Below are 57,671 nucleotides of genomic sequence, written 5' to 3' on the forward strand. Positions count from 1 at the left end.
TGCTTCAATCCCACAAGGGTTCGTCTGAAACAACTCTCGTAAACGTTGCCGTCGGTCCCGTGGACCTCGCTTCAATCCCACAAGGGTTCGTCTGAAACGACGAGCGATTCTGCTCGGTCGTTGACCAACGAGTGCTTCAATCCCACAAGGGTTCGTCTGAAACAAGCAACCCGGCAAGCACGCGAGACGCCGGAGGATGCTTCAATCCCACAAGGGTTCGTCTGAAACTCTCCGTCTCCTATACGGACGACTCAAAACCAGATGGCTTCAATCGAGCAGGTCTGCGAGCTCCATCCCAAACACACTCAACGACCTGCTCGTTCCTCAAACTGGCTTAACTAGACAGTGCCGCTCTGTTGAAATCCTTAGAAAGTGACAGATTCTGATCCGGTTGCGGTCAGTACAGGAGGTTTACTGACCAATGTGTGAAACCACTAGTTCCATATCAAGACAGTTGTGTGCGATCCTTCACCAGTTAGGGTCTAAACACCTCTTCAAACAGTATCGCGTTTGACTCAGTATGAACAATCGTGATTTCGAGTTTATCCGCGTTTGGGCCTGTCCTATCGGGTTGGCTTCGGAAGTCGGCTTCACCGACATTTATTTCGAATTGAATCGTTTCACCGACATCCCAGACGTTGTCATCAGTCGGATAATCTTCTATAATCACTTGGTTCGGGTCCGCGGGACCGGCATCTCCGTACCCCTTACTAATCAACCCATTATCGTTTTGTAAGTTTTCTTCGTCAATATCACTACCATCTGCCGGTAGATTGATGAGCCGTTCCTTAGTATCCACGTCAGGACCGGACGCTCTAACGATTATCTCGATGTTTTCAACCCTTACGCTGTCGCCAGCAACGTGGGTCACCCGCACTTCTTGATCGTCCGCTCCCGGAATAAAATCGCCACTCGTTTGCGCAACTGTCGGAGCTGGTTCATTGAGATCTTCTGTAATGCTAAGAACGGCAGCAGAAACGGTTGCACTGAGAATAACGACAACTGCAACCATCAAAACAACTGCAATGACTGAAGAAACAGCACGACGCTGCTGAGTCATGAATTCAACTATATTCTATCAACATAAGTAAGTTCGCAGATAGCTTTTGAACATACATATCGTATCTCGCTTAATGATCGGAAATCCCTTTGAGTTGGCAGATTCCTCGACGGTCGGTGAGCAGGTGTACTAATCAGATAGTCCACTATAGGCCAAGCTGAAAGAAAGGCACACATCAAATCCATCCTCCGAGGTTGTGAACTTCACTCTCCCGACTTTGGTATAGCACTATACAGTTTATTGAGGTGGATTTGTTAACTCACACGGGTTGAGAGGGGTGAAATCAGCCGATTCGGGGTGAGGACAACAACATATGATTAGTTGAATAATCACGACCACTTTGAAGTACCCCGCCGCCGTCGGTGAAGCACGAATGCTGCAACCGCCTCACGACGGCGCATCCCCCAGGGTAGAGGCACCGAGACCGGGCCCGCAGGACGGTGGAGGGCCGGTGGATGCCTGATCGAGCGCTTTCGACGCCGCTCGACGACAGCTTCGAGCGCTACCTCCAGGACAAAGGGAAAGGCCGTGGTGGCGACGGCGGGAACTATCGACGCAACGCAGCCCGCGAACTCGATCGGTTCGCTGAGTGGGCCGCCGGCGACCGCGGCGCCGACGACTGGACCGGGATCGTCCCCGACGACGTCGACCGCGAGCCGACCTTCGACGATCTCGACGAACGCGTGTTCAGGGAGTACGCCCGACATCTCGGTGGAGATCGGGGGCTTAAGCAGAACACGGTACAAACCTATTACCGCTATATCTCTGCCTGGTGTGGGTGGTGTGTCAACGAAGGGTATCTCGAGGCGCATTATGCGCAGCGGGCCAGTGCGATGGCACCGCTGCCGGAGGACGACGGCCGCAAACCCGGTGACCAGCAGGCTTGGACGTCGGAACAGCGCCACGCCCTCACCCGCCACGTCGACGAACGGGCCCGCGACGCCGTCGAGGCGTACACGACCCTTCCAGAGGATACTGACCCCCTCGACAAGCAGCGAGCGCGCTACGCGGCGCTGAAAGCCGCTCGTGACCGAGCGCTGGTGTTCGTCCTCGCGTACACCGCCGTTCGGGTCGGAGAACTCCTCCGCGATCCGAACGACCCGCGCCGGCGCGGCGTCCGCTGGGAGGACCTCTCCCTCGACGACGGCAGTATGGACGTCTACCGGAAGAAACAGCAGTGGGACGCCGCCAGTCTCCCCGACCCGGTGATCTCACCGCTGCGGAGCTACCGCCAGCTGATGGATCCGCCGACGGAGCGCTGGCCGGTGTTTCCGACGTTCGACCAACGGACGCTCGCAGAGCTCGTCCGGGAAGAGCTAGCCGACCGAGGGGAACGCCCAGAAGCAATTGGTGAACGCCGTGAGGAGTATGCCCGAGACCTCCTGCTGGCGCTCGACGAGGATATTCGACCGCCGTCGATTACGACGGACGGAGCACGGTCGATTCTCCAACGGCTATCGGAGACCGCAGAGATCGATATCGACCATCCGAAACACGATTATCTTGCTCCGTACGGTGGTCGACGCGGGATGGGGGAAGTACTTGTCCGCGCGTTTGGGTACACGGTGGCGGCCCGGTATCTCGATAACTCCGAAGAGATGGTTCGTGAACGATACTCTCACATTGAGGCCGGAGAACTTGGAGATGTGGCGACGGAGGCACTCAACGAAGTTGACTCGATTTCTGTACATCGGCGCGATACGTTCCGGTGAGGCGGCCGGCGTCGATCCTCGGCCGCACTCTACCCGTGAGTCGCGCGCGACGTCTCATGGGAGCAGGTGACCGCGAAGGACCCAGACGCCCACCGCGATCCAGAAGCCGGACACGTGGACCGCGGCACCGGCGAGGGCGACGATGATGTCGAGGCTCGGGGTCGCGTAGCCGTACAGTTCCGCGCCGGTGACACACGCAGCGAATCCGAGGAGCGTCGGTATCCGGTAGTCGTTTCTGAGCGGTCGGACGCGCCACCAGACCCCGAGCGACGTCACGCCGACCGCGATGATAGTGTACGTCAGCCCGATCGACACCGCCTGTCCCGTGACGGAGCGTACCCCAGAGCGATAGGCGAAGAGTCCGACACCGGAGAGAACGACGGAGAACAGCGCAGCGAGATGCAGCACGCGCGTCCGTACTTGGCCGCCACCCGGCAGCGAGCGCTGTTGGAACGCGTGGACGACTCTCCGGTAGAAGTGTGCGGCCGCCGCGCCCTCCGTGGCATGGAAGAGTAGGTAGAGGTACGCGGCGTAGAGGTCGTACGACCCCCTGAGTACGGCGATTGAGGTGAACCAGTAACCCGCACTGAGGAGCGTCCCGCCGACCAACAACGCTCGCCTGCTCGTTACCTGTCGGAGCGCCCTCGCGACGCCACCGGCGAGGAGGACGCCGAGTCCGATCACCATCAATCGGACCGGGAACGCGCCGGGCTCGGGTGCCAGAAACCAGTCGAGTACGAGCCCGATCACGGTGAGTCCCACACGATTTCGCGGAAGAGGTTGAAGCAGACGGCCAGTGGGAGCAACGTGGCGAGGGCCGTCCCGAACAGCCGGGTCCAGCGGAGGTACGTGCCCGACCAGCCGTACCAGACCATAGCGCCGAGAGCGAGGACGACGAGCGTGCTGGCTCGCGCGCTCAGCCCGACGGACCGAGAGAGGCGGTCGCTGAACACGATCCCGACACCGACGAACAGACAGAAGATGCCGTATCGGAGAAGGGTGGCGCTGCTCCCGTCGAACAGCGCCTCAATCATGGTCGCGCGGTTTGGAACCGGCAGTGAGCGCGTTCGCCGTAGCGTCGTCGGCTTGCGCCGCTGTCGCGTGTCGGGAAGCGGACATCTATTCCTCGCGCCGGATCGACGTCGATCCGCTGTCGGTCGGTTCAGAGGTCGCGCCGCTATCGGTCGTTCCAGAAGTCACTCCGCTGTCGGTCGATCCGGTGGTCGAACGGTCGTTCGACGCCGCTTCCGTCGCCTCAATATTTTCGATGTCGCCCTCGATGGGGTTCTCGGCGGAACACCACGGGCAGACGACGGGGTTCGTGTTCCCGTCCCAACATGCGATGTTGTCGCAGTCCGCACAGACGAACAGGCCGGTGTTCGAACAGTGTGGACAACCCTCGTACTCCGGCGGAAACTCGAACTGGCCGGACACCTGTGCGGTGCCGGACGACCCGCCTCTTCCGTCGCCGCCCGTCGGTTTCGACGTGCTCGTGGCCGCCCACGCGTTGCCCCGCCGCTCGAATCGGATCGTAAACGGGCCTTCCGAGTACATACACCGCGCCGAGGCGCGGACGACGCCCGAGGAGGCGTCGCCCGCGTCAGTCTGGCCGGTCCCCTCGTCGCTGATCTCTTCGACGATGTCCGCGGCCGCGTCGATGAGTCCCATCGTGTAGCTCATCCGTACAATCGCATTTAGAAGTTACTCCGGCTTGGACGTCGGATCGGCGAGCGAGAGGCAGGTCAGCGGAGAGAATCCGAGGAAGACGAGGGATTTTGCGGCGTCACTCCCCGGAGCCCCTTCTGTCGCGGTAGGTCTCGCGATAGGCGCGCGAGCCGCGGATCTCGTCCAGTCGTCGGACGGTCTCCACGGAGATCCGCTCCGTTCGCTGCCGGAGCCGCTCGCGGAGTTCGTCGCTGACGGGTCCGTCGAGTCGTTCACACGCCTCCTCGAAGGCCACCTCGCTCAGTCGGCGCGTCACCGCGTCGATCTCCTCGTCATCGACGTGATTCACGTCGACGTTCCGGGCAACCCCGGCATCGGTACCCCGTTCGTCTCCACCGGTCACGAGCCCGCTCACCCGATCAATAAATCGGCCGCCCTCTGCTTCGCCCTCGTCGACGAGGCCGACGCTCGGGTCGACGGCGTCCGCGAGCGTCTCGGCGGCGCGCCGCTGAACGACGGCTTCGAACGTGGCGAGGGTCGTCCAGTAGTCGTCGACGAACGCCGTCCACAGGTCCCAGTAGAACCCGACCTTGGACTCGTCGAGGCCGGTTGCCCGCTTCGCGTCGAAGTGGTCGCGGAACGCCTCTGGTGGCATCCCGAACTCGTCTCTGTCTGTCGCCTGCTTGAACGTCGGACGGAGGTACTCGCTGTGTCTCTCGATCAACTCGTTCAGCTCCTCCTCGTAGGTCGGGAGGTCCTCCCAGGTTAGCGTCCCATCCGCCGCGGCCGCCCGAATGGCCTCGACGAGCTCCGAGACGTCGTACGGCTCCCCTGATTCGCCGCCGACGACGTCGAAGTGATAGGGGTCGCCCTCGTCGTCCACTCGCGAGACGAACCGAACGTTCGAGAGCGTTCCGTCGACCAGTCGCGCCATCCTGTCGACGCCGTCGATAGACACCGTGACCGGATCGGTCCCGCGGCGATACCGTTCCCAGAACTGCGCGACAAATTCGACGTCGTCGTCGGAGATCGCGTCGGTCCGCTCCGTGGGCGGCGCGTTCGGGTCCTCGTCCGGACTCCCCACGTCGCTAGTCTCGTCGGACTCGACGGAGCCCGCGGCCGCGTCGGCGGAGGGAGCGTCCGGGGTGCCGTCGTTCCCGCGCCCGCGTTCCTCCGCCGCACGGTTCGGGACCGCGTCGTCGGGGCCTCCCTCGCCGGCGCGGTCGGTTGCGTTGGCGTCCGGATCCGACTCGCCGAGGCGGTCACGGTCCGACCTGGACGTCTCCGTTCGGCTCGTTTCGGACTCCGCGTGCGGATCCACTCCCGAACCGCCGGCGGTGGCTCCCGGGCCGTCGCCGTCGACCCGGACCGATACGGTGACGGTCGGTTCGACCGACTGCTGTTTCTCCGTGATCCGCTGGCTCCGTTCGAACAACTCGTTCGCCAGATCGTTGACCGAGACGTCGCGGAGGTTATCGAGCGGCGTCGCGTACAGGTCGAAGAAGCACTCCCCCGACCTGACCGAGTTCCACTCGACGAGCCGCCCGAAGACGAACGTGCGGTCGTCGATCGCGTCGAAGAAGTACCCCTCCTTGCGATACAGCGCCATGTCCGCGCCATCGACGAGGTCGACGATCGCCTGTTCCGCGGCGTCGCTTCGCCCAAGTTTCGTCCCCGCGTGATGCCCCTGAAAGTCGTACAGTCCGTGGCGGAACTCGATGTCCTGGTACATAATTCGTTACGTGGTGTTCTTGAGCCAGCGACCGACGTTCTCAAACCCCTTGAGGACGACTTTCCCCTGTGAGTGTTCGATCTCGTCTTTGTTCCCCTCGGGAACGGAGACGCCGAACAGGTCCATGCTCTTGTCTCGCGCCTCGCTGACGAGTTCGAGGACGTCGTCGCCTTTGTTCCCCGGGACCTGTTTGTCGATCTCCCGGACCAGGTCATCGTCGAAGTACCGCGTGTTGATGCTCCCGCGTCCGAGGAGACTGATCGTGTAGTCGTCGGGGTCGTAATCCAGCATATCCGTCGCGGTGAACAGCAGCAGCCCCGTCTTGTCGTCGTCGTCAGCCAGCCGCAACAGCCCGGCGTCGATGATGCCGTCGATGTCGTCGCGGAACATCTTCTTGTAGAGGTTATAGAGGAATATGACCCGGTCGCTCCGGAGGTAGTGGTAGAGGTACGCCCACTCCCACTCCTCGGTGTTTATCGCCTTCGTGTCGTCGTTTATCCGCTCTCTGATGGCCCCGCGCTGCGGAGTGATACCGGTCGATTGGTACTTCTCTTGGACCTCGTCCTCGTCGTAGTTCCCGTTTCGGAGCCGCTGTACCGCGGCCTCCTGTGCCTCTCCGGGGATGTCCATCGCCGCAACGGTGATCGTCTTCGCCATCGACTGGGCGGCGTTGAGGTTGAACTCGACGATGTAGGTGTCGCGGCGGTCGGTCTGTGCGGGGTACCGGTAGGAACCCCGCATGCGTTCGACGATCTCGTCTTCGAACTCCGCCTCGTCGCCGTAGGTCACGCTGTAGTTCCCGACGAGGTCGTCTGTCGAGACCACGTTGCTGATCACGTCGCGCCAGGAGTTCGATCCGACGGCGCTTGACCGCTGCGACTGTTTGATCTTGATCGCCATGGCACCGAGGAGGGTCGACTTCCCACCGCGCTGGCCCGCCATCAACATCACCTCGTCGGGGTTCTCGCTCACAGTCCCCACCCCTGCGAACCCGCGGTACCAGACGTCGCCTTCCGGTACTCCGTCCGGAGGGCGTTCAGGAGAAGTCCGACCATGGCCGTCGTAAACACGGGCGGTAATATGAATAGGAGGTCGCCGGTCTCCAGGTACGCTCGGCCCATTATCCAGACCGTGTAGGCGTACATCTCGACGATGAGGAAGGCGACGGCTCCGAGGAAGTGGGTGCTCTGTCCCGTGAAGAATCGGAAGTAGGCGACGCTCCCGAACAGGACGGTCGCGCCGATCATCCCGTTGAGGAGGACCCGAACCGGCGAGACCATCACGGTGATAGAGACGGCGAGAAAGAAGAATATCGCCGTCGCGCGTCCCTGTGGTGTGTCAGCCTGGAGAAAGAGGACGGGCATTGTCCCGATGAGCACGTGCGCGATGGAGTAGTGTAACTCGATGAGATCGGCGGAGAAGGTCGTGGGAAGCATACCGCGGTACAGCGTCGTACTCGCGCCGATGAGGACGCCGAAGACGACGATGAGCCCCACGTTGATCAACTCGTCTTTGTTCATACAGTTCCGTTGTAACCTCTGAACATAATTGCTTTGCCACGTCTCTCGGTCGGCGACTTCGAAAGACACACTCTCAACAATAAAAATACGAAACATCGCGGTCGACCACGTGCTCGCAACCCGGTAGTTAAAATAGACGTTCCCCGGAGACCGTCGGTGTCCCGACCTGTCGGACGGATCAGGTGTCAGCACCCCGCCACGACGGCGCCGTCAGCGGTCTTCGTCGCGCGCTCTCGAATCGGGAGTATCCTCTTCGGTCGGAGCCTCGTCCGCGGGGGTCCGTTCGGCCGACGACTCACCGCGTGGACGTCCCTCGGTCGATCTCGATTCGGCCGTGGTATCCGGCGGGTCGTCGGTAGCCGCTTCGGCGTCGCCGGTGGTCGATTCGGCATCGTCGGTAGCCTCCCTCTCCTGCTCGGCGGTACCCGTATCGGATTCGTCGGCGGTCGCTTCGGGGTCCTCCGCTGACTGCTCGTTAGTCGTCTCCGGCTCGCCCTTGCTGATGATGACGTCGGCCGTCTGTTCGACGAAGTCGCCGATGCGGTATCCGGGCTTACGGACCTCCAACACCGTATCGTCGGGCTGTTCTGAGGGACGCGTGTCCCAGACGGTGTGTTCCTCGAGGTCTTTCTCGTCGCCGGGCTCTGGCGTTATCGGCTCAACGCCGAGTCGTCGCATGCCGGAAGTGAACTCCTTGAGGAGGTTCTCGACGTCGGACGGGTCGAGGGTGGCGTCCGCCTGGGCCGTGTGCCAGAGGTTGTACCGGACGCTCATGATCCGCCCCAGAATCGATCGCGGCGAGAGGTCGTTGATCGGGTCGCCGTAGGTTTCGGCGCGGGTCGCGAGCGCCGCGTCGTCCGCGACGGACGTATCGAAGTCCGACAGGTCCGCCTTGAGGCGCGTGAGCCGCGGCGCCGTTTCCGTCGGCGGATCGAGCGAGAGTGTCGCGTCGCCGTCCGTCGGGAACGACGGAGTGACCTCAATGCCGCCCGCCTCCTCGGAGCGGACCGTTACGGCCAGCGTGACGCGCCCCTCGCCGGCCTGACGCGGGGGGATCCCGGCGATCTCGTAGGAACTCTCCGCCGCGACCTCGCCGGAGCCGCGGTGTCTGCTCGCCACGGTCACTCTGCCTCGCGTCTGATCGTCCCGCGTCGTCTTCAGGGTCACCTCCCGGGAACTGCCGACGGGGACGGAGCCCGGCACGACGGTTTCGAAGGTCGTCCCCTCCTCGGTCGGAACGAGCAAGCCGATATCCCTATCGAGGGTGTCCGACCGAACCGGCGACTCGCCGGCCTCCCGGAGTTGATTCGCTAGCAGCGCCGCTCCCCGCACCGAGACCGTCTCGCGCCCGCCGAGCCGAGGCTCGCTCAGCGGTCGGTCGAGGAAACCCGAGACCGCGTTCGATATCGGCACCGGATCGACGCCCAGTCCGGCGACTACCACCTTATCGACGTCCGACCGTCCGACATCGGTCGCGTCGAAGAGTTCCCTGAGGCGACCGATGACCGCCTTCTCGACCGGTTCGATCGCTTCGTACGCGTCGGACATGTCCACGTCGACGTCGACTCCGAGGGTTCGGCCGTCGTCGCTCGTGAGCCCGGGCACCTCGTCGGCCGCGATCGACCCGTCGGTGTCGTTCGTGACGGATTCGAGCGCGTCGCCGGCCGCCTCGCGGAGGTGTTCGATCGAGCGCTCGTCGTAGGTCACCCGTCGGTTCTCCGCGCTGGCGGTCCGCTCGATGGCCCACTCCGCGAGCGCCTCGTCCATGGCGTCGCGGCCGATTCCCGGCTCACTGACCCGCGAGACCACGCGGTAGGTCGCCTCATCGGGATCGATTCGGACCAGCGCCGCGTCGAACCAGTGGGAGCCGATGTCGACGACGACGAGGAGCTGCGGCTCCGAGACGGCCGGGAACTCCGCGGCGGCGACGGCGACCGGGGCCCTGACGACGGCCCCGACGTCGATCCCGGTCGCCTCGAGCGCTCGTGACACGGTCTCGCGGTCCTCGCGGTCGTAGACCCCCGGGACCGAGACCACGGCGTTGGGCGGCAGTCCCTCGTCGGTGGGTTCGGCGCCCAGCGCCTCCAGCGAAGTCGGCGCGCTCTCTCGCCACCCGTCGACCAGGTCAGCGAACAGCGATTCCACCTCGAGTTCGAGCCGGGCGGTGTCGCCCGAGAGGTACTCCGGTCGTCCGTCTCCGTACTGCGGGAGGACGGGGATTCGCCGGTTCGGCTCTGGCTCGAAGCCGGGCGGGCGGGCGCGGACGCCGTCCTCGGTCGTGTGTAGCTCCGGGGGCGAGCGCGGCTCGCCGGTCGGTCCCGCGAGCAGCTCCGCTTCCCGCCCGTCGCTGAGCGCGCCGGCGATACCCGTCGCTCGAAAGTCGATCCCGAGTCCGATGGGAGTGGAGTTCGTGTCTGTCATGGAAACCGGTTGCGTGCGGGAAACGGCCCCCGCGCGGTCGGTGGAGTCTGACCGTCAGTCTCTCGTGACCGTGTCGGCATGCTTCTCTTCGCTCCGCTCGATTTGGTCTTCGATCTCCGCCTCGGTGAGGCCGATCTCCAGCGTCGTCTCGGCCGTCCGCCCGGTGTCGAGGTTCGTCGCCTCGGCGTGGAGTTTCCCCTCCTCGTCGACGGTGAACGTCACTTCGAACTCGGGGTCAGAGCCCTCGTCGAGGTTCTTGAGTTCGAACTCGCCGAGCTTGTCGTTCTCCTCGGCGAGCGCCTTCCCGCCCTCCAGGATCTCGATGGTGATCTTCGGCGACTGCTTGTCGACCTTGCGGAACCCGCGTTTCGACTCGGAGGCCTCGACCGAGGTCTGCTCGGAGAGGATCATCTCGAACGTCTCCTTGTCGCTGTCGGGATCGACCGTTTTCAGTCCGATGTCCCGCGGGAGGACGATCTTGCCGCTGGTGTTGCCGTCGCCGCCTTCTTCTCCCCCGTCACCGCCGCCCTGGGGCTCGAGTTCCGTCTGGAGGGCGGCACCCTCAGCGACGACGTAGTCTTGGTCGACTCCCTTCGACGGTTCCATGTCGAAGTAGTCCTCAACGCGCTCCTGAACCTTGGGGATCCGGGTCGATCCCCCGACCAGCAGCAGTTCGTCCACGTCGTCTTTGGTGGCGTCGACCTTCTCGTGGTCGAACAGGGCGTCGACGTAGTCGAACGTCTCGTCGACGAGGTGTTCGGTCATCCCGTCGAACTCGTCCCGGGTGAGGTCGACGTTGAACGAGTCTCCTGGGCCGACCATGATTGAGACGGAACCGGAGTCCGTCTGTGAGAGGTCGTGTTTCAGCTTGGTCAATTTCTCGTAGATGTCCGCCTTCAGCGCGCTGTTGTCCTCCGGATCGGGGTGTCCGGCGTCGATCATCTCGCCCCGCACGTGGTCGTACAGTTCGTCGTCGAAGTCCTCGCCACCGAGCCGCTGACCGCCCTTGACGCCCTCGACCTCGAACCCGCCGTCGGGCGTCACGTTCATCAGCGTCGCGTCGAACGTCCCGCCGCCCATGTCGTAGACGAAGACGGTTCCGGCGTCCGTATCACCGATCCCGTAGCGGAGACACGCGCTGGTCGGCTCGTTGAGTAACTCGACGTTCTCCTCATCGAACCCGGCGATCTTGGCCGCGTTGACGGTCGCGTTCCGTTCCTTCGGTCCGAAGTACGCCGGGACGGTGACGACAATGTCCTCGACCGACTCGCCCGTCGCCTCCTCGGCGTCCTCGACGAGCTTCTTGAGAATCTCCGCCGATATCGCCTCGGGCCCCCACTCCTCGCCGTCGATGCCGACGGTCCAGTCCTCGTCGCCCATGTGTCGCTTGACGCGCTGGACCGTCCGGTCCGGCGCCGACATCCGGTTGTTTTTCGCGGTGGTGCCGACGATGACGCCGCCGTCGTCCGGGAACTGAACGACGGACGGCGTCTTGCGGTCACCGCGCTCGTTCTCGAGGATCTCGGGATCGCCGTTCTCGTCGAGTCTGGCGACAACGCTGTTCGTCGTGCCGAGGTCTACGCCGATTTGCATGAGTCGGTCTGATATATTTTCTAACCCACAATAATATTTAGGTGAAAATTTCGCTGTCTGATAGCGACTGAAACCCCGTTACGGCGTCACCCGGATTGTCTCGCTGTCGTAGCGGTCGAACTGGTCGTTGTCGGGTCGCGCGTACACCTCGATGAACTGGGGGCTGTCGACGTCGAACTCGAAGGTGACCTCGCCGTGTCGGTCCGTCTCCTTGCGCTGGTCGCGCTCGTCTTTGGCGTAGACGGTCGTGTCGGCGAGCCCATTCCCGAGCTCGTCGACGACGCGGAACGTGACGGGGTCGCCCGAGGAGACCGACCGCGGGGCGTTGACGCTCTCCAGGAACAGCTCCTTCGTCCGCTGTTTGACCTCCACGTGCTCCGTGTGGCTCTCGTAGCTCGCCCGTTCGTCCGGTGGCTTCGACGCCGTGAGTCGCTTCCGGCCCTGCGCGTTGAACGTCACCGTCGCTTCGCCGTCGCCGTCCGTCTCGTCCGAGGTTCCGTCCTCGGCCTCGACGATGGCGCCCTCGACGGGGCCACCGCCGACCGAGACCACCGTCGCGACGACGTCGTCGCCCGCCTCGATGTCGCGGCCGTCCGCGGTCGAGTCGTACTCCGAGATGCGGAGCTGCTCCGTCGTTCGCTCGACGTCGACGGAACACGATCCCTGTCCGTATATCGTCTGCTCGGTGTCCGGCTTCGAGGCGACGACGGTCGTCTTCCCGAAGGAGTCGAACGTCAGCCGCGCGACGCCGTCACCGTCTGTCTCCGCGACGGTGCCGTCGAACGACCGGACGGTCGCGTACTGGACGCCGCCCCCGTCCGCGGTGACCTCGAAGCGGACGGACTCGCCGACGACGGGCGAATCGAGCGGCCGTAGCTCCAGGTCGCTCGTCCGCTTCGTCACCTCGACCTCGGTGCGGGCGTCGGTGAAGGTGAGCCCGCCGGTGTCTCCCTTCGAGGCCGTGACGGTCCGCGTTCCGGGTGTGACGTCATCGAACGACAGCGTCGCCTCACCGGAGCCATCTGTCGTGCCGCCGGCCGAGCCGACCGAGACGTTCACTCCCCGGACCGGCGACCCGTCCTCGTCAACGACTTTGAACGTCCCGCGCGCGTCGACGGAGAGCCGCGTCGGCGACTGGTCGAACCGCAGGTCGACCTGCCGCTGTTTGACCGAGACGGTCGCCTCGGCGTTCGAGAACTCCGTCGACGACGACGGTGGCTTCGACGCCTCGACGGTGAGCTGCCCGACGCGGTCGGCCGTCAGCGTCGCCTCGCCGCTGCCGTCGGTCGACGTCGAGGAACCGGCGTCGGTCGTGACCGTCACGTCCCGCTGCGGATTGCCGTTCGAGTCGACGACCCGGACCGCGAACTCCTCGCCGACCTCGACCGCGTCGGGGCAGGCGTCGAACGAGAGCGAGTCGCGCTGCCGCTGGACCTCGACCTCGACCTCGCCGTCCTTGTACTCGTGGTCAGGCTCCGGGTGCTGGTTCTTGCTCGCGACGATCGTGAAGGTGTCCGCGTCGTTGAAGCGGACGGTCTCGGTGCCGTCGTCGTCGGTCTTCGCGACCCGGCGGTTGTCGCGCTTGCGCTGTAGTCCCACGCCGGAAACGCCGTCGTCCGTGTGATCGGTGACCCTGATCGTCACCTCCCCGCCGACAGATATCGTGTCCGGCGTCGCGGAGACGAGGAGTGGAACGACCGTCGTGTCGCCCACCTCGACGGGGCTGGGGCGCTGTTGGATCTCCTCGAACGCCTCGTTGATCGCCGTCCGGGCGTCGTGGTCGCCGTCGTACTTGTCCAGCAGGCTCCGGGCGCGCTGCTCGACCTCGTCCTCGGTCGCGCCGCGCGAGAGCCCCAGCACGTCGTACGGGTCGTTGGCGTTCAGGTCCTCCCCGGCCATCGATATGACTGTTCGGCGAGAGGTGGAATACCTTTTCGGTCGGATCAACTCGCTGCGGCGATCCGCTGGACTCCGCCTCGGATGCGTCGCCAGTTCTCTCGGAGGAAGGGGGTTGATCGCAGTTCACGTCGGGGAAACAACTATTGAAATCGACACAGATGGACCCGATATGGGTCACCGACTGTCCTACACCCTTTCTCGCGAGGAGCTCCCAAGAGACGGCGGTGAGACCGCCTGCCAGCTTCAGATCCACCCGGACGACACGGGGCGCGGCGAGCTGCCCCTCCACGTCGTCTTCTGCGTCGATTCGAGCTACTCCATGCGCGGGGGAGACATCGAGGCCGCCAAGCAGGGCGTCGAGTCGGCGGTGGAACACCTCTCGTCGGACGACCAGTTCGGCGTCGTCGAGTTCGACGACGACGCCTCCATCGTCGCGAATCCGGTGGCGGGCAACCGGTACGGCCGCGTGCGATCGTCCGTCGAGGGTATCGAGGCCGACGGCAACACGAACATCATGGACGGCCTCGAAAAGTCGCGGCAGCTCCTCGATAAGATGCGCGGGGGCGGCGGGTTCCTCTCCAGCGGCTCGACCGACGCGGTCGAGTGGATCCTGCTCATCAGCGACGGCCAGCCGAACCGGACCAACGAGTCGGCGTTCAAGCGCGCGCTCGACGGGCTCACGACGACGAAGGCCGAGAAACACGGTGCCGCGGCCGGAGACCTGAGCGATCAGGGCATCACGGTTCACACCGCCGGCGTCGGCAGCGGCTACGACCCGGCCGTCAACGAGGCGATCAGCGACGCCTCCGGCGGGACGATGGAGCACAAGAACTCTGGACGCGGGATCGGGGACTTCTTCGAGGGACAGATCCGCGACGCCCGGAGCGTCGTCGCGACGAACCCGACGCTCACGCTCCGACCGGCCAACGGCGCGTCCGTCGACAACGTGATGCAGGAGCTTCCGACGAAGATCAAGGACCCGAACGTCGAGCGGCGGGGCGGGGAGCTCGTCGTCGACGTCCCCGACCTGAACGTCGACGACCCGCCGCAGTTCAGCTTCGACATCGACGTGCCTTCGGAGGCGAACCCGGTCGCCCACGCCGAGCTCGACGTCGACGGCGACACCGCAACCGCCGCCATCGAGGTCGGATTCGCCTCTGCCGCGCTCGTCAAGGACGAGGTCAACGAGGACGTCCTGGAGAACCGGGACGCCATCACCCGCTACGAGGACCGCAAGGACTCCATGTCGGCCGAACAGCGCGCACAGGAGAAGTCGTCCGGGATCACGCGAGAGTAGTTTGGCGTCCGTCCGAGGACGCTCCGAGAGAAGTCCTCACAGGGCCGCGAGTTCCGTTCTGACGCCGCTGAGAGATGCGAAATACCCCACGGCCAGCACGACGAACGGGACCACGAGCACGGGGTTGCCCGACGCGTAGACGGAGACGCCGACGAAGATGACGCCGAAGACGAACAGCACCGTCGCGATCAGCGCCGCGAGGTGAAACAGCGCGCGCCGGGCGGAGACGTTGACACGGCCCGCAAACACGCCGCCGCCGCCCGCGACGACGGCGGCGACGGTGAACGGGAGCACCGATCCGAGAGCGAACCTCGTGGCGACGACGCCGACGACACTCGCGACGCTCCACGTGAGCAGGAATGCGACGACGAGTCGCCCCTGTGCCGTTTCGCTGTAGACGGCTAACGCGGCGAGCAGTCCGACGAAAGCGAAGAAGAGCAGCACTTGGAGCTGGATGTACGACCCGGAGAGCGGAACCGTCGGTAGCTCTTGGAACAGCAGGACTAGGAGTCCCCCGGCGAACACGCCCGTCGCTGCCGCGACCGCGAGGTTGCTGAGTTCGCTTACGTGCATTTACACGAACGTCGGTACATCGGTAGAAAAACGTTCACCACAGCTGATCGATCCACCGGCGCACCCGTCCCCGGTACGGAACGGCGCCGAGGTACAGCGCCGCGGCCAGCGCGACGTGGACGAGCCCAGTGGGAACCAATGCTGATTTCGGCATCGGATCAATACGGTCGCTAAAAAGGTCGTTATCTGTATCGTAATCATATGGATCGGTTCCGGCGTCGCGTTCATACGCAGTCGTGATTCCGTCGCCGTCCGGATCATGGAAAACGAGTAACTCCTGCGTCGTCTCTCGAGTTACACCTCCACTATCTTCTACACGGAGTGTGATCTCATGATGGCCGTCATTCGAATACGAGACGGTGATCTGGTTTCCCGATTGCTCGAAGTCACCATCGCCGTCGACATCCCAACTATACGAGACGATATCGCATTGCGATTCTACTGAATCGACAGTTAGCTGGGTTTCTTCACTCCGATTTGGACGGGGATTGGAGATTGTGAAGGATGCATCGAGCGATGAACTGTCTTCCCCTGCCGATTCAACCTCAAATGTTGTTGTTGATCCAGAAGAAATCAGTCGATCTTCGAAGAAGCCCGGTCTGACTGCCCTCACTGTGATTGCCACGGGTCCATCTGGATTATTGAGATCTGACGCCGACAATTCAAGCCTCTCGTTTAATTCCCAGCCGCTTACTGACTCGAATTGGTGAATCTGGTTTTGACTCTCGGCACCAGTCTCAGCGAAAACCAAGACGTTCGTATCCCCATCCGCAGGCTGTTCAATTCCAAGCACGACAGACATATCCACTACCACGGAACGGGATGCTCCGTCACAATCTCGATCAACCTGATCACTGATAGTTACTTCATTATCCGCTGGTAATGGGTTTCCCCCACAGCCAGCAAGTACAATCATAAAGGACACGATGGCAAGTACCTGCCAACGATTCGAGACTGCAGAACTCATTCAGGGTGATTCAGTACTAATTAGTCGGATATCAAGAAACTTGTCCCCTACATAAGTAGTATTCAGATACACTGATGATGGAACAGTATTGGACAAATACTACGAGTGAAAACTTGACAACCGAGATATAATGGACTACCTCATCTCCGATCTTCACCTTGACCACGACAACATCATCAATTACTGTGACCGACCGTTCAACTCAGTCGAGGAGATGAACGAGACGCTGGTCGAACACTGGAATTCCATTATCGACTCAAATGACGAAGTGCTGTACGGTGGCGATTTGACTATTCGTACGTCAGCTGCGGCTCTGCTGGACTGGCTCAACGAACTCAACGGCGAGATTGTCTTTCTGCTGGGCAACCACGATGGCACTGTACTAGAAGAACTGGACCGGGTCCAGTTCGTTGAAGAGTTTCGGTTTGAGCACCGCGGAGTTCCGTTCTATGCCATCCACGACCCAGCAGACGGCCCCTCGAACTGGAATGGGTGGCTGCTTCACGGCCACCACCACAACAACTGGCCGGACCAATTCCCTTTCGTCGACCACGATAGCCGACGTGTCAATTTCTCGGTCGAGCTACTCGACTACCGCCCGTTAGCGACCGACAGGTTGGTCGACTATCTGGCCTGCGGCGAACGATTCCCGGATCGAACCACCGCTGAGAACGCCCTGCAGGCAGATGACTGAATCTAAACCCATCTGTCGTGTCGAGGGCCCTACCGTTGACTTACTGGTCATCTCCGATCTACACCTCCGGGCGACAGGAGCGCAATATCCGGTTGTAGACCTCCCGGTCGAAACACACGACCTCGTGCTGTCTCTGGGTGACGTGGTCGACGAGAACCGCGAGCATGCCAAGTCCGTGTCGGCCGGCGAAGCCTACGAAAAACGGGGCCGGGCATTCCTCGAGCGTCTCGATGAGCAGGGAGTTCCAGTACTCGCGGTACCCGGGAACCACGACCCCGTCGACTGCACCCAGCGGCTGAGTGAGGGGCTCACGAATGTCCACTCACTTCACGGCATTACTCGAAACGTGGTCGTCGGGACAGAATGGTCGCTCACCATCGCCGGATGGGGCTGCGAGCAGTTCGACTTCACACCAGCCCTGCTGTCTCCTGACTACCCAGACATCCCAGTCGAAGACGAGGCACGGACGCCAGATGCCGTCGCAAGCACTCTTCTCCGTGCGGCGGGGGAATACTTCGCCGGCGACCTGTCCGAAAGGCTCTGGTGAATCACTAGACGGCGGTGGGTTCGTTCGTTAATTCAAAGGAGTTGAAGCGGAAGACTGTCGATGCCTATGTCGAAAATCTCCCGCTTCACGAGCAAAGCGGTCACGTTGGCTAAAAATGTTGTTGGTGACCGAGGCGAAGTCGCCGCCCCCGAAGGGGGTGGCGGCTTCGCCGACTACGCCCTTGTATCGCTGCACTGTCTGCGGATTTACCTCGGTGAGTCGTACCGCAACGCACTCGATCTGCTGAGCGAAATGCCGCATATTCTCGCCGAGATCGGCCTCGAAGAGGGCGATCTCCCAGATCACTCGACGCTCGTTAAGGCATTTGATAGGTTTCAGATGAAGGTCTGGCGAGTGCTGCTGCGCCTGTCGGCGCAACTGCACGACCTCTCGGGTCACGCCGCCATTGATGCCACGTTTTTCGACCGCGAAAACGCTAGCAAGCACTACTGCCGCCGCACGAATTACCGCGTTCAGACACTCAAAGCGACGGCTCTCGTCGATACTCAAACCCAAGCTGTTCTCGACGTTCATTGTACGACCGAGAAAACTCACGACACACAACTCGGCTGGCAGGTCGCCTCCCGCAACGCAGGCGACCTGCACAGCCTCGCCGCCGACAAAGGCTACGACTGGATGCAGTTACGCGAAAAACTACGCGAAGAAGGCGTGAGACCGCTGATTAAACATCGCATCTTCCGACCCATCGACCACGCGCATAACGCGCGGGTCGATGGGCCTCGATACCGTCAAATATCGATGTGTGAGACCGTCTTCTCGTCGATCAAGCGCACGCACGGCGACGCCGTGCGAGCGCGAACGTGGTTCCGTGAATTCCGTGAACTCGTCTTGAAATGTGTCGTTCATAACATCAAGCGTGCCGCAACATAGCCAAATCAACCGCAGTATGGCGATTCACCAGAGCCCAATGAACAGGAATAAATACAGGACACCAGTTAAGATGACCGCCCCTGCTGCAGTCGGACGCGCGTAAGGCTCCTTCTGTAGACGCGAGAACATAAGTCCACCTTGGACTACCCACGCAATGGCGATGAGGATGAACAAGCCAGAGACGAGTGCGGGCTGTTCGTAGAACAGTTGCGCCGCATAGAAAATGACCTGAATCGAGGCATACACATCGAAGAACCCCCCGAGACCCGGAACCCAACGCAATGATGTACTTCCTCCTAGTGACGATATCGCCTGTAGCATTGAGATGATGACGGGGACCCCTGCAAGAGCCCATCCCACTCGAGGCTTACTATGATGAATACGAGTCACATAGAATCGGATACACTAGTGTATTATTAAATTTGTGTGACAAACGACTATCTGAGAATCCTTCAACAGAGGCCTGGAGAAGCACTGCTGAAGTTACTGAATCCACTCGGTCACACACTATCAAACAGAGCGTGTACATGTCCATAGAGCAGATGATTGCTCAGAGTGACCGTCTCTTACCACAACCATCATCTGTCTCAAATAATGCAGACGAGTCGAGTGATTTCAACAGACATGGTTGTATTGTTTGAGATCTATAATAAATTCAACTAATACCGGATGATAGATTGTAGTCATCACCTGATTATCTTGAGGTGATATGCCCACCCCCCAAATGGAAGAAGAAATTGCAACAGTACTGGCTACGATGGCGAATGATAGTTTTTCCGGTGTTATGCCGACGAGCGATTGTTGCACAAGTAGGACTGAGATATTGTTGATTGCTCTGAGGATATCTTGGGCATTCACATACAACTTGACTAAATCCGTCAGGTACGATCCAGAGATTATGGCAAGGAGCGCGACAATGGAGTGGGAGGTTCCAGGACGTCTTGGCATCATGCTCAATTAGTATTAGGTTGACAAAAATCTGTCCTGGTAAACAGTTTGATCAAACTGCAGTGTCTTTGTTTGACCTGTGAAAAAATATGTCAACCCCCACGTGAACATGCATTCTCGACTGTAGTCGCCGGAACCGCCTCAAGTCTGTCTTGCTTCTGGAGTCAGTAAACAGCTTTCTCGAGCCACAAGTTCTGGTGTCGGAGGTGGTTGACAGTTTTGTTTGTAGAGAGTTACGGGACTAAAGAACACTAAATCAGGCTGATAGTACTAATTGCAGTCGGAACTACCTCTGTGACGGCTCATCTATTCACCAAGGCTAGCGTAAACGTTCGAGAGAGACTACGGTTGATGATAGCATCCGGATGAAGATATTGTCGGGGAATCGAGATTTGAATTGGTCGAATCGTATAAAATGATGTGAACATTGATCATCTCAATTTTTAGAACGTGCTTAGTGCGTGTAATATATACCAACGGTATTCAGTTACAACATGCATGTTAAAAATTCAATAGCATAGACACATAACAAAAATAGCGCTGTAAGTGACAACCAGGTAGAGCGATGCTACAGGGGGGTCTATCGACCACAACGGTAAGTCATCGTCAGAACCGAACAACAGCAGACGCCCCTCGAAGGTGACTCTGGTATCCTCCAAGAATACGATGTCGCCGTTGTATTCGGTCGAGGCCTGCTCACGAAGCGAGTGCCGAAAGGCAGCAACGACGTAGCGAAGCACACGGCCCGGATAGGAGGGGGCGTCACCGACCCCGCCGCGGTCGACAGGTTCGATGTCGGTTGAGCGTGTTCGACGGTGACGCCATCCCGCGATTATCGGGTCGACAGCAGGGTCTGAAGCCTCTCAAGGCTCGCGCTGTGAGACGGTCCGTGACTACTTCGTACTCTACGACGTCAAGGTAACGCTGTGGCAGAACGCCTGGTCGGGGAACACTCACGAGTCGTGGTTCCTGTACTCAAGCTTACCTTGTCACACACCCTATACGATCGGATGAACACTATTGCGCGACTCGTTCCCGAACTCGATCCATTCCAGCGTAACACGGCAGACATCCTTGAGTTCGTCGTTCACGAGCAGTTCGACCAAGCTATCGAACAGTGTGAGCAGCTCACGGCCGTCTGTCTCGTGATGAGCCAGTATTGCACCGGGGACCGCAGAGAACAGTGGCTGGTCCACGCTTCGGAGTTCCAGGCTGTCGGAGCGTTCCTCACGGAACTCGTCGCGTCCGGCGAATCGATCCATCCGGATCCTCTGATCAAAACGCTCCTTGATTCCGAACCGTTTCAGCGCACCCTATTTCCGGGTGAGTAACTACGAAGGCGAGTCAATCGCCCAGCGTGGCGAACTTCACACCCAGTTCATCTTCGACCACGCGCCGGATGCACGCCGTGACGTCCGTCTGTGAGGGGTCGGCGTTCAATCGAGCGCCTGCTGCTCCGTCGTGACCACCGCCACCGCCGCCGTACGCCTCGCCGAGGGTGGGGAGCAACTCGGAACCGAGACTGAGTCGAGCGGCGAACGCATCGGAGCAGCGTCCGACAACACGGACGTGGTCTCCCTGATCTGACCAGACCAGCGCGCAGTCGACGCCTGCGCCGCGGAGCGCGTGTGCAGCAGCGGTCTCGAAGCTACCGACGTGCGTGACCCCGACGGCTACGTCCCGGGCCTGATAGAACCGGGCACGTGCGGTGGCCTTGAGTTGGGCCGCCCGTTCGCCCGGTTGTGGCTTCGGGTCGAACAGTTCTGCAATATCTGCCTCTCTCCCCCCGATGTGGGGCAGGAGTTCACAGACGTCGCGGATTTGTGCAGGTCCAGCAGCCTGCAGGAAGCCCGTGTCGTCGAGGACACCCACGACGAGCGGGTAGGCGACAGCCGGTGTGAGTGTCCACTCGGACTGTTGAACGAGTTCGTAGACGAGTTCCGCTGTCGACTTCGCCGTCTCGTCGATGCTACTCCCCGGGATCGCCCACGGCTACGTGCAGCACCTCGAAACCGCTGGGTTAGTGAAGAAGACCCATGAGCAGTGACCGTGCGAATACGACGCCGAATCGATCACACTCGCCTTCTCGACGGGCGGCGAAACCCAAACAATCACACCGGCACTTATCCCTGCTGTTGCCTGCCGTGATCAGGATGGAGACACTGACGTCTACATCCAGCGACATGGTCTCGGCGGGCTTGCTATCGCTCTTGAGTACGCCTACGAGTACGTCGAAGCACGGTTAACCATCGGAGCGCCCCGGGAACTTGGCCTTTCACCGTTTGAAGCCGAGATTATTCTCAATGTGATGCAACCGGAGGCCACGAGTACGACGACACAGCTGTATGATAACGGTCTTTCCCGTCGACGGTCCACGCTGTGTTTCTACCGCCGTTTCTTTCCAGTACTGTTGATTCGTAGTCCTTCGACCGACGACGCACGCACCAAACTCAACCAACTCTATTCTGGTTTAGGATGTGGTTACTAACACTCCACGCCATCGTCAATGGTTTATAATAAGTACTATATTACAAAGACGATGCAGGTACTTGTCTGCGCGGAGGGATTTGGGTTCGGTCCTGTCTCAAAGGCAACCTCTGTGACGAAAGAGTTGCTGAACTTGATCCCTGACAGTGAGGCCTATTTTTTAGGGCGGAATATAGCTCATAAATTCGCATCGATCAACCAGGACCTCTATACCGAGGTGTACGATTACGACGAACACGCCGTTACGGAGCTCCTCACAGAGTTGGATATCGATGTCTTGCTCAGCGGGATGGAGCCACAGACGGTTCTAGAAGCCACCTCTCACTCCGACCCACCGCTCGTCGGGTTCATCGATAGTTTATTCTGGTTTTGGGATGTCTCTACCGACGATTCATTCGAGGAGACCCTTGCGACAGTCGACAGCGATTCAATCGACCCAGAATCGTTCGACCATCAGGAGTTGGAGCTGCTCGCACACGCTGTCGCGGATAGATCCTACGTGCAAGGGTTCCCCTCCGAGCGCTCCGACTCTCTCCGCAAGGAGTTATTCGAACCGCTCCAGGTCGTTGGACCGATCGTTGACGATCGGCACGAAGGCGACGGGCCACCCAGACTCATCGTTTCGCTGTGTGGGCAACTCAACCCGGCTGTGTCCGTAGACGACGCCGTGTTGTACGCTGAGATAGTGCTCGAACAGTTCCGGGACACACTCGAAACGTTTGCTGACCGTGGCATCCAACCGCTTGTCCTCGGGAACGAGGAGGTCCTTGACCGAGTCGAAACTCAGTACGAAACCACCTTTCTCGAACACGACCAGTATTTGAAAGTGCTTGATTCGGCGGCACTCTTACTGTGTCCGGCATCGCTTACGTCAACCTACGAAGCCGTGGTTTACGACATCCCCGTCGTGTTCCTCCCTGAACAGAACGACAGTCACTGGCATAACTACCGAGGACTGAACGACGGGATCAACGGTAGATCGTTCGACGGTGCGATACTCGGGGAACAACTGCCACAAGTGCGCAATCTTGACGAGCAGGACATCAGTACGATATATGACGTTCTCCAAACGTACAGAGCAGGAGATACGGACATCACCCCGGTCGTCGACGACGTATTCACCCGGACCGACCGATGTCTTCGAGACCTCCTCGACGGGTCGAAACGGCAGGAACTGGCTGCTCAACAGCAAAGTGCCATCGAAACACAACTCTCATCGAAGAACGGTGCCCGTGAAGTCGCAGAGGACCTGATCCATTGTCTCAATCGACCAGTTATTGATTGATCGCGTCAAACGATCGCTTGTCAAGCAGAACATCACATCTCTGCCCGTTGAGACGCTCGGCGAGTGACTCATTGGTTCTTTGTGGTCAGACCCTCTGAAGTGGCGAGATGCTCGCCAAGTTGCCGCACCTGTTGTTTGTAGAAATTCGCGATCGCGTGACAGTCGGCTGATCCGTCGCCGTGTTTGACTGTGTAGACGATGACGACCTCGCTTCTGTTTCTGGTTCCCACGACGATCCCGCCGTACCGGTCCGCTTTCAGAGTCAACAGAAGGGCCCGTATTCGCGCCTGGAGGGCTCCGAATATACCACGTAGTTCACTGTCGCCTTTCGACTGTGAAGCTACCTATGTTTGGATTGGCGTCAAGGAATGAATCGACGAGGGGGTTGATCTTGATGACGTCGAACTCTATGTTCTTGTCGACGCTTCCTGAACTCAGCAAGATACGTCCGTAGATTCTTTCAGCACCGAGCGCATCCACTACGAGAGTACAGAAGAATAGCTATTAAAATGGAACAGTTAATTGAGATAGCCTAGATCCTGTAACTCTCGTTCTGTTTCTTCGGAGAGCTCCGTTTCATCAGGTGTTTCTGAAAAGGGCTGCCCATACGTACTCATCCACTTTTCAAGATGGTCACAATAGTCTGAATATATTTCAGGAACGCTTTCAGAAATGTCCTCATTCTCATATGGAAGTTTGTAGAACCTATCTCGTTCGGGCCAGTCGACCAGTTTATACTCCGATCCTGTTACTGAAGTCATCTTTGCCTGCGGATCAAACCATACTTTTGATTTAGGATGGTTATCTCTTAGCTCTTCGTAGCTGTCTGGATTGTATAACTGACTGATTGCATATTCCCGATCCTGACGTCTCAGATCGTACCCCTGGAATTGTGAAACATCGGCATTGACTGTTGATAATATCGTCTGCATTATATCTATATGTTGCACAATGGATTCCGAACACTCTCCGATCTCCGGAAGCCCAGAAACGATAAGTGGAACATGAATCGCAGCATCATGTAATGCGTACCGGTGACCTATCAAGCCCTGCTCACCTAAATGAACACCATGGTCAGAAGTAATTACGACGATCGCATCTTCCGATTCCTGTTTTATAAAATCGAACAACTCAGAAATGTTCCTATCCATATGTTTTATAATCGAATCATACATCGATAAAATCAGATTTATCTCTGAATTTGGTTGATAGGAGTCCTCGTCCCACAGATCGTACATGATCTCATAATAGTTTTCGTACTGCTTTGTCGCGGCTTCATATGCCTCAGCAGGTGTATCTGTGAATTCGTTTTCTAGAGACTTCGGTGGATAAAACGGATCATGAGTGTCAAAATAATGTATATATGAAAAAACGGGCTTGTTATTTCCAAACGCTTCTTTCAGCTCTCTTTTTGCAATCTCAGTTCTAAAGTAGGCCATATGCTCACTGTGGTCCGATATATCGAGTGATACTCCTGGACCTTGCGTACGCAACTTTGTTAAATATTTGAGTAGGATCTGGGGATTCTTGTACAAATTCTCCTTATTCGGCTGTACGAATTTGTCGAACCTCTCGTCTATTCCGATTCCTGGTCCAGCCCACCCATTCGAAACGCCGAGTGTATAATACCCTTCATCTCCGAGTAGATCGGGTACGGTCAACATTTCTGAGGGTACCTGCCCAGGAGAACCACTCCCCATTCCGAGCCCGTGACAAGATGGATAGAGACCCGTTAGCATAGAAGGGACTGAGGCGAACGTTTTGATGTGGGTAGAGTAGCATCTGGGAAAGTTGACTACATCCGAATTAGAGACGATAGACTCTAAATTGGGTGTAGTTTCCCGACTGTAGTCATTGATAGATGTATGATCCTCTCGAACCATATCCATCGTAATCCAAATTATATCCGGATGATTTCCCATGGATGGGACGTGGTGTTCGGAGTATTTAAAATCGGGTAGCACCTGGTTGCTATAATCTCTGACTTTGATGTCTGTCGTCTCTAACCCGACAAAGAAACCGTCAATAAAAGTTACTTATCTGATAATACTGTTGGTTATGTGTTACTATCTCATCACTACACTGCAGGTCAGAAAGCGGATTCAGTTTCGGGTACTAACCGTTAACACCCTCCGAAGGCTAGTTCTTCAGGAGCTTTATTATCCGAGCATGGAACAGTTGTAGTCGAACACGCTAGTGCGGCTTCAGCCGTGAAAGGCTATATTCACAGTATGCAACGCTTCCCGACTGATTCTAGCAATTCAGAACTGAAGCGACACTAGATCGAGTATACGTTCAAGTGATAAGAATGAACGAGACCATGCTTTCTCACTGCTGAGTTTTCGCTTCTTTAGATACGCTTGGATACTGTCTCGGCAACTATCATGCGAGTTTGAAATTACTTGCTGACGTGAAAATAAAGCTTATATGTTTTCAGTTGTTCGCTCGCCTAAGAACGATTAGAATGGCTCAGTTAGTTTTTTCAGATGTTGATGGTGTTCTCACAGACTCAAAAATCAACGTTGGTCAAAATGGAGAAGTATTCAAATCATTTGATGTGAAGGACGGGTATGGAATTGTTCAGTGGAGGGAAAAAGACGGTCACGAGTTCGTAATTATCACTTCACGGGAATCGCAGGCCGTTGATCATCGCGCTGCAGAGCTCGGTGTAGAGGAGGTCCACCAAGGTGTCTCTGATAAAAAAGGGAAAGTTGAGGCAATTGCGTCTCGCCTTGGATTCGATCTTGAGGATACTGTCTATATTGGCGACGATATAACAGACTTAGAGGCGATGAATGCTGTCGGGACAGGTTGTTGCCCAGCCAACGCCGCACCAGTAGTCAAAAGCGAGTGTTCCTACATTAGCCAGTATAGCGGGGGGGAGGGAGCCGTTCGAGACATCTTGAAGCATGTAGAAACCACGACGCAGACGGTTCTTGGCGTTATTCCCGCTCGCTATGGATCCACTAGACTTCCTGGTAAACCACTGGTTGAGATCGCCGGGAAACCAATGATCCAACACGTTTACGAGCGTGCCAGTAACGCAACGTCACTTGATGATCTCATCGTGGCTACAGACGATGAACGCATCGTTGAGGCCGTTGAGGACGTCGGCGGGACCGTAATGATGACCGACCCGGATCACCCAACTGGAACAGATCGAGTTGCAGAAGTCGCAGAGAAAGTCGGTGCAGACTATACGATCAATATCCAGGGAGACGAGCCGCTAATCGACCCGCACGTCATCAACGGTATCGTGAACGCTCTACGTGATAATCCTCCCAAAGTCGCTACGCCAATCTCTCCCATCGAGAATGAGGAACTTCTAAATGACGAGAATACAGTGAAGGTCGTGGTTGATGCAAAGGATAGAGCACTCTACTTTTCACGGTCGAAAATCCCGTCTGGCGGAGACACAGGCGCAACATATAAACACATTGGCCTGTACGGATTCGAGACAGAACTGCTACTCAATTATATCGAGATGGAATCCACGCTCGAATCTTCCGAAGACTTAGAGCAACTTCGTCTGCTCGAAAATGGGCACGAGATACAAACCGTAGAAACCGACTACGACTCCAAAGAGGTCAACATGGAAAGTGATATTCCAATAGTTGAGAAGGAAATAACCCAAGGACGGAATGATGGAACTCAGTGATACTATATCGGCCTCAAACGAGGACTCATTCTTTTTGATCGCTGGACCGTGTGTGATTGAATCAGAGGAGCAAGTCCTGAAAACGGCACAAGAACTGAAAGCCGTTACCGAGCGCCATGAGATCGATCTGATCTTCAAGAGTTCATTTGACAAAGCAAACCGCTCGTCGATCAGTTCATACCGTGGTCCGGGAATGGAACGAGGACTCGAAATACTGCAGCGCGTCAAAGACGATTATGACCTTCCTGTCATAACCGACTTTCATGTTCCCGAACAGGCCAGTCCGGTTTCAGATGTCGTTGACCTTCTGCAAGTGCCTGCGTTCCTCTCGCGGCAGACCGATATGCTCACCGCTGCCGGGGAGACAGGACTTCCAATCCACGTTAAGAAAGGGCAGTTTCTCGCAGCGGATACTATGGACAATGTCATCAATAAAATTGAGTCAACGGGAAATGACCGAGTCATGATCTGCGAACGTGGCACGACGTTTGGGTACAACAACTTGGTCGTCGATATGCGAAATCTCGACATTATGAAAGAGTTCGGCAAGCCCGTCGTATTCGACACAACACACTCTGTTCAACGACCTGGGGCGCGAGGTGAGGCTAGCGGTGGTGACCGGCGATTTGCGCCGACGCTGGCTCGGTCCGCACTCGGGGCTGGGGTGGCCGGTATTTTTGCTGAGGTCCATCCTGACCCACCATCGGCTAAATGCGACGCAGCGACACAGCTCCCCCTAGATGAGTTCGAACCGCACCTTGAGTGTTGGAAGGCCATCGATGAAACGGTGAAGCATGACTAGTGAACAGACAGAGATGGATCAAACTGCTGTTAGCGATATCGTTCAGCGTACTTTGTCGATTCAAAAGAATTCACTTGCAGTACTACAAGATAGTCAGACCGTCGATGAGATCACGCGAGTGGCGAACGTGATTGACGAGGAAGATGGTCGAGTTATTTTCACTGGCATTGGTAAATCGGGGGATGTTGGAAAGAAGATTTCATCGACATTCAACAGCATCGGGATCTCGTCACATACTATCCACCCTGTCGAGGCTCTCCACGGCGACTTAGGTGCGCTATCCGATAACGATGTTGTCGTCCTCATTTCGAATAGCGGTAACACCGATGAGATGGTTGAGTTGCTTCAATTCCTCGACTCATTTGACGCGATAACAATCGCAATAACGTCCGATCCAAGCTCAAAATTAGGCCAGCAAACGGACTATCATATCAATACAAGAGTGGAAGAGGAAGGTGCTATCGTGGATTTGGTTCCGATGACTAGTGCGACTGTTACGATGGTCATTGGAGACTGCATCGCTAACGCGTTAATGGCAAGCCAAGAGTTCGGGAAACACGAGTACAGTCAATTTCATCCTGGGGGAACCATTGGAAAGCGTCTCTTGCTTACTATAGAGGATCTCATGTATGAACAGATACCTCAAACACATCCCTCAGATACATTAGCTCAAGCCGCTGTCAAGGTGAGTGAAGGGGGAAAAGGGATTGCTGTCGTCCAGAATGATGAAAATCATGTGCAGGGTATATTAACTGATGGAGATATACGCCGCTTGATCGAGGCTGGAGCTGATTTGCATGATGTTACGGCTAAAGACGTGATGACTATTGATCCGGTCACAGCGTCCGCTGACACTCCTGCCATACGTGCGCTTGAAATGATTGAAGAGTATAATATCACGCAACTTGTTGTAACAGATTCTAAAAACGAATTTTTGGGTATAGTGCACATCCATGATATTATGAAGGAAGGATTAGCCAAACAATGACTAATAACATCCTCTTCATATCGGACACTTCAGACGGACAAAACTGGGGTTGTTTTGCGACTAGTAAAATTTTAAGGAGATTAATAAATAATTCAGCAACTATTGAAGACACAATATTTTTAGAAAATCTGTACTATCAGGAAATGAATTTGAAGCTTCCTTCTGTTCCGGACATTCAATACGTTTTGAGAGAATGGGCAAAGGTCCCCGATAGCGAGGGGAATGTACTTGATCGACTTTATTATCATGGTGCAAAACCGTTGATGGATATTTTTGATTTCTTACCGATGACTGCCGCACAATTTGATGTGAAAGCCGATAAGTTTGCCAACTCTGACCTTGCTAATAGATTCTTTGGGAGTATAGAGAACGTTGATGATGTGGTTATTAACGGCGAAGGGAGTATTCACGGGCCCGGGAGGAAAGCCAAGATGCTATTATTCCTAGCGTACCTAGCAAAAAATAGGTACGATACTGACACTCACATAATCAACCATACACTTCAGATGAATGACCCTGCTCTTCAACAGATGGTTGAACTGGTTTATCCCACATTAGATACACTTATCTTCCGGGAACCACTTTCAATGGATCACTATCTGTCGAAGGTGAAAGAGGGCAACGTGGTTCAAGGCGCAGATGCAGCATGGTGTTTTGATAAGATACTACCAGCGGAGAAATTGAACGAGATTTATAACTGTGGTGGGATTAGCATCTGGTACCCTAGAAACGAGCCAAATCGAGTGCTTGATTTCACTCGTCCCTACATCACCGTTGGAGGAGGATCGGGATTCGGTCGACACGACACTAATGCTGTCGCTGCCAATTTCATCGACGTCATTCAGTCAATTGAATATGAGACTTCCGACGTTGGGATCATACTTACCGCGGCAGCCCATTCAGATGAAGAGTTTATGCTTAAGGTTTCAGAAGAAACTGGGCACCCCTTGGTCAAACTCAACAACACCTCAAAAATTGCCGCGTCAATTATCGGGAACTCTGAGGTTTATCTCGGTGGCCGATGGCATCCAAGCATCTTTGCGCTTTTGGGAGGAACCCCACTGGTAAACTTCAACGGTAATACTTTCAAGATCCAAGCTATTAAAGAACAATTTGACTTGGAACATCCAATATACCGCTGTGAAGAAATGAAATCACGCGTGGATGAGATAACAGCCTCTGTTTCTCGGAGACTTGGTTGCAATGGAGAAGATAATACACCCACCGAGAAGGAAATCAAAGAGATGCGCAGTCTGGTGAAAATGAATGTTGACGCTATTTTTGAATGATCTTCTCGGATATGCCACAAGGAGATAGTGAACTACTCAGCTCAGGTTGACGTGCTCACTGAAGGAAGGGGCCCATAGCGCTTATAAACAGTCAACTGTCATGAATAAAAAGCCCACTCCAGCAAACGGAGCGCCTCGTACACCGAGTGTACAACGTCCTTAGTGTAGCATCAACCGTTGTCTCGCTAGTTCGCCTCGATCGGGATCGGGTAAAGCTGGCGTAGCTTGATCCGAGCGTCATCAGTAGTGAACTGCCAGTCAATCGGACGATTGGTTGCATTGCCCGCTTTTGCCACGCAGCGATCTCCGCTCGGAGTGTCGCTGCGTGATAGCTTCGCCGATCGAGACACTATCGTTTGAGAACACCAATCTCGATTTCAGCCATGTTCAGCCAGCTCCCACGCTTCGGAGTGTAGTGGAACTCGAAGCGATCGAGGTAGGCTTGTGCCTGATCTGGCGGGAAGAACTGATAGAAGCCAGCCGGCTTGTGCGTATTGAGCTGATCCACCACAACCCGGATGCAGTCCGCATCCGGGTAGTGTACGTCTGCGAGTTCGACCATCCGATCGACCCACTCTGTCGTGCGTCTCTTCTCGGTGATTTCGACGGTTACCCATCCGGTCAACGGCTCAGTGGAGATGTGGAGTCGGTGTTTCCCGTTGCGTTCGTACCGGTGATCGACACGAGCGACCGCTCCCGGTCGCCCCGGGAGCGGGTCGCGTTTGTGTCCACGCAGTGCCTTGCTGGACTCGTCAAAACAGATGACCGGGCGATTTCGTCGTATGGTTCGTGATAGAGGTCGAGGACATCCTCCATGTGGTAACGAAGTCAGCGTCCTGTTCAGGCGGTATCTCCCAATACCCGGAGAGATGCGGTTTCAGGCGTCTTTTTAACCGCTGTCGGACGGTTTCGTGAGAGATCGACTCGAAGTCGATCTCGTCGAGAGTGACGAGTTCGTCGGCAAGGAGGTGGAGCGTCCAGCGTGAGTGGCCCTCTGGCGGTTCGCTGCACGCGAGTTTGATGAGGTGGGCTTCCGCGTTCCCATCGAGTTTGCGGTCATACTGGCGGTCGGGCTTGCGGCGATGAATCGCCGCGAGTCCTCGTTCGCAGTAGTTTTTGCGTGCGTTGTAGGGTGTGCCAATCGAGCAGCCGAGGTGCTCACAGATCTCCGCATCTGTGAGCCCCTCGTCGGCTTTCAGGAGGATGCGTGCGCGTGTGATATCCTCGGCTTTGCGTTCACCGGTCTAAATGAACCACTCCAGCGCCCTCCGCTCCTCATCAGAGAGATCAACGATGTGTGTCTTTCGTCCCATTCAGAGAGACACGCGCTCAGAGAGCTTAAGCTAGCGAGTCTAAGCCTGAAGCTACACTTAGCTAGTCTCACGAAATTGAATGAGTTATTCCATCGGACCCTCTATAGATATTAGTTGCCAGGTTTATATTTCCTGCATACTGATGAATTCTTCATTCACAACGGAGACAGCAATGTTGTCACCGGTAGAACCCCGCCTAAATATGCCAGCAGAACTCTGTTGCATTTCGATTTTCAATATACTTCAATTGGGCCTTGTTTAGACGGTTAGACTCGGTCTGTCTGAGGGTTGTTCCACTAGTATCGTCAAGCTAGAAATTTCGGAGAAGTACCAATTTACTAGAAGCTGAAGCGGGACGGATTGGGTGTGCAAACCAAGACAGCCCGCTTCGCAGAGACGATTGTATCGCTCGCCAAAAAAGCCGTCGCTGGTGAGCCAGCTCCGGCATACCGACCCGGAAAAAAGGGGTATGCCGATTGGGTAATTCTCGCCATTCAAGGGTTCAAAGAGTATCTCAACCACAACTACCGGAAGCTGATGGATGTGTTGCGAGAAATGCCGAGAGTTGCAGAACCACTCGATTTAACGGTTGAGACGCTTCCTCACTTCTCCACGATCTGTGCGCGGAAGCAAGAGATTCCGATGAAGCGGTGGCGAGCGATGCTCAACGCATCGGTTGAAATGTACGATCTCGGTGATGTTCAAGCGATCGACGCAACCGGAATGGATCGTGTCCAAGCTAGCCAGCACTACGCGAAACGAACAGACTACACGTTTGAAGCGGTGAAGACCACGCTGCTCATCGATTGTGAAACGAGTGCGATACTAGACATACACTGTTCGATGAAACAACCGCACGATACACAGGTCGGCTGGCAGGTGCTGGTGCGGAATCTTGAGAAGCTGACGGCTGTGGCAGCGGATATAGGATACGACTGGGAAGCACTTCGGACGAAATTACGTTCTGAAAGTATCACACCGCTGATTCCGGTTTTCGGGGTTGGGCGAGGAATTTGTTGATCTACGATCGGGCGTACAACCAGCGTTCAAACGCTGAATCAGTGTTTTTCGGATTGCGGCAGCGGTACGGTGAGACGCTGTGGGCGAGAACGTGGTTCGGTCAGTTCCGAGAACTTATCATGAAATCGGCGGTGCGAAACATCGAACGCGCAATCGAGGGGTCAACCCGCTGATTTCAGGCGTCTAAACAACGCCCTTCAATTGTGTATGGGGTGTGGACTAACCGACATAATATTGTGTCGATTTTACATGTAACCTAGATGTTTCAGTTGCTCTTCCAACTCCTTATTGGATACATCTAGGCTTTCTTTTGTAGAGTGCCGATCGGACGGGCTCTTTTTATTATTCAATATGCCAATTTCATCATCGTTAACGGAAAGCCAGGGAATTTTCCTCACAATTGTTGAATCCTCTTCATGTAAATAATATCCTTTCTCACCCAGGTGTTCTCCGTGGTCCGCAGTCACAACTACCGGGCAGTCAACACGGTAGACAATTCGAACAACTTCTTCCATCACGTAATGTAAGTTACTTCGGTAAGCTCTTTCCAATTCTTTATCAATAACTTCGCCAGATCTTATCTTGTCAAGAACAACTTGTGTCGGGCGTTTTTTATCCAACCTGAGTAAGTCCTGAATATCATCTACTCCTTCATAAGAGGGCACCTCGTCGGAAGACCAAGCTTCTATTGTCTCATCACCAATATAAGGAACATGTGGTTGCGCGTAATGGACAACAATACGCGTGGGCCTCTCAGCATTTGCGTGTCGTAAAGCTTCATCTGTCACTTCTTCTGGCGGAGTCGTTCCCAATGAGGGATCCCATTCGTGATCCCACATATGCACAATATTTTGTATATGATTACCAGGACGAAATTTCTTATTCCGGAGGTCAAAATAAAAATCCGAGAAAACCGGGATGCTACTGATATACGTCAAGTCATAACTTTTTGTCCAAGTTCGCTCACAGTATTGTGCAGTCCACCTACCCGATGCCCATACTCGGTCCAGTTCGCCGGTTAGATAGTCTTCGTAGATCTCGCTGAACACATCGTATCGACAGGCGTCTAGAATAACTAACACAAACTCCTCATGATCTATAAAATTGTGAATTAGGGGCATCTGACACTCTATCGTATTTCTTCGTCGATGTGCCTCTAAGCGGGATATTTGAGTGAGAGACTGGTCACTCATATATAGATAGCTTGGCACCTTCTTGGGCGAACGCAATCGTTTTTTGATCCATTGTATGGCATTCATATCATTAACCCATGATACGTCGTATGATTCACTATATTTTTTACGATCAAATAATTTCTGCAATTTCTCGTTGTATATTCTCTATGGAATTTGACTTGAAGAACCAATCGGCCTCCACATCTGTGGACACTCGCTGTCTAAGATACTCATTCAATCCATCTGAGTTGGCAAATACTTCTATTCCCTCAACCTCGTACCACGGATGCGTTTCTGCATCAAAGTCTTCATAAATGAATGTGTTTAAATTAAACTTGAGTCCTTCATATAACGCAGTTGATTCGGTTCCAACTTGAGCCCAGCAGTCACTCATTACGTCGTAGAGAGCTCTCTCACCCGAATCGATATGGATGCTTTGTGATTCCAACCACGGATAGAACGACTTCCAGTCAGTCCGTTCCTTAGGGTGTAGCCTATAGATAATTTCCCAATCGGTGGTTTTAGCTACTTCTACCGCTATCTTGCTCAGCTCTTCACCGCAATCGGGTTGCGAAATAAAGAGTATCCCATTCCCAGCCTCTTGGGAGGAGAAATCTTTTGAGACAAATTCTAAGAATGGCCAACCAACAACTCGAATGTCGTCGATTGGAAAGTCGGGCTTGTCACACCAGTATTCGCCCCAAGAAAGATAGACATCTGGAAAACACACCTCTCCTTCGATTGGGGTATCATACGAGATCGAATGAGAGTGATTGAAATCAACTCCATGTTGTAATTCAACAACTGGAATTCCGACCTCTTGGGATACTTCGATGAGTGTTGATTTCGATGGATTATAACGGATAAACACTATCTCTGGATCAATCCGCTCCAGGAGTAGTTCGTAAAGGGGTTTCGTATATTTTCTCTGAGTGAGTTCGTTCGCAACGCGCCCAACTAGATTTATATCTATATTAAATATCTCCTCAATTTTGTCTTCAAGTAACACAATATCATTCTCCCCATCATCCTGGAACGTTATGTTAGGCCCTATTATTTGAGATATATCTGAAATAAATTGAATCTGGTCAGTAGCCGTCGTATCCTGAGTCCATATATTATCATCACATTCATTTCGTATTCCTGATTTATTTTCAAGACTTGTATATGAATATTCCATGTCGTCAGCAAGAGGATCAACTAACACATCCCAATAGGATCCATTAATAAACTCGCGACGGGATGTGGTCGCAGCTGCAAATAATATATCTCGATCACCAGTAAAGAGTGGACTATCTATTAATGAGCGGAGTGAGTTGACCCCCTGCGTAACTCTATCCGCAATTATATCTAGATTTTTTCTTTGTGGGTCAAAATCGTACCTGTTAGTTGACCATATCCCTGTCTTTTCTAATACTTCTGAAAACACTTGACAGCGAATCCGATCCCAATAATACACACCATTATACGATTTAGAAAACGCCGAGTTAGCTGTTTCAAAAGTAGTAAATCGATCAAAAGCTTGTTTTTTGTTCATGTTGGAGCGTATACTAAATCGCATCTCTAAGTCTTTTCGAATCGTCAGTGGTGTTACTCACTAGCAATCCCTCACACTCCTTGTTCCTTTCCCCGAGTATACGGCTTTCCCACAGCGAGAAAGCTGCTAGGAAGTCGTCACGCAGGTAGCTGGTGAACAAAGTCTAAACGGCCATTCGTCTTTAGCTAAGTAGAAAACCGCGTGACAGTAGTCGGTAGATTGATGACATCGTCACCCGAGGCCAAATATTGAAGCACCACAACCAGTCCCATTCCGGTATACGCTGTTCGGAAGGGTGAGTACAGAGTTGAGCGGTGGTTTTCGAAATCTACCGAATACAGACATTTTTAGTAATTCCAGACGAGGTATGTGTTATGGAACAATCCGGAGTTCTGTACTATCTTAACTTCTTTCCAAAGCTCTCTGAGAGTTTCATTCTGAACGAAATCATCGAACTCTCCAATCGAGGATATAATATTGCAGTCTTCGCATTGAACAACCCTGGAGAAAACATTACTCACGAGGAATACCAAGATATCGACGTTCCCATCTACTACGCAGACGCCTCTTTCATGGATTCCCCACATTTTTCTTACACGGATTTCCCACAACTACTTTCAAAGGAACCTGTCCAGATGATCCTAAACAATGTGTCAAATGGATTTTTTAAGCATTTCTCGCCGAAACGGGTCGGCGACAACTTGCTCCTAGGCAAACAATGTACTCAGTTCATCGAATCACTCGATTTCGACGTAGATGTCGTTAATGCCCACTTTGCGAGCCCTACCAGAATCGGAGCGATGCTCGCTGCTCGAAATCACGATATACCGTGTACGGTTACCGCCCATGCGTTCGAGATATACAGCTCTCCGAATGTCCCCCAGATAAGGTACATCTGCGACAGTATGGATCACGTGATTGTTCCGTCTGAATACAATCGAGACTATCTCCTAGAAGCGATCGGAATTGAGAACGAGATAACAGTTGTTCCGGCAACGACGCAGATTGAGAAGTTTGATCCTTCAGCGAAAACCGTCGAGAACCGACTGTTAACTGTTGCTCGGTTAGTTGAAAAGAAGGGGTACCCCTACGGTATTGAGGCGGTGAATAATCTCGTTGAGCAGGGATACGATGTCGAATATCATATCGTTGGTAAGGGGAATATGAAGAATCAATTACAGCAACAGGTGGAACAATATGAGATAAAAGAACATGTTAAATTTTTGGGTCACGTCACAGACGAACGACTCAAAAAAGAACTGAGTGAAGCGTCCGTCTTCGTACTACCCTCCGTTATTGCTGAAGATGGTGATCGGGACGCAATGCCGGTTGTTCTCAAGGAAGCGATGGCATCAGAAACTGCGTGTGTCTCGACGACAGTCTCTGCCATTCCAGAACTCATCACAAACGGTCTCGATGGACTTCTAGTACCGCAAAAAGAACCGGAAGAGCTGGCATCCGCGATACAAGAACTCCTCGACAATCCCGAAAAGAGAAAGAAAATAGCAGAGAACGGGAGCGAAACTGTCTATAATAGGTTTGATATCTCTGACTCTGTAGATACACTAACCGATGTATTCGAGTTACTGCAGACGAGCTAAACATAAACTGGGTACGATCCTATCCAGTGATACATTTTCCAGAGAGCTCGTCCCTAATGTGGCACTGTGTCGTTCAGCACCGTCACCGAAGTTTTCACCGTCGAGTGCTTGATTTGGCCGATGCTCGTTGTCATACCGCTGGAATCGTTACAGTATTTAACCTCTTCTGGATCCGGACAGCCGTAATCCCGAATCAGTCGAGCAATTTCTCGGAGGTTGACGCTACAACTGGCGACTGGCCGATCCTCGAGATGAATCTCGCATCTCCGCTGAGAGATCACCATTTCCGCGCTGCTGGATGAGCGTGTCAATCTCGTCGGTGATGCTGAGACAAGGCTGGTGTTCGTTCACTTGTTCGAATCGTCTCGTGACGTTCCCGAGCGATTCCCACTTTCAACGGATCGCCCGTCTGTTTTGGGGTCGGAGGGATTCCGACGATGACGTCACCACTCCAGAGATCGAAATCCAGAATATCGTCTCAAGTGGCGACTTCGGCCACACGCTCAATCTGTGTGCGATCGCAATCGGGCTGGGCCTCGAACACGTTGAATACGAACCGGAACAGTTCCCGGGCCTCGTCTACCGGCTTGATGATCCGGACGTCGTCGCGCTCCTCTTTGGCAGCGGGATATACTCCAGACCTCGTTTTGTGTGTCACTCGATTCAGGTAGGTAATGCCCTGTTCGGTTGCTCATCGATGCCGACCTCGTAAACCATTGCCCGTGACCTCGTAGACTGGAAATTCGACGGCGACCGATACGCCTACGATATCGACGTCGAGGCCGTCCAGGCGATCCCGACTCACACCGACGACATCCGGGAGATCGTCGTTTCGAGCATTCCAGTCTACAAGACGAGTGACTTCGAAACCGTCGAAAACCTCCTCTTAGAGGAGAGAACTACCGATGAGTAACGGCTCGGATCCGTCTGCTGTGCTCGGAGCACTCGATCGCGCACAGGATGCCTTCGAGATGGATGGACGGGGTCGCCCAGCGTTCGAAGACGGGATCAGTGCGACGAAGACTGGAAGACACAGCTGACGAAAGCGTGTCGCCTCCTCGAAGTCGTCGACACCCTCCAGTCCCAAGACGGGTACTACACGGCCGTCATCGAGGTCTGTTTCGGTGCGATCGAACGGTCGATCGAGGCGTACGCGGTCGCGATGACGAACGATACGCTCCAGAACCTTCAGGGTCACCAGTTTAGCTACGAACGAGCCCACGAGATCGGGCTGTTTGAGCGGGAGACTGCCGAGGCGATGAGGGACCTCTACAGTGAGAACCGGACAGAGAGTTATTACGGTGGTGGACGTCCAACCCAAGAACAGGCGGACACAATGACTGATCTCGCTAACGCCGTCCATGGGTTCACAGTAAGCCAGATTCGGGAAGGCGGCGTCTGTCCGTGTGACTGACTACGTTCGACACATCAAGAAAGCACTATGAACCGGAATACACCGACGGAACGGACGCCGTTGACCGCACTCTCGGCGTCGTTCGATCGCTACCTCCAGGACAAGGGCAAGGGTCGCGACGGCGAGGGCGGGAACTATCGCCGCAACGCCGCCCGCGAACTCGAACGGTTCGCCGAATGGGCCGCTGGCGACCGCGGCGACGAGGAGTGGACTGGGATCACTCCCGAAGACGTCGACCGCGAGCCGACCTTCGAGGACCTCGACGAGCGAGTCTTCCGGGAGTACGCCCGGCACCTTTCTGGTGACCGCGGACTCAAGCAGAACACGGTCCAGACCTACTACGCGTACATCTCGGCGTGGTGTGGCTGGTGTGTCAACGAGGGGTATCTCGAAGCACACTACGCTCAGCGGGCGAGTGCGATGGCGCCGCTCCCCGAAGACGACGGGCGGAAGCCGGGTGATCAGCAGGCCTGGACGTCTGAACAGCGCCACGCCCTCACCCGCCACGTCGACGAACGGGCCCGCGACGCCGTCGAGGCGTACACGACACTTCCGGAGTGACCCCCTCGACAAGCAGCGAGGACGCTACGCGGCGCTGAAGGCGGCTCGTGACCGGTCTCTGGTATTCGTCCTCGCATACACAGCTGTCCGCGTCGGCGAACTCCTCCGCGATCCGAACGACCCGCGCCGGCGCGGCGTCCGCTGGGAGGACCTCTCCCTCGACGACGGCAGTATGGACGTCTACCGGAAGAAACAGCAGTGGGACGCCGCGAGTCTCCCCGATCCAGTGATTTCTCCGCTCCGGAGCTACCGCCAGCTGATGGACCCACCGACGGAGCGCTGGCCCGTGTTTCCGACGTTCGACCAACGGACGCTCGCAGAACTCGTCGAGGAAGAGCTAGCCGAACGAGGAGAACGCCCAGAAGTAATCACTGAGCGCCGTGCAGAGTACGCTCGCGACCTGCTGCTGGCGCTCGATGAGGACATTCGGCCGCCGTCGATTACGACGGACGGCGCACGGTCGATTCTCCAACGGCTCTCGGAGACCGCAGAGATCGATATCAACCATCCGAAACACGATTATCTTGCTCCGCACGGTGGTCGACGCGGGATGGGGGAGGTACTCGTCCGCGCGTTTGGGTACACCGTGGCTGCCCGGTGCCTGGACAATTCAGAGGAGATGGTTCGAGAGCGGTACTCACATATTGAGGCCGGGGAACTGGGGGATGTTGCGACGGAAGCACTCAACGAGATTGATTCTCTGACACCGTAGATGTAGCTAATGCTGAGTGGACCTCATCAGTTGTCGCTTGAGTGAACATAGTCAAAATTTGAATACCTCGGCTAATGAAGCGAAAAACTCCGTCCTATTTTCCCCTTCCGCTCTTCGGAAGCAGATTGTTGGTCGGGTAGTGCTGGCGCTGTGAAAGCGTAGCGGGCAAGGGTGACGCGGCAGCGTCACCCGAATGCAATGTTCCCGTTCGAACTGCTAAGCTCGGAGGCGAGCGCCGCGAACCTGCTGGTGCAGGTTCGCTGGCGCGAGGGCCTCTGTTGCCCGCGCTGCCGGTCTGAGTCCGTGATCAAACACGGCAGCTATCGAGAGTATCAGCGGTATCTCTGTAAGGATTGCGACCGCACGTTCAACGACAAGACCGGCACGATCTTCGCGCACGCGAAGATCGGCCTCGACAAGCTCTTGTTCGCGTTCTACGCGTTCCTCCGGTTCAACACGAGCATCCGCCAGTTAGACGCTGAACTCGACGTTTCGTATCGCTCGCTTCGCCGGCGCGTCGAGCAGTTCGCCAGAACGCTCGACGCGCCAGCCATCTCTCTCGTTGGCCCGGTCGAAATCGACGAGTTCTACGTCTCTGCCGGGAGGAAAGGCCGCGAGCGCGACCGAGAGTCGCGCTCGCGTGCCCTCTCGAAATGCGGACGAGAAACATATGAGGGTGACAAACCGCCAGTATTCACGCTCGTCGATCGCGGCACCGGTCAGCGATACGTCGTGCCAGCGAAATCCGCCGACGAAGCGACCGTGCGACTCCTGCTCGACAACCACGAGAAGGAGTCGCTGACCGTCTATACTGACGGATTTCGAGCCTACGATCCACTCGACGATGACGAGAGCTTCCACCGAGAATCAGTAATCCACGGTGACGGCGAGTACGTCGATGGAGACGCGCACGTGAACACGTGCGAGAGCCACGCGTCGCGCCCGCGACGCGTGGCTCTCGCCGCATCGAGGCGTCTCAAAGGACAAACTGACAGCGTATCTCAGACCGTTCCAGCTTCGACGACGAATCCTCCGCAAACCGGGTCGGGAGGCACTGAAAGAGATCGTCCGAGCAGTTCTCTGACTCACCAACAATGTACTTCACAAGAGCGTTGGTCCGTTTCCACGTCCGACTATTTTCTTCAACCGTTTCTGGAGGGAGGTCGGAGTCGTCGAGACTCGTCATGGTCCAGATTTAACCACCCCCAACAATGAACATACTGATGGACTGTACGATTTTGAAAGTCGGTCCGCCTGTAACTGCCTTCATGACGCACACGCGTTCACTAAATAACCAGAAGTTGATTAATTGTAGTAGTATTTCAAGTATTAGGTTCCATTGGTCGGATTCTTGTGGAGAGTTGGAATCTAATTTTGTTTTCAAGAGACACCCTCACTTTTCCACCTAAGCGAGACTATCAAGGCAATCTACTCGTTTGTACTGTAAACGTGAGGTTTCAATCAGCCTTCCCAGAATGCACGCTGCCTGGCTTCAATCTCGACAAGAGCCATTGAGAGGACATCGCGCCAATCGCTGGGATGCGGTGAATCATCTCCAGGTGTCGGTGCATCTGGACCGGGATGGATGTGGTCGCGAGCGTTGTGCTCCGACGGGTGCCGGTCCCACCGATGATCGAACGTCCCCTCAACGTGATCCTCGTGGTAATGGAGCGAGAAGTCCCCGTTCTCGAACCAGACAATCTCTACTCGAGCATTTTGAACACTCGGGGGGTAAAACCGCGTATCGTACACACAGACCAGCCGCTCAGGGGCGAATTCAGGTCGGTCGACTATCTGCGTGAACCGCTCGTCGGTAGCAAATCTATCTCGAATGACGTCCAACCGGTCAAAATCAACTGGGGCACCTGAAACTGAATGGGACCCACTACTCTCATCCCACCCTGTCATACCGCCGTTCGCTGATCAGCAGCGTCACCCGACTCGGTTGCTAGTGCCCGTTCGAGGAGCTCAACCCGGTGGCGAGCGGTCTTCCACGCAGAAACGGCCTCCCAAACATCCTCTATCGATTGATCAGTAGTCGATGCGTGCTTTGAGAGAGAGACCGCTTCCGGCGACGCGACATCGAACTCCTCGGACAACTCCTCTGCCCGTGCTGCTTCGTCTTTCAAGAAGTTAAGGAGCTCCGCCGTTGAGTATTCATCTTGGAGCATCTGGACCCGCCGCCAGTTCAAGTATGACTGGTTGCGTACGTACGTGGCCGGCGACTCGGTAACCTGCTTCACAATACCCATCTGTCCGAACCACTCAAGGTACTCTCTCGCAGCGTCAACGCCGTGGCCTGCGAGGTCAGCAACTTCGCTGGCGGTCGCTGGAGTGCTGAGCCCAAGCACAGCGTCAAAGAAGTCGTCTCGCGTCCGCTCCCCACGGACAAGCTCCTTTGGCGAGGTCAGCGCATCGAAATCTGGCGCTTTAGTTCGCTCCTCGGCATTGGCCTGGAGTTCAGAGCGCGGTTCATCCATACTCACACTACGTGAGTAACAGGAATAAATCTTGCTAGCACGGATTATTCCGTTTGCATGATTCGGAGGCTGTATTAACCAACAGACCGGCTAGATACGCCCAGTTGTTGGTTAACATAGTTGTCGATGTCTCAGATCTGGTGTAGTGCTTTATTACAAGTACATCGAAAATGAGACATCTGGACGTTGAGATTGAGTAGCGTTAGCTCGCCACTCAGGACAGGATCTCGCCGCAGGAAGTAGGTTTGGGCCACGAACCATTTGGCACACTCAACGCGACGACTGACGTGTTCATCGAGGTCGAGATTGAAGGCCCTCTCCCCCCGTCATCGATGTGTAAATCGAACATCTCCTGCAGTTCTCAACTGGAACTCTCCCAGACATATCGCACCCCTCATCACCGATGTGTGAAAGTCGATTTCTGCAACAAAGAGCAGGGGTCACTCTGGTCGAACGACGTCATCACACGAGTAGCATTCCGCGAACACGCCGGTTGTACCGTCTGCTTCTTCAAACTCAATCAGCGATTGATGCGGTGCAAGTTCGTCACCGCAGTCAGGACACCGGCCAAGTATCGTTGAATCAGTCGTCATGGGGGAGTTGTGGAGACGTGTGTGACACAGATTGTCTCCAGTAGTAGCTACGTGGTGTCACAGCAAAGATGTTTGGCCAAGAGTATTATTCAGTTCATACAATCATGAATTGTGTTCATTAACTTTGTTCACTAAATCTCAAGATTACTCCGCAGACCGCTGCAATAATGGATGAGCATAGCCTCACCCAGCCATGGCGTTCGTTGTGTTTGTTCATCAGATGTATTCAGCCTGTTTGTTCATTGTGTACATTCATTGCTGAACACAACGAATGAATGTCCCTGTTGAACACAATGAGTGCATGCACAGAAGATTCAAGGTGATGGTTCATCATGAACACAGTATGCTCACATATTCGACCTACAGCGAGGCAGGCGGGGTCGGGAAGACGACCACCGCAGCAAACCTGGCGGTTGCGCACGCTCGGGCAGGGTTGAAACCGCTCGTCGTTCCACTTGACCCACAAGACGGCGATCTTTCACGTCTCTTCGGGGTTGACGACCAGCGGACGGATTCAGTCGATAACATTGTCCGGCATATGATTCGACGCCCCAACGGCGACTTTGAGGATCTCATTCGGACCGTCGAAGGTGTCGACATCGTTCCGGAGCACAATATGCTCTCAGATTTAGCCGATTTTCTCCAGCGAGAGAAAGACCAGGCAGAGGCCATGGGCGAAGCATTCGGGATGCACGCACAGTTACTCCGTGTGCTCCGCGAGGCCGGCGTCCCAGAGGAGTATGATGTACTGATCTGTGACCCACCAGCAACTGAAGGGCCACACCTCTACAACGCGATTCACGCGACGCGGTCGCTTGTCATCCCCGTCGAACCAAGCGCAAAGGGCCGTGCAGCAGTTGAAGGGCTTGAGGCTCTCGTCGCCGGGTTTGAAGACCAACTCGAGATTGACGTTGGTGTGCTCGCCGCCGTGCCAACCGGATTCAAAAACACACGTGATCAACGGCAGGTACTAGCTGAAATCGACTATCCGATCCCAGAGATCATCAGCGAGCGTGCCTCCCTGATGGAGGGGTGCTGGATGGAGCAATGTTCGGCGTTCAAATACGTCCGTGAACATCGTGATCGTCGCCGTGACTACGAAATTGAAACGCTTGCTCAGTTCGACCGCATCGCGAGACATCTCGAAGAACAGGTTGGTATCGAAGCGCCAAACCCCCCGGAACCGGGTGACGTCGATCACGAGGTGGTGACGGTATGACTGGCATGAAGAAAGGAGCTGGTGAAGATCCGTTTGCAGATGACTCGTCGACTGACTCGACGACCGATACAGAGACTCAGACGAAGGAAACAGAGCCTGAACAGGCCGAAGAAACGAATTCGAAACAGGCCGAGGGCGAAGACACCCAAGAGTCTCGCCAGCAGATCCAGATTCCATACAAATTCCGCCGCGATGGCGTCCAAGACGGTCGTGACCGCGTCCCGCTGTTCTTACAGAAGGAGACAAAAGTCGCAGAGCGAGACGCCCTCCGGGAGTTCGAAGACCGGTTCGAAGAAAACGTCTCACTCACCGACCTCCGTGAAGCGCTCATGAAGGTCGGCCTGCAGCACCTCGATGAAACAGAAGAGTGCCTCGAAGAGTGGGGCTACGGGATGACGTTCGACTAGCCAAGAAACGGCGCTTACAGCAGTATAGGTGCGAAAATCGACAGTTGGCAGTCGGTCACGGTCCGAAACTTGGACTCCGCTGGGTGGTTTGTTGACCAAGAGAACGAGCGTCGCTTCCCTGGTAGCCCATTCTAAGGACCAAGGAGTTCGAAGGTAGCGCAATAATAGTAGATTTCTTACATTCTCAATTACCTCATTGTCCCGCAGAGACAACGAGGATTAGCAATTTGTCGGCCCAAACGGAGAGCAAGTAATAAACCATATTCCGCTATATCCAATCTATTGGTCGGGCGGGCAAGTTTCAGAAGGTGAAGTGTTGTATGCTCCCGATTCAACTCAAGAGTACAATCGTGAGCGTCTTCGGCCACTACGAGGCTTCGTTCGAGATGCTGATCAAGTGTGGAGCGGTGGATACGACGGCCACATCAAACGCACCCAGCGTCTGCCCGCCGGATACAACAGCCCCCATTGGCACATCTAGTTCGAACTGACGACTGGTGAAGTTCGTCACCCATGTCAGGCCGTCTCGTTCGTTGAATCGAACTCCGTCCGGAAGTCGGGAAGTGTGCTTGATTCCGCCGCGAGACAGCAGCTCAGCAACGAGTTCGTCAAGCAGTTCTGACCCCGGCCAGACACCACAGTACGTTACTGAGCCGTCGCCACGGTTCCTCCGGGTGACTGCCGGACGTCCAGCTCCCGGACCGGAAGTGTGCGTCGCTACGACGGTCGTCTGTGGATCGGGGTCGAGCCACTCCGCCCAGATTGTGGCAGCGTACTCATCGCCATCAACTTCCACGGCGAGTGGGACATCTTCCGGGTAACTCTCGTGTTGGTCGACGACGAGACCGGTGAGGTCCGCGAGTGGCCCCGGTGCAAGCGTCTCGTGTAGCTGATTGGCCGGCGTCTTCACGCCAGAGCGCGCCCCCACGAGTAACTGACCACCCTGCTCGACGAATTGAGTAAGGTGGTCCGCAAGTTCGGTATCGACGAGGTGAAGCCCCGGTGCGACGACGGCCTCGTAGTCGTCTAGTGGGGCGTCCGGGTGAACGACGTCAACCTGCACGCCACGGGCTCTGAGTACACGGTAGTAACATCGGAGATGCTCCCAATAGTCGAATTCGGGAGCGTGAGGTTGTACACCGATAGCCCACCAATTGTCGTAGTCATGGAGAAGCGCAACAGAAGCGTCAACGTGGTCAACATCAACTGTGGTGAGTTCTTCGGCTGCAGCCTTCGCCTCGTTGTAGCCGCGGTCCGGCGATCCATCTTGCTTCATGAGCCCAGCGTGGTACTGTTCTTGACCCTCTAGACATCGGCGCCAGCGGAAGTACAGAACGGCGTCGGCACCGTGGCCGACTGCATGGTGTGCCCAGAGTCGCATCGCACCGTCACCCGGTTGTGGGCAGGAGGGTGGCCAGTTGACGTCACCGGGTTGTTGCTCCATCACCCAGAACGGAGCATCATTCGTCGCCCGGCAGAGGTCGTGGTTCAGGCCAACTTGATCTGGGTCGCCCGCTCGGAGTTCATCCATCGATGGGTCGGCGGCCCGGCGGTCCTGAACGAAGCCTGTCGGATACGAGTCCCACGAAACCAAATCCAAATCGTTACTGACCTTGTGCATGTCGAGCGTCTCGAAATCCCCCATGAAGTTGTGCGTCACGAACCAGTCACCATGCTCGCGAATGAGATCGGCATGGATACGGTTGTATTCGATGACGCTATCGGTCGCAAAGCGGTAGTAATCCAAGAGGCGAGAGGGGTGGTGGTCTGCCGGTGTCGGCCGCGGGGGGTCGACAGCTTCGAAAGAGGCGTACTGTTGGCTCCAGAACGTCGTCCCCCACTGCTCGTTCAGGTCGCCGACGTCGTCGTACTTCGCTGCGAGCCACTCGGAAAAGGCGGCCGAACAGTCCTCGCAGTAACAGCGAACGGTCCCGTGACAGCCGAACTCGTTGTCGGTCTGCCAGCCGACGACGGCCGGATGGTCTGCGTAGTGGGCTGCCATCTCCGAAACGATGCGGCGCGTCTCCTCTCGGTATCGGGGCGAGTTGAAACAGTAGTGGCGACGCGAGCCGAAGTGCCGAGGCGTCCCGTCGGGGTCGGCCTGCAGAATCTCCGGGTGTTCGTCGACGAGCCACTTCGGCGGCGTTGCCGTTGGTGTACAGAGGACGACGTTCAGGCCGTGATCAGCTAGTATATCGACCGCCTCGTCAAGCCACGAGAAATCGAGGCCCCCAAGTGTCGGCTCGATGACGCCCCACGAAAACTCAGCCAGACGGACGTATTCGATGCCCGCCTCGGCCATTTGCCGTGCGTCAGATTCCCACTGTTCGCGTGGCCAATGTTCTGGAAAGTAGCAAACACCAATTGACATTGTCTATGATAAGAGATATCGCACCACAATAAAAATCCTCGGTCGGCTAGACCTCGCTCGTTGCCGGCCCGAGGTGTGGAGATACGGCCTATCTAATCCCCGCTATTCTGTATTATTCAGCTTCTCTCATGCTTCACCCCTGAAGCACGATCTCGGCAAGTGTCGCTGTACGTGGGCACCCAACGGATCCATCACTACTGTCCGATAGAATTGAATACTAGTGGTTTGAGTGATTGCGCAGACCGCAACACTAGACCGGCCTACGGAGAGAGTTCGGTGGACTGAGCACGTCAGTCAACCGGGAATCTCTACACGCAAGACTGGTCGATAGTCGCAAGTATTGTTGAGAGAGGTAGTGCTGTGTGTAACAGCACAGTATGATTTGTTGCTTCCTCAGGGAAGCACTGCCGCCGGCCAAGCGTTGCAGTTCCGCTGGGAGTCCACTACAACACTCAGAGGATGCGAACGCTTGGTCAGCATCAACCATTTGTACGACTGGATTTCTTTCTTGAGTCCAAGTGGTGCCACCATCACAAGAAGTTATACTGGTCCACCCGGAGTCGTAGATGTACCTATGAGTGAAGTCTCGGTTCACCAGCGTATCATCGATCCTGGAATCATCGCGATCGTGCGTGGCATCGATTCAGCTGTCGCACCCGACATCGTTCGTGCTATCGCAGCCGGTGGCGTCAACGCGATCGAGATTACAGCCAATACACCGGGCGCGGTGGACATGATTCGAGAGGTCTCCAACAGCGTCGAGGATGTTGCCATCGGTGCGGGGACGGTTCTCGACCCGGAGACTGCACGGGCCGTCCAACTCGCCGGTGCTGAGTTCGTCGTCACCCCGACGGTGAACACGGACGTCATCGAGACCTGCAACCGGTACGACACGCCTATTGCGACGGGCGTGATGACGCCAACCGAGGCGCTCACCGCGACTGAGGCCGGCGCAGACTTCTGTAAACTATTCCCTGCGTCAGCTGTCGGCCCCAAACAAATAAGTGCGATAAACGGGCCACTCCCGCAAGTCCCGCTGATACCGACGGGTGGCGTCTCGACCGACAACGCGGCAGCGTTCTTCGAAGCCGGCGCGGTTGCCCTCGGCGTCGGCAGTTCCATCGTCGACGGTGAGGCCATCGCCGCGGGCGACTTTAGTACGCTGACCGACGCAGCCAGCGAGTTCGTCGCAATCGCCGAGGAGTACCGATGACACCCGACCTCGTCACCTTCGGCGAGACGATGCTTCGGCTGAGTCCACCTGCGGGCGAACGGTTGGAAACTGCGACGGAACTCGACTTCCGAACGGCGGGGGCAGAGAGCAACGTTGCCATTGCGGCGGCACGACTCGGCACCGACGCCTGCTGGCTCTCAAAGCTCCCGGACTCGGCGCTTGGCCGCCGCGTGACGAACGAAATCCAAACCCACGGTGTTGACCCCCGAGTTGCGTGGAGTACGTCGTTACGCCAAGGAACATACTATATCGAGCAGGGAGCAGCACCTCGACCGACAACGGTCATCTACGACCGGGCCGACGCAGCCGTCACCACCGCCGAGTCGGACGAACTCGATCGGGACGCGATTCGTAACGCCAACGTGTTCTACACGAGCGGTATCACTCCCGCACTCTCGGAGACGCTCGAAGCGACGACGGCCGAACTACTCGCTGACGCACAGTCGGCGGGAACGACGACCGCGTTCGACCTCAACTACCGGGGAAAGCTCTGGTCGCCGGCTGAAGCGAAGGCAACGTGTGAGTCATTCTTTTCTGACGTCGATATTCTTGTCGCGGCCGAGCGCGACATCCGCCACGTCCTCGACCGCGAAGGCGACGCTCGAGCACTCGCCGGAGGGCTAGTAGACGACTTCGATTTCGAGACAGTAATCGTCACTCGTGGTGATGAGGGTGCGCTTGCCCTCAACGACGGAACGGTGTACGACCAACCGGCGTTCGAGACGGAGACGGTGGACGCGATTGGCACCGGTGATGCGTTCGTCGGCGCATACCTCTCACGACACATTGCCGGCGACACCGTCGGCGACGCGCTCTGCTACGCCGCGGCGACTGCCGCACTCAAACGAACCATCGAAGGCGACCTCGCAGTCGTGACGCCGGCAGAAGTCGAACGGGTGGTAGAAAACAGAGGAGGCGGTATCGCGCGGTAGGTCAGTTGGGGCGCAGTGACCGCTAGTAACGCTCTTTGTATTCGAGGTAGGTGTGATCCTGCATGACTGCAGTCCGACCGCCGTCAACGAGTAGACTGGTCCCAGTCACAAACGACGCCTCATCGCTGGTCAGAAAGGCCACTGTCGCGGCAACGTCCTCGGGGACGCCGATTCGACCGACTGGGTGGATTGCCTCAACACGCTCACGGTCGTCTGCGCTCAACTCCGCTTGCGTGCGTTCGACCTCGACCCATCCCGGATTGACGGTGTTGACGGTGATTCCGAGAGGACCGAGTTCGAGCGCAAGTGCACGCGTCATCCCGTTGATACCCGCCTTGACAGCATTGTAGGGGAACAGCCCAGGCATCGTCAAGAAGGCATGGTTCGAGGACATGTTGACGATAGAACCCCCGGAAGGCATGTGTTCGGCCGCGTGTTTGGCGCACAGCCAGAACGAACGGAAATCAGTCTCGACGACGAACTCCCAGTCGTCCATCGTCGCCTCGGACGCAGTCGTCTCCGTCTGGACGCCGGCGTTGTTAACAAGCACGTCGAGACGTCCGTAGCGGTCCACAGTCTCTTCGACCAGCGCCTCGATGGCCGCGGGGTCTCGCATGTCGGCCTCAATGAACGTCACTTCGCCACCGACCTCTCGGATAGTATTGACTGTCTCTTGGCCATCGGTGGCCGAACGGCCGTTGACGACGACGGTTGCACCCTCGCGGGCGAGGCGCTTTGCGACGCCCGCACCGATACCTTTCGTCGACCCCGTTACGATGGCGACCCGCCCCTCGTGTCGTTGTGAGTCTACCATTCGGCAACACTCCCATCGTCGTGTCGCCAGACCGGATTGTGCCAATCGACGTCAATTTCGGCGCGCTCACGAACGTAGTCGATGTCGATGTCGACGCCGAGACCTGGACCGTCTGGGAGGTCAACGTAGCCATCATCGTAGTCGAAGACCGAGGGATCTTCGAGGTAGTCTAGTACGTCGTTGCTCTCGTTGTAGTGGATGTCGAGGCTCTGCTCTTGAATGAGCGCGTTTGGTGCGACGGCGTCTACTTGGAGACATGAGGCGAGCGCAAGCGGACCGAGTGGGCAGTGTGGTGCCATCGCCACATCGTACGCCTCAGCCATTGCTGCGATCTTCTTCACTTCGGTGATGCCGCCAGCGTGTGAGAGGTCTGGCTGGATGACATCGACCGACTGGTCTTCGAAGACATGTTTGTAGTCCCACCGTGAATACATTCGTTCGCCGGTTGCGATGGGTGTCGATGTCTGCGCCGCAATATCCGGGAGTGCGTCGTTGTGCTCAGGGAGAACTGGTTCCTCGATGAAGAATGGCTCGTGCGGTTCGAGCGCCTTCGCCAGTCGCTTGGCCATCGGCTTCGTGACTCGCCCGTGGAAGTCGACGCCAATGTCGACCTCGGGACCGACCGCCTCTCGGACGGTTCGGAGACGGTCGACAGCGTCCGCGACAGCGCTTGGGTTGTCCACTCGTCGAATCTCCGGCGTCGCGTTCATCTTGAGCGCCGTGAACCCAGCGTCAACCTTCTCTGCGGCAGCTTCGCCGACGGCAGCGGGGCGGTCGCCACCGACCCATTGGTAGACACGAACGCGGTCCCGAACCGGGCCACCAAGGAGCTCGTAAACTGGTGCATCGAACTGTTTGCCCTTGATGTCCCATAACGCCTGGTCGATACCGGCGATTGCGGACATCAAGATTGGACCACCGCGATAGAAGCCACCGCGGTACATCGTTTGCCAGTGGTCTTCGATTCGACTCGGATCTTCGCCGAGGAGGTACGTTTCCATGAGCTCCTCAACGGCGGCCCGAACGGAGTGTGACCGGCCTTCGACGACTGGTTCTCCCCAGCCGACGATGCCATCGCTCGTCTCAATACGGAGGAATAACCACCGTGGCGGTACCTCGAACAGCTCGTAGTTAGTGATTCGTGTCATGGTGTGTATCTTAGAATATCAGTATGTCTGTGCCTCGTTCCTCGAAAGGGGTGGTGAAAACAGGATTACATCCCTTTCATCCCACCGCTGGCAAGCCCCTCGACGATGTAGCTCTGGACGAAGGCGAACAGGACGACTACAGGGACGATAGTAATCGTCGCTGCCGTCAACAGTAGTTCCCACGCGACCGTGTTCTGCGACTGGAACAGTTGGAGACCGAACGGAAGCGTTCGCGTCGCGGCTGTCTGCGACAGGATCGAGACGAGTAGGTAGTCGTTCCACGAGAGAATAAACGTGTAGAACCCCGCAACAGCGATGCCGGGCAACGACAGCGGGACGATGATACGCCAGAGAATGTCCAAGCGCGAACAGCCGTCCATCTTCGCTGCCTCGTCGAGCGATGTCGGGATATCATCGAAGTACCCTTTCAACAGCCACGTGCCTAGCGGAATCCCACCGACAGAATGCGCGATAACGATGCCGAGATACGAGTCGATGAGATTCAGCGAGAACATCAACAGGAAAAACGGGATGAGGATGAGCACGAGCGGGAGCATCTGCGTCGCGAGGAACGACAGCAGAATCGACTGCCGGCCGGGGAACTCAAATCTACTCAGTGAGTATGCCGCTAGCGTCCCGACAACGAGCGTGAGGGTAGTCGTCGAAACCGCGATGACGACTGAGTTGACGAAGTACCCCTGGAACGCCCCCGTCTGCAGAACAGTGAGGTAGTTCTCGACGGTGAGGTCACCGAGCGACGGGATGAGTTGTGGCGAGTAGAGGAACTCCTGGGATGTGAACGTCACGAGCAGCATGTACCCCACCGGAAGCAGGAGGAAGGCGAAGTACAGGCTGAGGACAGCGTACACTCCGACGAGACGACGCGGCGACATGTCGTCGGATAGCCACGCGTCGAAGCGCTGAATCAGCGAACGGTCCGAAGACGAGTGTGTGGATGAGTCAGTTGCCATTGGTCTGTTCGGTTAGTCGCGAGCCTCCAGTCTCACGTACACGACGGTGAAGGCCATCATGATGATGAGCATCACGAGTGCCATGCTCGCCCCGTATCCGAGGGCGTACTGTTCGAACGCCTGCTTGTAGATGTACGTCGACATCACCTCTGTGTTCCCGAGCGGCCCGCCGCCGGTCGAGAGATAGACGATGTCGAAGTTGTTGAACGTGAAGATGACGTGCAGCACGATCATAATCATCGACACGTACGATATCTGTGGGAGGGTGATGTATCGGAAGGCCTGCAACGGTCCTGCACCGTCAAGTCGGGCAGCCTCGTACTGGGTCTCCGGAATCGACTTCATCGCGGCCATGAGTGCAATGGCGTAGAACGGAACGTTACGCCACACGTGCATCACGACGATAAGCGGGAATGCGACACCGGGACGGCCGAACCAGTACGTCGTCTCCAACCCCAACTTCGCGAGGACGATGTTGGCCGGGCCGAAATCGGGTTGGACGAGAAATCGGAAGATGATAACCATCACGATGCCGGGAAGCACCCAGGTAATCATCGATGCGCTACGGAAGAAGCCAGCTCCAGGCACTTTCTCTTTGAGTGCCAGCGCTAATCCCAACCCGAGGAGGTACTGTAGCGAGACGGCGACGGCCGTCAGCAGAACCGTGTGCCAGAGCGCCGACTTGAACGTCGCGTCCGACAGCATCTGACCGAAGTTGCTGAGTCCGACGAACGTCATCTGCTCGGGGTTCAAAAGTGACACTTCGAAGAACGCCAGTTGGATTCCTCGAAGCGTCGGGTAGACGATGATGGCGCCGAGCATAATCACAGCCGGGAGTACCATCGCATAGCCCAACCAGGTGTCCGAGACGAACCGCTTGAACTCCGCTACGTACGGCGAGAGTGGACTAGACGAGATGTCTTGTGTGGCCATGGTGTTCTACAGTTCGCTTTCGAGTGCGGTCAGTTCCTCGTGGAGTTTCGTACCGGCCTTGTACGGGTCAGTCTTGCCGTAGGAAACCTCCTGCATAAGGCGGTAGAACGGCTCTCGGACGGGGCCCCATCCAACTTTCGCGAGTGCGCGACCAGTCTTGAACACGTCGACGAACGGTTCCCAGTTCTCGTTGTCGATGGTTGATTCCACCTCGTCGTGGACGGGTGTCATCGCGTTTCCGGGAGAGTCCTCACCCATCGCGTTCATCGTGTCTGGACTGGCGAACGTGGCGATTGCATCCCACGCGGCGTCCTTCTGGTCGCTGTGTGAGTTCATCATTATCGGTTTGACTTCGAGGAACGTCCCCTTCGAACCACCGTCACCGTAGGGGAGGTGGCCGACGCCGGTGTTCTCGTTGAGGAGCGTGGCCGTCGCATCGGTATCGTTGATGTTGGTCCCAGTCGTCCAGCCACGGAGCCACGTCCCACACTCGATAAAGGCGAACTGCCCGTTGAGGTACCCGGGGTCGTTGACCTGCCACCCGGTCCCAAGTTGGTCCGGGTTACCGAGTGGTTCGTCGGCCGCCCACACTTGGTAGTACCAGTTGTCGAAAATTTGGCCGAGCGTGTCGGCGTCGATATTCAACGCCCACGCGTCCCCCTCGGGAACGTAGAGCTGGTCCGTATGTTGATAGACGTGCGACATCCACTCTTGGAACGCTCGGACGCTGCCGTCTTTCGTACAGTTGTGGTAGGCCTGGATGCCGTCGACTTCCTTGTTGATGAGCCGACCGATTTCCTGAAACTCCTGAGCGGTCTCCGGCGGCTCCTGGCCCAACTCTTCGAGAACGTCCATCCGGTAGATGAGTGCACGGCCGTTGCCCGTGTACGGAAGCCCGTAGAGCTTCCCTTGGTACCGCATCGCGTCGAGCGCAGAGTCGACGAAGCCGTCGAAGTAATCGAGTTCTTCGACACGATCGTCAAGTGGTTCGAGATGTCCCGCCTTGATATACTCCGTCAGGTGAGCAAGGACACCCTCGATGACATCGGGATCGCCGGTCCGAGCACCCGTGAGAAACTTTTGTCGGAGATCCTCGTATGAGAACCGCCCGATAGTCAACGGTGCGTCGCCCCGAGCGTTGTAGTTCTCTTTGAACGTGTCCTTCCAGATGGGAGGTGAGTCGTCGTTGGGGAAGGTGTACTCCCAGAAGAGCACCTCATCCCCGCTTGCATCACCGCTACTGTTACTCTGGTCGGTAGCGGTGTCCCCATCGCCTCCGCCGAGTTGCCTGTCGCCTCCACTATTACCGCCACCCGTACACCCCGCGAGTGCGACGCCTGCGCCAACACCGAGGCCCTTCACGAGTGAACGCCTGCTCAAACTAGATGAGTTACTCTCTGTCATGGGATGAACCCTACAGCACACATTAGACCACCATTATTTATAATTTACTAATGGGCACATATTCCACAGACATCGGCAACGGCGGTGTTAACTACACTATCGGGAAGAGAAAGTTCGATCCAAGCGACGACGCTTCGCTAGCAGAGTGATCTACTAGTGACTGTCCCGCAGCATCACTCGGCTCCGACCTCAACGCTGCCGACGTTGTCGAGACCAACGAGTGCGTCGATATCACTAGACTCGGGTGGCTCGCGGTTCCGAAGTGTCTCGCCCGTCTTCCCGTCGAAGAGATGAATCCGGTCCTGCGGGAACTGAACGGTTAGCTGCCTCCCCGGTTCGATGACGATGTCTCCTTCGAGCGTTGCAGTATACTGCTTGCCACCGATTTGAAGGTAGACGTAGGTGACATCGCCCAGTGGTTCAGTTACCTCCACTTCCGGCGACAACGCGTTGTGTGTGCCTGCTGGAACCGCTTTGATATCTTCAGGACGGATACCTAGGGTGAACTGTTGTCCCGAGCTTTCGATATCTGCGTAGACGTCATCGTCCAATTCGTAGCTAAAGGCGTCGTGAACGAGCGTTGGCGTCTCGCCGCTCGTGTCGAGTTCGACATCGAAGAAATTCATCGACGGTGAGCCAATGAAGCCGGCGACGAACTGATTCTCCGGCTGGTGGTAGCATTCCAGCGGAGTCCCAATCTGCTGCAGTTCACCGTCGTTGAGCACGGCGATTCGGTCAGACATGGTCATTGCTTCAGTCTGGTCGTGCGTGACGTAGATAGTCGTCACGTCGAACTTCTGCTGAATTTTCTGGAGTTCCGTCCGCATCGTCGTCCGGAGTTTCGCGTCGAGGTTCGATAGCGGCTCGTCCATCAGAAACACTTCGGGTTCACGGACGATAGCACGACCAAGCGCAACGCGCTGTTGCTGCCCCCCGGAAAGGTCACCCGGCTTCTTACCGAGCAGATCATCGATACCCATCATCTCGGCCGCCTCGTGAACCCGTTTTCGAATCTCGTCCTTCGGGAGGTCAGTCGTCATCTTTAGCCCGAAAGACATGTTTTCTTCTGCAGTCATGTGCGGGTACAACGCGTAGTTCTGGAACACCATCGCCATATTCCGCGCCTTAGGCTTGTTGTCAGTAACTGCCTCGCCGTCAAGTACTAACTCACCAGATGTTGGTGTCTCGAGACCTGCGATACATCGTAGTGTCGTGGATTTCCCACAACCAGAGGGACCGACGAGAACGATGAACTCGCCGTCTTCGATCTCCACGTCGAAGTCGTCGACAGCAACGATATCTCCGCTATTGTCGTGGAACACCTTCTTGAGGTGCTGAACGTCTAGCTTACCCATACCACGTCCAAGATTGTTATTCGTGTTAAATCTTGCTCTCGTAGGAATTTCTCCGGTAAGCCCTCTCGGCAAGACAGAGGGCAAGTTCGGAGCAGTCGGCTGACTTCAGAGATTGACCCCTAAGCTGTAGCAGGCGGACTCAACGGCAGAACTCGCCCCACAATATTCTATGTTACATGAAACAGCCGCGGTTGGCAACAGTCAACTCATGGAGATGTGCCACCTGTGCCCATCTCTGGCCGATATCGATGGAATTGAGGTTTTCATATACCATGAAACTAAATCAAAGACCGTTTCGAAGACAAGCCAATTGGAGGTATCGAGGCGAAAGAACACCCAACAGAAGGGGGTCAGTAGTCCTGATATCCGGGGTTGGAGACCGGATCGATAGTCGGGTCTTCACCTTCGACATCACGGATATACTCAAGCAATCGGTCTCTGAGCCGTTCGAAGACGGCTCTGTACTCAGGCCGACCGACGAGGTTGACCTGTTCGGCGGGGTCACGCGCGAGGTTGTATAGGTATCTCTCGACGTAGTGGTCGCTCGACTTCTCTGCTTTGCCCCCGCGCCATCCGGTCAACGTCGGTGCGGAAACTCCCAGTTTCCAGCGATCCGTTCGGATTGCTCGGCCGATTTCCGAGCCACTGAGCTGGATGAACGCCTCACCCATTCTGGGGTGGTCGTTGTCGAGTAAGCTGTGGCCGTGCATCGACTCGGGAACGTCATTGCCAGCGGCGTCGAGAATCGTCGGTGCCCAGTCAACAAGGCTGACGGTCCGCTCGACGACGCGTCCAGCGTCGATTCCTGGTCCTTGAAGGACAGCCGGGACATGGACTGATGCATCGTGGCAGGTGCGCTTATACTCACCGGGCCGACTACGGAAATGGCACCCATGGTCGGATGTGAATGCAACTATCGTCTCGTCACGAACACCTGTGCGTGCAAGCGTATCAGTAAGTCGGCCAATACACTCGTCTATACGTTCGACTGCGCCGTAATAGTCCGGCAGTTCGTTGAACCAGTTTCCTGGCCGGTCACGGAGATCCGGCGGAACGTACGGGTTGTTTCTATAGCGTTCTGCGTATCCCTCAGGGGCGACGAACGTCTGCTGGTCGTTCTGGTCGTGTGGCTCCAAGAAGCCGACCATCAAGAAGAACGGTTCCGAAAGCGTCTCGATTGCGTCGATAGCGAAGTCAGCGAAGGCGTCCGCACGGTACTTATCGAACGTCACGGGCTCGCCGTTCTCGTCGAACAGCATCCCTTCCGTAGGCTGAGTCATGAACTCGGGAACATCAGCACCGATCCAGAAGTCTTCGTAGCCACCACGGTGGGACGTTGGCACCGGTTCGTCAAATGTCCCCGCCAGATGCCATGACCCGACGAAACCCGTCTCGTACCCGTTCTCAGCGAAGTAGTGTGCGAGCGTTCGTTCCCCGTCAGCAAGTGGAAGTGAGTGACGCCAAACGCCCGTCTCAGTTGCATATCGACCAGTATGAATAACCGATTGCGACGAACCACAGACCGGCTGTGGAGTAACTGCATTGTCGAATCGAAGACCCTCGGCGGCGAGTTGATCGATGTTCGGTGTGAGATCCATCGGAGAACCGTGCGCACCAACTGTGTCCCACCGGTGTTGATCGGTCACGATCATGAGGACGTTCGGTCGATCAATCGAATCATCAGCCATACGTCTGCTTTCGTTAGTTGGTATTATATATGTGTGGGCATGACCAGAATTGTGTTCGGATAGAGATTACAAGCATATGAATGTAATTTTGTCAGACTATCTGAACCGTAGTTTACTCTCGATAGAACTCACCGTACTCCCGAGTAAGTTCTTGAACTCGGACATGTCTGTCGTATCCGCATTAGGGTCGACCGGCTTTTTGATACCCACCGCACAAATAGCTTCGTCGTCATCGTCCGTAACCGGAGCGGCGACCGCATGCCACTCTTCGAACTGCTCACGACGCGAATGGGCGGCCCGTCTGTCCCGCACAGACTGCAGCTCTGACTGGAGTTCCTCTGGGTCCGAAATTGTGAACGGCGTCAGCGACGGAAGCGTCCGGTTTTCCAACCACGACTCAACAGTTTCTGTCGGTTGGTAGGCGAGAATGACTTTTCCCCCAGCGGTAGCGTGGAGGTGTGCTCGCTCACCCTCTTGATGTGGTGGAGTCGTCGCACCCGAGGGGACAATCTGGGTGAGGTAGACACCAAACCCGTGTTCTGGAACCATGAGCGTCGTCACACCTCCAGTCGTCTCGGCTAAGCTTTCGAGTGAATCGTAGGTCTGGTTATAGAGATTTCGCTGGGTGCGGGCAGCAATACCTAGTTCAAGAAATCCCAGGCCGAGACGGTACTCAGATCCATCTTTGTCGACATACTGGATCGACTGAAGCGTGTTGAGATGTTTGTAAACGGTCCCCGAGGCGAGCCCTAACTCTTCGA

At 56.3% G+C, this 57,671-nt stretch carries 47 protein-coding genes, 7 pseudogenes and 1 CRISPR repeat array (1 of these 55 running past the window's edge); of the genes and pseudogenes, 23 read left to right on the top strand and 31 right to left on the bottom strand.

What is annotated here, in order from left to right; all coding sequences use genetic code 11:
- Nucleotides 1–228: direct repeats of the CRISPR family, unit length 31 nt; unit sequence TGCTTCAATCCCACAAGGGTTCGTCTGAAAC.
- Nucleotides 229–475: 247 nt separating this feature from the next.
- Nucleotides 476–1,060, bottom strand: a complete 585-nt coding sequence (locus E4P24_RS16240; RefSeq protein WP_115891881.1) for a type IV pilin — start codon at nucleotides 1,058–1,060, stop codon at nucleotides 476–478.
- A 455-nt stretch (nucleotides 1,061–1,515) separates the two neighbouring features.
- On the opposite strand from E4P24_RS16240, the gene E4P24_RS16245 reads away from it, so the two are divergent.
- Nucleotides 1,516–2,772, top strand: a complete 1,257-nt coding sequence (locus E4P24_RS16245; RefSeq protein WP_188148788.1) for a phage integrase SAM-like domain-containing protein — start codon at nucleotides 1,516–1,518, stop codon at nucleotides 2,770–2,772.
- Nucleotides 2,773–2,826: 54 nt separating this feature from the next.
- On the opposite strand, the gene E4P24_RS16250 is transcribed toward E4P24_RS16245, so the two are convergent.
- From E4P24_RS16250 to E4P24_RS16290, 9 genes are all read right to left on the bottom strand, one after another.
- Nucleotides 2,827–3,534, bottom strand: a complete 708-nt coding sequence (locus E4P24_RS16250) for a hypothetical protein (RefSeq protein WP_188148789.1) — start codon at nucleotides 3,532–3,534, stop codon at nucleotides 2,827–2,829.
- The gene (locus tag E4P24_RS16255) at nucleotides 3,519–3,806 is read right to left on the bottom strand and encodes a hypothetical protein (RefSeq protein WP_188148790.1); all 288 of its coding nucleotides are present in this window, start codon (nucleotides 3,804–3,806) and stop codon (nucleotides 3,519–3,521) included. Before E4P24_RS16255 ends, E4P24_RS16250 begins: the two co-directional genes overlap by 16 nt.
- Nucleotides 3,807–3,891: 85 nt before the next feature.
- Nucleotides 3,892–4,440, bottom strand: coding sequence for a hypothetical protein (locus E4P24_RS16260; protein ID WP_188148791.1), 549 nt, complete (start codon nucleotides 4,438–4,440; stop codon nucleotides 3,892–3,894).
- Between the two features lie 115 nt (nucleotides 4,441–4,555).
- On the bottom strand, nucleotides 4,556–6,169 hold the full coding sequence (locus E4P24_RS16265; RefSeq protein WP_188148792.1) for a hypothetical protein: 1,614 nt from the start codon (nucleotides 6,167–6,169) through the stop codon (nucleotides 4,556–4,558).
- A gap of 6 nt (nucleotides 6,170–6,175) precedes the next feature.
- Entirely contained in the window at nucleotides 6,176–7,141 is a 966-nt protein-coding gene (locus E4P24_RS16270; protein ID WP_188148793.1) for a hypothetical protein, read from the bottom strand.
- Nucleotides 7,138–7,689, bottom strand: coding sequence for a hypothetical protein (locus tag E4P24_RS16275; protein ID WP_188148794.1), 552 nt, complete (start codon nucleotides 7,687–7,689; stop codon nucleotides 7,138–7,140). Before E4P24_RS16275 ends, E4P24_RS16270 begins: the two co-directional genes overlap by 4 nt.
- A gap of 210 nt (nucleotides 7,690–7,899) precedes the next feature.
- The gene (grpE, locus tag E4P24_RS16280) at nucleotides 7,900–9,834 is read right to left on the bottom strand and encodes a nucleotide exchange factor GrpE (RefSeq protein WP_188148795.1); all 1,935 of its coding nucleotides are present in this window, start codon (nucleotides 9,832–9,834) and stop codon (nucleotides 7,900–7,902) included.
- A 330-nt stretch (nucleotides 9,835–10,164) separates the two neighbouring features.
- Complete coding sequence (locus tag E4P24_RS16285) at nucleotides 10,165–11,703, bottom strand: Hsp70 family protein (protein WP_188148796.1); 1,539 nt, start codon at nucleotides 11,701–11,703, stop codon at nucleotides 10,165–10,167.
- Nucleotides 11,704–11,781: 78 nt separating this feature from the next.
- A complete protein-coding gene (locus E4P24_RS16290) occupies nucleotides 11,782–13,602 on the bottom strand; it encodes a hypothetical protein (protein WP_188148797.1) in 1,821 nt (606 codons plus the stop codon).
- A gap of 169 nt (nucleotides 13,603–13,771) precedes the next feature.
- Here E4P24_RS16290 and E4P24_RS16295 point away from each other — a divergent pair, with 169 nt between their 5' ends.
- On the top strand, nucleotides 13,772–14,899 hold the full coding sequence (locus tag E4P24_RS16295; protein WP_188148798.1) for a VWA domain-containing protein: 1,128 nt from the start codon (nucleotides 13,772–13,774) through the stop codon (nucleotides 14,897–14,899).
- 36 nt (nucleotides 14,900–14,935) lie between these two features.
- On the opposite strand, the gene E4P24_RS16300 is transcribed toward E4P24_RS16295, so the two are convergent.
- Nucleotides 14,936–15,472 carry a hypothetical protein gene (locus tag E4P24_RS16300; protein WP_188148799.1) on the bottom strand — a complete coding sequence of 179 codons (537 nt, stop codon included), beginning with the start codon at nucleotides 15,470–15,472 and terminating at the stop codon, nucleotides 14,936–14,938.
- 34 nt (nucleotides 15,473–15,506) lie between these two features.
- On the bottom strand, nucleotides 15,507–16,439 hold the full coding sequence (locus E4P24_RS16305; RefSeq protein WP_188148800.1) for a PKD domain-containing protein: 933 nt from the start codon (nucleotides 16,437–16,439) through the stop codon (nucleotides 15,507–15,509).
- A gap of 130 nt (nucleotides 16,440–16,569) precedes the next feature.
- On the opposite strand from E4P24_RS16305, the gene E4P24_RS16310 reads away from it, so the two are divergent.
- From E4P24_RS16310 to E4P24_RS16325, 4 genes are all read left to right on the top strand, one after another.
- Nucleotides 16,570–17,133 carry a metallophosphoesterase gene (locus E4P24_RS16310; RefSeq protein ID WP_188148801.1) on the top strand — a complete coding sequence of 188 codons (564 nt, stop codon included), beginning with the start codon at nucleotides 16,570–16,572 and terminating at the stop codon, nucleotides 17,131–17,133.
- Entirely contained in the window at nucleotides 17,126–17,680 is a 555-nt protein-coding gene (locus E4P24_RS16315; protein WP_188148802.1) for a metallophosphoesterase, read from the top strand. Before E4P24_RS16310 ends, E4P24_RS16315 begins: the two co-directional genes overlap by 8 nt.
- 66 nt (nucleotides 17,681–17,746) lie before the next feature.
- The gene (locus E4P24_RS16320) at nucleotides 17,747–18,571 is read left to right on the top strand and encodes an IS5 family transposase (RefSeq protein WP_188148803.1); all 825 of its coding nucleotides are present in this window, start codon (nucleotides 17,747–17,749) and stop codon (nucleotides 18,569–18,571) included.
- A gap of 1,958 nt (nucleotides 18,572–20,529) precedes the next feature.
- A complete protein-coding gene (locus tag E4P24_RS16325; protein ID WP_188148804.1) occupies nucleotides 20,530–20,850 on the top strand; it encodes a hypothetical protein in 321 nt (106 codons plus the stop codon).
- A gap of 13 nt (nucleotides 20,851–20,863) precedes the next feature.
- On the opposite strand, the gene E4P24_RS16330 is transcribed toward E4P24_RS16325, so the two are convergent.
- Nucleotides 20,864–21,391 carry a DHHA1 domain-containing protein gene (locus tag E4P24_RS16330; RefSeq protein ID WP_188148805.1) on the bottom strand — a complete coding sequence of 176 codons (528 nt, stop codon included), beginning with the start codon at nucleotides 21,389–21,391 and terminating at the stop codon, nucleotides 20,864–20,866.
- 94 nt (nucleotides 21,392–21,485) lie between these two features.
- Between E4P24_RS16330 and E4P24_RS19450 the strand changes: the two are divergent.
- A pseudogene (locus tag E4P24_RS19450) lies at nucleotides 21,486–21,845 on the top strand (ArsR family transcriptional regulator); the annotation flags it as partial.
- Between the two features lie 213 nt (nucleotides 21,846–22,058).
- Nucleotides 22,059–23,291 carry a hypothetical protein gene (locus E4P24_RS16335; RefSeq protein ID WP_188148806.1) on the top strand — a complete coding sequence of 411 codons (1,233 nt, stop codon included), beginning with the start codon at nucleotides 22,059–22,061 and terminating at the stop codon, nucleotides 23,289–23,291.
- A gap of 68 nt (nucleotides 23,292–23,359) precedes the next feature.
- Here E4P24_RS16335 and E4P24_RS19455 read toward each other — a convergent pair whose 3' ends face one another.
- Genes E4P24_RS19455 through E4P24_RS16350 form a run of 3 tightly spaced genes read right to left on the bottom strand, consistent with a single transcriptional unit; the run spans nucleotide 23,360 to nucleotide 25,213 of the window.
- Nucleotides 23,360–23,596, bottom strand: coding sequence for a hypothetical protein (locus E4P24_RS19455; RefSeq protein WP_367996105.1), 237 nt, complete (start codon nucleotides 23,594–23,596; stop codon nucleotides 23,360–23,362).
- A 10-nt stretch (nucleotides 23,597–23,606) separates the two neighbouring features.
- Nucleotides 23,607–23,771: a hypothetical protein gene (locus E4P24_RS16345; RefSeq protein WP_188148808.1), complete on the bottom strand. Its 165-nt coding sequence runs from the start codon at nucleotides 23,769–23,771 to the stop codon at nucleotides 23,607–23,609.
- Nucleotides 23,772–23,809: 38 nt separating this feature from the next.
- The gene (locus E4P24_RS16350; protein WP_188148809.1) at nucleotides 23,810–25,213 is read right to left on the bottom strand and encodes a sulfatase-like hydrolase/transferase; all 1,404 of its coding nucleotides are present in this window, start codon (nucleotides 25,211–25,213) and stop codon (nucleotides 23,810–23,812) included.
- A 542-nt stretch (nucleotides 25,214–25,755) separates the two neighbouring features.
- Here E4P24_RS16350 and kdsB point away from each other — a divergent pair.
- From kdsB to E4P24_RS16370, 4 genes are read left to right on the top strand one after another with little or no spacing between them, the layout of a single operon-like run.
- On the top strand, nucleotides 25,756–26,949 hold the full coding sequence (kdsB, locus tag E4P24_RS16355; RefSeq protein WP_223174071.1) for a 3-deoxy-manno-octulosonate cytidylyltransferase: 1,194 nt from the start codon (nucleotides 25,756–25,758) through the stop codon (nucleotides 26,947–26,949).
- The gene (gene kdsA, locus E4P24_RS16360) at nucleotides 26,936–27,751 is read left to right on the top strand and encodes a 3-deoxy-8-phosphooctulonate synthase (RefSeq protein ID WP_223174072.1); all 816 of its coding nucleotides are present in this window, start codon (nucleotides 26,936–26,938) and stop codon (nucleotides 27,749–27,751) included. Before kdsB ends, kdsA begins: the two co-directional genes overlap by 14 nt.
- Nucleotides 27,744–28,739 (top strand): SIS domain-containing protein, encoded by a 996-nt coding sequence (locus E4P24_RS16365; RefSeq protein ID WP_188148811.1) that lies wholly within the window; start codon nucleotides 27,744–27,746, stop codon nucleotides 28,737–28,739. The genes kdsA and E4P24_RS16365 overlap by 8 nt, the downstream gene beginning before the upstream one ends.
- A complete protein-coding gene (locus E4P24_RS16370) occupies nucleotides 28,736–30,028 on the top strand; it encodes a polysaccharide pyruvyl transferase family protein (RefSeq protein WP_188148812.1) in 1,293 nt (430 codons plus the stop codon). The genes E4P24_RS16365 and E4P24_RS16370 overlap by 4 nt, the downstream gene beginning before the upstream one ends.
- 349 nt (nucleotides 30,029–30,377) lie before the next feature.
- Here E4P24_RS16370 and E4P24_RS19460 read toward each other — a convergent pair whose 3' ends face one another.
- Together E4P24_RS19460 and E4P24_RS19465 are read right to left on the bottom strand one after the other, a co-directional pair.
- Nucleotides 30,378–30,899, bottom strand: a complete 522-nt coding sequence (locus E4P24_RS19460) for a transposase (protein WP_394354814.1) — start codon at nucleotides 30,897–30,899, stop codon at nucleotides 30,378–30,380.
- Nucleotides 30,781–31,248 carry a helix-turn-helix domain-containing protein gene (locus E4P24_RS19465; protein ID WP_394354815.1) on the bottom strand — a complete coding sequence of 156 codons (468 nt, stop codon included), beginning with the start codon at nucleotides 31,246–31,248 and terminating at the stop codon, nucleotides 30,781–30,783. Before E4P24_RS19465 ends, E4P24_RS19460 begins: the two co-directional genes overlap by 119 nt.
- A gap of 438 nt (nucleotides 31,249–31,686) precedes the next feature.
- On the opposite strand from E4P24_RS19465, the pseudogene E4P24_RS16380 reads away from it, so the two are divergent.
- Nucleotides 31,687–32,534, top strand: a pseudogene (locus E4P24_RS16380) (IS5 family transposase).
- Between the two features lie 72 nt (nucleotides 32,535–32,606).
- Here E4P24_RS16380 and E4P24_RS16385 read toward each other — a convergent pair.
- Together E4P24_RS16385 and E4P24_RS16390 are read right to left on the bottom strand one after the other, a co-directional pair.
- Nucleotides 32,607–33,620, bottom strand: a complete 1,014-nt coding sequence (locus E4P24_RS16385) for a sulfatase-like hydrolase/transferase (RefSeq protein WP_345776377.1) — start codon at nucleotides 33,618–33,620, stop codon at nucleotides 32,607–32,609.
- Nucleotides 33,621–33,666: 46 nt separating this feature from the next.
- Nucleotides 33,667–35,073 carry a hypothetical protein gene (locus E4P24_RS16390; RefSeq protein ID WP_188148814.1) on the bottom strand — a complete coding sequence of 469 codons (1,407 nt, stop codon included), beginning with the start codon at nucleotides 35,071–35,073 and terminating at the stop codon, nucleotides 33,667–33,669.
- A 374-nt stretch (nucleotides 35,074–35,447) separates the two neighbouring features.
- Between E4P24_RS16390 and E4P24_RS16395 the strand changes: the two genes are divergently transcribed.
- The 6 genes and pseudogenes from E4P24_RS16395 to E4P24_RS16415 all read left to right on the top strand — a co-directional run bounded on the left by E4P24_RS16395 (nucleotide 35,448) and on the right by E4P24_RS16415 (nucleotide 40,445).
- Nucleotides 35,448–36,674 (top strand): glycosyltransferase family 4 protein, encoded by a 1,227-nt coding sequence (locus E4P24_RS16395; RefSeq protein ID WP_188148815.1) that lies wholly within the window; start codon nucleotides 35,448–35,450, stop codon nucleotides 36,672–36,674.
- 433 nt (nucleotides 36,675–37,107) lie between these two features.
- Nucleotides 37,108–37,302 (top strand): annotated as a pseudogene (locus tag E4P24_RS19085) (TATA-box-binding protein); the annotation flags it as partial.
- Nucleotides 37,303–37,389: 87 nt separating this feature from the next.
- Nucleotides 37,390–37,587: pseudogene (locus E4P24_RS19370) on the top strand (nucleotidyltransferase domain-containing protein); the annotation flags it as partial.
- Nucleotides 37,580–38,088 (top strand): annotated as a pseudogene (locus E4P24_RS19375) (DNA-binding protein). The pseudogenes E4P24_RS19370 and E4P24_RS19375, both read left to right, overlap by 8 nt.
- A gap of 27 nt (nucleotides 38,089–38,115) precedes the next feature.
- Nucleotides 38,116–39,361 (top strand): annotated as a pseudogene (locus tag E4P24_RS16410) (tyrosine-type recombinase/integrase).
- Between the two features lie 198 nt (nucleotides 39,362–39,559).
- Nucleotides 39,560–40,445: pseudogene (locus tag E4P24_RS16415) on the top strand (IS1595 family transposase).
- Between the two features lie 377 nt (nucleotides 40,446–40,822).
- Here the strand turns inward: E4P24_RS16415 and E4P24_RS16420 are convergent.
- On the bottom strand, nucleotides 40,823–41,269 hold the full coding sequence (locus E4P24_RS16420; protein WP_049913505.1) for a hypothetical protein: 447 nt from the start codon (nucleotides 41,267–41,269) through the stop codon (nucleotides 40,823–40,825).
- Nucleotides 41,266–41,841, bottom strand: a complete 576-nt coding sequence (locus E4P24_RS16425) for a hypothetical protein (RefSeq protein WP_115883627.1) — start codon at nucleotides 41,839–41,841, stop codon at nucleotides 41,266–41,268. The genes E4P24_RS16420 and E4P24_RS16425 overlap by 4 nt, the downstream gene beginning before the upstream one ends.
- Before the next feature lie 936 nt (nucleotides 41,842–42,777).
- Here E4P24_RS16425 and E4P24_RS16430 point away from each other — a divergent pair.
- Complete coding sequence (locus E4P24_RS16430) at nucleotides 42,778–43,653, top strand: ParA family protein (RefSeq protein ID WP_004967663.1); 876 nt, start codon at nucleotides 42,778–42,780, stop codon at nucleotides 43,651–43,653.
- Nucleotides 43,650–44,060, top strand: a complete 411-nt coding sequence (locus E4P24_RS16435) for a hypothetical protein (RefSeq protein ID WP_115883608.1) — start codon at nucleotides 43,650–43,652, stop codon at nucleotides 44,058–44,060. Before E4P24_RS16430 ends, E4P24_RS16435 begins: the two co-directional genes overlap by 4 nt.
- A gap of 367 nt (nucleotides 44,061–44,427) precedes the next feature.
- Here the strand turns inward: E4P24_RS16435 and E4P24_RS16440 are convergent, their stop codons facing one another.
- Nucleotides 44,428–46,431: a beta-galactosidase gene (locus tag E4P24_RS16440; RefSeq protein WP_083899918.1), complete on the bottom strand. Its 2,004-nt coding sequence runs from the start codon at nucleotides 46,429–46,431 to the stop codon at nucleotides 44,428–44,430.
- 574 nt (nucleotides 46,432–47,005) lie between these two features.
- Here E4P24_RS16440 and E4P24_RS16445 point away from each other — a divergent pair.
- Together E4P24_RS16445 and kdgK1 are read left to right on the top strand one after the other, a co-directional pair.
- Nucleotides 47,006–47,644, top strand: a complete 639-nt coding sequence (locus E4P24_RS16445) for a bifunctional 4-hydroxy-2-oxoglutarate aldolase/2-dehydro-3-deoxy-phosphogluconate aldolase (protein WP_004967647.1) — start codon at nucleotides 47,006–47,008, stop codon at nucleotides 47,642–47,644.
- Nucleotides 47,641–48,597, top strand: coding sequence for a bifunctional 2-dehydro-3-deoxygluconokinase/2-dehydro-3-deoxygalactonokinase (gene kdgK1 / locus E4P24_RS16450; protein ID WP_188148816.1), 957 nt, complete (start codon nucleotides 47,641–47,643; stop codon nucleotides 48,595–48,597). Before E4P24_RS16445 ends, kdgK1 begins: the two co-directional genes overlap by 4 nt.
- Nucleotides 48,598–48,619: 22 nt before the next feature.
- Here the strand turns inward: kdgK1 and E4P24_RS16455 are convergent, their stop codons facing one another.
- From E4P24_RS16455 to E4P24_RS16490, 8 genes are all read right to left on the bottom strand, one after another.
- Nucleotides 48,620–49,411, bottom strand: a complete 792-nt coding sequence (locus E4P24_RS16455) for an SDR family NAD(P)-dependent oxidoreductase (protein WP_042663427.1) — start codon at nucleotides 49,409–49,411, stop codon at nucleotides 48,620–48,622.
- Nucleotides 49,405–50,559 carry a galactonate dehydratase gene (gene dgoD, locus E4P24_RS16460; protein WP_004967644.1) on the bottom strand — a complete coding sequence of 385 codons (1,155 nt, stop codon included), beginning with the start codon at nucleotides 50,557–50,559 and terminating at the stop codon, nucleotides 49,405–49,407. The genes E4P24_RS16455 and dgoD overlap by 7 nt, the downstream gene beginning before the upstream one ends.
- A 65-nt stretch (nucleotides 50,560–50,624) precedes the next feature.
- Nucleotides 50,625–51,530, bottom strand: coding sequence for a carbohydrate ABC transporter permease (locus E4P24_RS16465; protein WP_004967643.1), 906 nt, complete (start codon nucleotides 51,528–51,530; stop codon nucleotides 50,625–50,627).
- 12 nt (nucleotides 51,531–51,542) lie between these two features.
- Nucleotides 51,543–52,373 carry a carbohydrate ABC transporter permease gene (locus E4P24_RS16470; protein WP_223174074.1) on the bottom strand — a complete coding sequence of 277 codons (831 nt, stop codon included), beginning with the start codon at nucleotides 52,371–52,373 and terminating at the stop codon, nucleotides 51,543–51,545.
- 96 nt (nucleotides 52,374–52,469) lie between these two features.
- Nucleotides 52,470–53,825: an extracellular solute-binding protein gene (locus E4P24_RS16475; protein WP_233194410.1), complete on the bottom strand. Its 1,356-nt coding sequence runs from the start codon at nucleotides 53,823–53,825 to the stop codon at nucleotides 52,470–52,472.
- A 215-nt stretch (nucleotides 53,826–54,040) separates the two neighbouring features.
- Entirely contained in the window at nucleotides 54,041–55,222 is a 1,182-nt protein-coding gene (locus tag E4P24_RS16480; protein WP_004967640.1) for an ABC transporter ATP-binding protein, read from the bottom strand.
- Nucleotides 55,223–55,572: 350 nt separating this feature from the next.
- Entirely contained in the window at nucleotides 55,573–56,910 is a 1,338-nt protein-coding gene (locus tag E4P24_RS16485; RefSeq protein ID WP_188148817.1) for a sulfatase-like hydrolase/transferase, read from the bottom strand.
- A gap of 96 nt (nucleotides 56,911–57,006) precedes the next feature.
- Nucleotides 57,007–57,671, bottom strand: the 3' portion of a protein-coding gene (locus E4P24_RS16490; protein WP_042663429.1) for an IclR family transcriptional regulator. The gene runs 121 nt beyond the window's last position; only the last 665 of its 786 coding nucleotides appear in the window; its start codon lies off the right edge, out of view — the gene reads right to left on this strand; it ends in the stop codon at nucleotides 57,007–57,009.

The organism is Haloferax sp. AS1, assembly GCF_014530665.1.
GTDB classification, from domain to species: Archaea; Halobacteriota; Halobacteria; order Halobacteriales; family Haloferacaceae; genus Haloferax; species Haloferax volcanii.

Bases quoted from the DNA above. Each gene is read 5' to 3' on its own strand.
- E4P24_RS16240 (WP_115891881.1), bottom strand. From the start codon at position 1,060: ATGACTCAGCAGCGTCGTGCTGTTTCTTCAGTCATTGCAGTTGTTTTG.
- E4P24_RS16245 (WP_188148788.1), top strand. From the start codon at position 1,516: ATGCCTGATCGAGCGCTTTCGACGCCGCTCGACGACAGCTTCGAGCGC.
- E4P24_RS16255 (WP_188148790.1), bottom strand. From the start codon at position 3,806: ATGATTGAGGCGCTGTTCGACGGGAGCAGCGCCACCCTTCTCCGATAC.
- E4P24_RS16260 (WP_188148791.1), bottom strand. From the start codon at position 4,440: ATGGGACTCATCGACGCGGCCGCGGACATCGTCGAAGAGATCAGCGAC.
- E4P24_RS16265 (WP_188148792.1), bottom strand. From the start codon at position 6,169: ATGTACCAGGACATCGAGTTCCGCCACGGACTGTACGACTTTCAGGGG.
- E4P24_RS16275 (WP_188148794.1), bottom strand. From the start codon at position 7,689: ATGAACAAAGACGAGTTGATCAACGTGGGGCTCATCGTCGTCTTCGGC.
- E4P24_RS16285 (WP_188148796.1), bottom strand. From the start codon at position 11,703: ATGCAAATCGGCGTAGACCTCGGCACGACGAACAGCGTTGTCGCCAGA.
- E4P24_RS16290 (WP_188148797.1), bottom strand. From the start codon at position 13,602: ATGGCCGGGGAGGACCTGAACGCCAACGACCCGTACGACGTGCTGGGG.
- E4P24_RS16295 (WP_188148798.1), top strand. From the start codon at position 13,772: ATGGGTCACCGACTGTCCTACACCCTTTCTCGCGAGGAGCTCCCAAGA.
- E4P24_RS16300 (WP_188148799.1), bottom strand. From the start codon at position 15,472: ATGCACGTAAGCGAACTCAGCAACCTCGCGGTCGCGGCAGCGACGGGC.
- E4P24_RS16305 (WP_188148800.1), bottom strand. From the start codon at position 16,439: ATGAGTTCTGCAGTCTCGAATCGTTGGCAGGTACTTGCCATCGTGTCC.
- E4P24_RS16310 (WP_188148801.1), top strand. From the start codon at position 16,570: ATGGACTACCTCATCTCCGATCTTCACCTTGACCACGACAACATCATC.
- E4P24_RS16315 (WP_188148802.1), top strand. From the start codon at position 17,126: ATGACTGAATCTAAACCCATCTGTCGTGTCGAGGGCCCTACCGTTGAC.
- E4P24_RS16320 (WP_188148803.1), top strand. From the start codon at position 17,747: ATGTCGAAAATCTCCCGCTTCACGAGCAAAGCGGTCACGTTGGCTAAA.
- E4P24_RS16325 (WP_188148804.1), top strand. From the start codon at position 20,530: ATGAACACTATTGCGCGACTCGTTCCCGAACTCGATCCATTCCAGCGT.
- E4P24_RS16335 (WP_188148806.1), top strand. From the start codon at position 22,059: ATGCAGGTACTTGTCTGCGCGGAGGGATTTGGGTTCGGTCCTGTCTCA.
- E4P24_RS16350 (WP_188148809.1), bottom strand. From the start codon at position 25,213: ATGGGAAATCATCCGGATATAATTTGGATTACGATGGATATGGTTCGA.
- kdsB (WP_223174071.1), top strand. From the start codon at position 25,756: ATGGCTCAGTTAGTTTTTTCAGATGTTGATGGTGTTCTCACAGACTCA.
- kdsA (WP_223174072.1), top strand. From the start codon at position 26,936: ATGGAACTCAGTGATACTATATCGGCCTCAAACGAGGACTCATTCTTT.
- E4P24_RS16365 (WP_188148811.1), top strand. From the start codon at position 27,744: ATGACTAGTGAACAGACAGAGATGGATCAAACTGCTGTTAGCGATATC.
- E4P24_RS16370 (WP_188148812.1), top strand. From the start codon at position 28,736: ATGACTAATAACATCCTCTTCATATCGGACACTTCAGACGGACAAAAC.
- E4P24_RS16385 (WP_345776377.1), bottom strand. From the start codon at position 33,620: ATGAATGCCATACAATGGATCAAAAAACGATTGCGTTCGCCCAAGAAG.
- E4P24_RS16390 (WP_188148814.1), bottom strand. From the start codon at position 35,073: ATGAACAAAAAACAAGCTTTTGATCGATTTACTACTTTTGAAACAGCT.
- E4P24_RS16395 (WP_188148815.1), top strand. From the start codon at position 35,448: ATGGAACAATCCGGAGTTCTGTACTATCTTAACTTCTTTCCAAAGCTC.
- E4P24_RS16420 (WP_049913505.1), bottom strand. From the start codon at position 41,269: ATGACAGGGTGGGATGAGAGTAGTGGGTCCCATTCAGTTTCAGGTGCC.
- E4P24_RS16425 (WP_115883627.1), bottom strand. From the start codon at position 41,841: ATGGATGAACCGCGCTCTGAACTCCAGGCCAATGCCGAGGAGCGAACT.
- E4P24_RS16430 (WP_004967663.1), top strand. From the start codon at position 42,778: ATGCTCACATATTCGACCTACAGCGAGGCAGGCGGGGTCGGGAAGACG.
- E4P24_RS16435 (WP_115883608.1), top strand. From the start codon at position 43,650: ATGACTGGCATGAAGAAAGGAGCTGGTGAAGATCCGTTTGCAGATGAC.
- E4P24_RS16440 (WP_083899918.1), bottom strand. From the start codon at position 46,431: ATGTCAATTGGTGTTTGCTACTTTCCAGAACATTGGCCACGCGAACAG.
- E4P24_RS16445 (WP_004967647.1), top strand. From the start codon at position 47,006: ATGAGTGAAGTCTCGGTTCACCAGCGTATCATCGATCCTGGAATCATC.
- kdgK1 (WP_188148816.1), top strand. From the start codon at position 47,641: ATGACACCCGACCTCGTCACCTTCGGCGAGACGATGCTTCGGCTGAGT.
- E4P24_RS16455 (WP_042663427.1), bottom strand. From the start codon at position 49,411: ATGGTAGACTCACAACGACACGAGGGGCGGGTCGCCATCGTAACGGGG.
- dgoD (WP_004967644.1), bottom strand. From the start codon at position 50,559: ATGACACGAATCACTAACTACGAGCTGTTCGAGGTACCGCCACGGTGG.
- E4P24_RS16465 (WP_004967643.1), bottom strand. From the start codon at position 51,530: ATGGCAACTGACTCATCCACACACTCGTCTTCGGACCGTTCGCTGATT.
- E4P24_RS16470 (WP_223174074.1), bottom strand. From the start codon at position 52,373: ATGGTACTCCCGGCTGTGATTATGCTCGGCGCCATCATCGTCTACCCG.
- E4P24_RS16480 (WP_004967640.1), bottom strand. From the start codon at position 55,222: ATGGGTAAGCTAGACGTTCAGCACCTCAAGAAGGTGTTCCACGACAAT.
- E4P24_RS16485 (WP_188148817.1), bottom strand. From the start codon at position 56,910: ATGGCTGATGATTCGATTGATCGACCGAACGTCCTCATGATCGTGACC.